This is a genomic window from Asaia sp. W19, from assembly GCF_003994335.1.
Lineage (GTDB): Bacteria > Pseudomonadota > Alphaproteobacteria > Acetobacterales > Acetobacteraceae > Asaia.
On sequence record NZ_PNQZ01000005.1, the window covers coordinates 55,405 to 112,051 of the forward strand.

Genomic DNA, 56,647 nt, shown 5'->3' on the forward strand with positions numbered 1-56,647 from the left:
CATGACGTGACCGCGCGTTTCCCGCTGGGCTGCTTCGTCGCGGTAACCGGTGTATCAGGAGGGGGTAAGTCGACCCTTGTCGTGGATACGCTCTACAAGGCCCTGTCTCGCGAGCTGATGGGCGCAAACCAATCTCCTTTGCCGTATCGGGCATTGGAGGGGCTGGAGCATCTCGACAAGATCATTGACATCGATCAGTCCCCGATCGGGCGGACACCGCGTTCAAACCCGGCGACTTATACGGATTTGTTCACCCCGATACGCGACTGGTTTGCAGAGCTCCCCGAGGCCAAGGCGCGCGGCTACAAGCCGGGGCGCTTCTCGTTCAATGTCAAGGGCGGGCGATGCGAGGCCTGTCAGGGCGATGGCGTTCTCAAGATCGAGATGCATTTTCTGCCCGACGTGTTTGTGACCTGCGATACCTGCAAGGGGCAGCGCTACAATCGCGAGACGCTGGACGTGAAGTTCCGCGGCAAGTCGATTGCCGATGTGCTGGCCATGACGGTTGACGAGGCGCTTCCGTTTTTTCACGCGGTCCCGCGAATCCGCGACAGGCTGGCGATCCTCCAGCAAGTCGGGCTTGGTTATGTGACCCTTGGTCAGCAGGCGACCACACTCTCAGGGGGGGAAGCCCAGCGTGTGAAGCTGTCGAAGGAGCTGGCACGGCGAGCGACTGGACGCACGCTCTATATCCTCGATGAGCCAACGACAGGGCTTCATACCGAGGATGTGCGCAAATTGCTGGACGTGCTGCATGCGCTGGTCGATCAAGGGAATACCGTTCTTGTGATCGAACATAATCTGGACGTGATCAAGACAGCGGACTGGCTCATTGATATCGGGCCGGAAGGGGGCGATGGTGGGGGCAGGATTGTCGCCGAGGGCCCACCTGAGGTTATCGCGGCGACCGCGGGGAGCCATACCGGGCGTTTCCTCGAACCGCTCCTCCCTTCCAGACCGGTGGCAGTCGAGACATCCGTCAAAAAGAAGAAGACCACGGTAGTGGCTCGAAAAAAGGTGCGTGCGTCATGACCATTCTAGTGCCGTTCTGTGGCCGGATCACTCCCAAGGAGAGGCAGGAGAGTCTGGAGTCGATCAATGCGGCCCTGAACAACATCCGTGTCTTGCCCTTCGAGGATCTGACGGATGGAGAGCGGCGGACGGCGCGTATGGCGGTTGTCGCCAATCCCGATCCGGCTGATCTGGCCGATCTGCCTATGCTCGAGTGGGTGCAAAGCCTTTGGGCGGGTGTTGAACGTCTCGTCGAGGAAATGCCACGTCGTGGCGTGCGCATCGTACGCATGACAGATCCGCAGCTTGCCCTGACCATGTCAGAGGCGGTTCTGGCCTGGACGCTCTATCTGCATCGGGACATGCCCGCTTATCGGGAGCAGCAGGAAAAGAAGCGCTGGCATCAGCAGCCCCTCGTGATGCCCGAGGATCGTCCCATTGGCATTCTGGGGATGGGGAATCTGGGTCGGGCAGCGGCGCACAGGCTGAAGGAGAACGAGTTTCCGGTTATGGGATGGAGCCGTACTCCCTGGGCGCGTGCGGATATTCCGATGAAATACGGTCCCTCAGGTCTCGAGGCGATCCTGCGCCAGAGCGCCATTGTTGTGGTTCTGCTTCCCCTGACACCCCAGACACGAGGCCTCCTCGATGATTGGCGCTTTGGCCAGATGCAGTCGGGGGCTTCGATCATCAATTTCGCTCGTGGGCCGATCATCGATCAGCAAGCACTGACCAGAGCCCTTGACCGGGGGCATCTGGGGCATGCCGTGCTGGACGTCTTCGAGCGCGAACCTCTACCCAAGGAAGACCCGCTCTGGTCTCATCCAAAGGTGACAATCCTGCCGCATATCACGGCACCAACCCAGACGGGGACGGCGTCCAATCTGGCGGCACAGAACATCCAGGCTTTCTATGATCAGGGGCTCATTCCGGATTCCGTGAACCGGGAACTGGGCTACTAAGGCTGCTGTCTAAATAGTGTGAGGGTCTGTCAGGTCAAAAGAGGCCGATTTTTCGGCGCTCGCTAGCCAAGCACGTTCATGGGCTTGCGTGCGGCATGTAAGACGGTTCCTGGAACACCGCCGGGTCGTTGAGGCTCGACCCGCCTAGGGCGCGGCGTCTCGCAGGTGCTGACGTTTTGAGGCCCGCTGACCGAACGAGATTCCGAAAAATATTCGCTGGCCCCCACAGAAAGGCCAGCGATACCGGGTTTTATTGCTCGCTCATGGGACGCAGCATCTTACCCGTTGCTGCAGCGGGGGCCTGAGGGGCGGCGCTGCTGAGATTTTCGAACTGCTCCGGATGCTGTGAGATATCCACGCCTCCGACAGGTTGCGGATGATGCAGGGCGTCATATTGCAGCGGGGTGATCGACAGCGTCTGGTCCATTGTCGGCAGGAGCTTGACGTTCCAGCCACCACCCAGCGAGCGGATGAGGCCGATATCTGCCTGATAGAGGCGCGTTGCGACCTCGATCTGATGGATGCGCGTTTCGAGCGTTTGTACCTGAGCAAAGATGGCTTCGAGATACGTGCCCACTCCGCCCTGATAGAGCGTCATGGTCATGTTCTGAGTAGCCAGCGTGGCATCCACCGCTTTCTCGAGAGTCCGGTTCTCCTGAGCGAGCCGGTTGGTGCGAGACAGCCCGTCTTCCACTTCGCGGAAGGAGTCCAGCACCTTGCTGCGGTAATTGTCGCGCGTCTCACGATAGGCCGACCAGGCATGCTGGAGCTCTGCGCGCCTTAGGCCACCCTCGAAGATGGGCAACTCGAAGGAAGCACCATACGACCAGAGCGAATTTGCCAGATTGGCCAGATCGAAGCCATTCTGGGCAAAGCCACCACCGGCCTGCAACGAGACATGCGGATAGAACGCGGCGCGTGCAATACCGATTTCGCGATTGGCCTGGGCCATTTCGCGTTCGGCGCTGGCAATATCCGGGCGGCGCTGCAAAAGCTCTGATGGAACGCCAGCGGGGATGCTGGGCTGATGGAAGCCCATGATTTGCGTCGGGGCAATATGGAAAGAGGAGGGTGACGCGTTGGTCAGGATGGCGATCGCATGTTCCGTGACCTCGCGTGCGGCCTGGACGTCGAGTTCGGCGGCTTGGGTGGAATAGAGCTGTGCCTGCGCACGGGCGACATCAAGACGCGGTGCTGCCTGATTCAGCAACTGGTTCTGCGTGATCTGCAGGGCTTTCTGGTAGTAGCCGATCGACTGGTTATAGATGGCGATCTGAGCGTCATAGCCGCGCAACTGCACATAGTCGGAAGCGAGCTCCGCCTGAAGACTCAGCCGCGACATGGCGAAATCGGCCGCTTTTTCCTGAGCATATTGCTTTCTGGCGCGCACATGATTGCGTATGGCGGACCAGAAATCCGGCTCCCAGGAGGCAAGGCCGTGATATTCCTCATCCGTCTCCGTGATATTACCCTTGTATCGGAACAGACGGTCTTCGGACTGCTTGTTATCGAAGGCGCCTGCGCCGATGGCAAGATGAGGCAGGAGTTCCGAACGGGCCTGCACTACAAGGGCGCGGGCCTGGATGAAACGCTCCGCAGCAGCTTGTAGATCAGCGTTCGACGTTGTGAGCGTGGCTTCCATCTGATTGAGGAGCGGGTCGTTCAGCAACGTCCACCAATTGGTGGGAAGGGTCGTATCGGCTGGCGTCGCGGTGGCGAAGGGACCCTGACCGTGCCAGCTGGCTGGCACGACGAAGGTGGGGGGCTTGTAGGTTGGCGCGAGGTCACAGGCTGAGAGGCCGAATGCCGTCAGAACCGTGCCGCAGGCCAGAACCAGCTTCTTGATCTTGTGTGTGCTCATTCCGATGCCCCGAATCCGGACTGGTTATAGCCGCGCTGTGGGGTGGTGACGGTGACCTTGTCACCCTCCAGCAGGTCGGCGGGCGGGTTGGCGATGATGCGATCCTTGGGCGAGATGCCCGCCTGGATTTCGGTCGAGGTATCGGCCATGCGTCCTACGACGACATTCTTGTAATGCACCGTGTTGTCGTCATTCACGACGACGACCTGCATGCCCTTTTCCTCGAAGACGAGGGCGGAGGTGGGGACCTCGTACAGATGTGCTGTCTCGTTATGTGCCTTGAGCTGGACCGAGGCGAAGGTGCCCGGCCACAGGACTTCACCAGGGTTTTCCATGGTGAATTCGGAGGTCACGGTGCGGGTGTTCGGGTCATAGCCGCGCGCCGTGGTCAGGAAGCTCGCGTGGAACTTCTTGTCCTTGAACTGGGGCACGCTGACATCGGCGGTGATGTCGGATTGGAGGATGTAGGAGAACACTTCAGGCACGGAGACGAAGAGGCGCAGCTTGTGCACGTCGGCCACGGTGAAAAGCTCTGACGCGGCGCCTGTGCTGTTGAGGTTGCCACCGCCATCATGGACGTAATCGCCTACGTTGATGCTGCGCGACGTCACAATGCCGTCGAATGGCGCAACGATCGTCTTGAATTTCTCGAGGGCGGCGAAATGGTCGACATTGCGTTGTGCAGCGTCGACTTCAGCTTTGGCCGATTGCTCATTCGCGTTCGAGACCGAGACGGACTGGCCTGATACCGACTGTGACTTGCCCATGGCGCGCCAGCGTTCGGCTGTGACAGCCGCAAGGTGGTATTTGGCGAGCACGGCATTCAGATCGGCCTGGGCCTGCGCGTATTGCGCGTCCAGCGCGGGCGCATTGATCTCGGCCAGCGCATCGCCCGCCTTCACATGGGCGCCGTAATCCTTGAACCACATTTTCACGTAGCCCGAGACCTGCGGATAGATCGGGGCCTGATACCAGGCGTCGATATTGCCCGGCAGGGTGAGGGCCACCTTGTCAGGTGACTGGATAGGATTCAGCACCGCGACGTTCGGAATGGCGTTCTGCGCCGTTTCGGTGGCGAGGGCGTGATTGTGGTGGACGCGACCGACAACGAGGGCGCCGACCCAGAGCGCGAGGACGCATCCTCCCGCAACAGCGATGATCTTGGGGGAGGTGGCCATTAGACGGTTTCCTTCTGGCGGGCAGAGCGGTTGTGCAGGATCGCGTAGACGCAGGGCACGAAGAGCAGGGTGGAGATGGTAGCCACGATCAGGCCGCCGATGACGGCGCGGCCGAGCGGCGCGTTGGTGGAGTTTGAAGTCGCCATCGGGATCATGCCGACGATCATGGCGAGCGCGGTCATGAGGACAGGGCGGATACGACCGTAACCCGCCTCGATGGCAGCGCGCAGCGCGTCGCCATGGACTTCGAGGCGTTCACGCGCGAAGGACACGACGAGGATCGAGTTGGCTGTCGCTGTGCCCATGCACATGATGGCGCCGGTGAGGGCCGGAACCGACAGGCGGGTGCCGGTCAGGAACAGGGCCCAGGCAATGCCGCCCAGCGCACCGGGAAGGGCCGTGATGATGATGAACGGGTCCAGCCAGGATTGGAAGTTCACGACGATCAGCAGATAGATCAGCACGACTGAGACGCAGAGCCCGAAGACGAGCTGGACATAGGCACCATGCATGGTGGTGGCCTGACCATGAACATCGACCGCTGTTGTGCGCGGCAGGTTGGGGGCATCCTTGGCGATGGTGTCGTTCACGGCGTCGAGCACGTTGCCCAGATCGGTGCCCTCGACGTTCACGTAGATGTCGATCTCGGACATCGAGTTGTAATGTGAGACCTCGCCTGGCGTACCGGTGGGTACGACATCGGCAATGGCGCCCAGAAGCTGTGTCTGGTCGTTGGGGTTGCCGTCACCCTTGTCGACTGGAACCGTGAGCAGGTCGTTCAGGTGGGTGAGCTGGTCCTGCGACGTATAGACGTTGAGCGGGAAGGTCACGTTATCGACCGGATCGAGCCAGAACTGGGGATCGACCACGCCAGAACCGGCGAGAGTCAGAAGTTCATTGGTGGCGAGATCGTTTTCGCTCAAACCGGTGGCCTGGCTGAAGGTACGGTTGCCATTCACCATGAGGGTAGGGGTGGACATGGTCTGCTGGATGACCACGTCGGCGGTGCCCGGGATCTGGCGGATCTTGCCGATCAGATGCTTGGCATAGTTGTAGTTGTCAGAGACGCTCGGGCCGGAGAGCTGAATGTCGATCGGCGCAGCTGAGCCGAAATTCAGGATCTTGTCGGTCAGATCGGCAGGCTGGAAGGTGAAGACGGTACCAGGAAAGCGTGCCGAGAGATCCTTGCGAAGCAGGGCGCGGTAATCCCAGACGGGGGATTCCTCGTCCTTCAGCGCGATGGTCAGATCGCAATCCTGCGTGCCGACGGTCGGCGTGGGGATGAAGGCCTGGTTGTGCGGACCCTCGGGCAGGCCGCAATTGGAAATGATGTTCTCGACCTTGCCCGGCAGGAGCTGGTTGATGCGGTTATCGACCAGGGCGGCAATACGCCCTGCGACCTCGATGCGGGTGCCGAGCGGCGCGCGCATATGCATCTGCAGCGCGCCGGATTTGACCTCGGGGAAGAAGTCACGACCGGCTACACCGTAGAGGCCGAGCGAGGCGACGGAGATCAGCAGGAATACGCCGACGAACATGCCGCGACGCGCTACGCACCGTGTAAGCAGCGTGTTGTAGCCTTCGCGGAAATTATTGAAGCGATGCTCGAAGCCGCGCTGGAAGCGTCCGAAGAAGCCCTTGGGCGCCGGCGCGTGATCGTCATGGCCGTGGGCGTGATGGATCTGACCGGCGAGGAGGAACTTCGCCATGGTGGGCACGAGGGTACGCGACAGGATGAAGGACGCGATCATGGCGAACATGATGGCGAGCGCCATGGGCATGAAGAGATAGCCCGCGACTCCTGAGAGCTCGAAGAGCGGCAGCCACACGATACAGATGCAGGTGGTGGAGACGAAGGTAGGAATGACGATCTGGTTGGCGGCGTCGATGATGGCGAGTTCGAGATCCTTGCCCATTTCGAGATGGGTATCGATGTTCTCGATCATCACGGTCGCATCGTCGACGAGGATACCTACGGCGAGGGCAAGTCCGCCGAGGGTCATGATGTTGATGGATTGCCCTGCCCAGCCGAGCCCGATGATCGAGCAGAGAATGGCGAGCGGGATCGATGTGGCGATGATGACGGTGGAACGCCACGAACCAAGGAACAGGAGCACCACGATACCGGTGAGGATGGAGGCCGTGATCATCTCACGAACAACATCCTTGATCTGTTCCTTCACCATGACTGAGGCATCGGCGAGGATGGAGACCTGGACGTCCGGAGGCAGGATGGCGCGCAGGCGTGGCAGAAGGGCCTTGGTGGCGGAAACGACGTCAAGGGTGGAGGCCGTGCCGCCCTTCTGGGTGATCATCTCGACGGCCTGGCGGCCCTTGACGAGCACGAGGTTGGTCTGGGGATGACCGCCTCGATACACATCGGCCACGTCACGGATATAAATGACGGCATTGCCTACGCGCTTGACCGGGATATTGGCGATGTCTTCCATCGATTCCGGGGCCGCGTTTGTCTGGACCATCCAGTCTGTCGCATCGATTTTCTGGTCACCGGCGGGGAGAACGATGTTCTGCGCGGTGAGCGCTGCCTGCACATCGGCGGCCGACAGGTGATGGGCGCGAAGCTGCTCCTGATTGAGCGAAACCATCACGAAGCTGTCCATACCCCCATAGGGATGGGCGACGACCGCGCCCGGAACCGTGGCAAGAAGCGGACGTACACGGATGACGCCGAGCTTGAACAGGTCGGAGGGGGTCTGTTTTTCGGAGGTGATCTGAAGCGCGATGACGGGAACCTGCGAGGGATCGAGCGCGACGATCATGGGAGCCGGGACCTTGGGAGGCAGGCCAAGCAGGATTGTCTGTGAGATGGCGGTCACTTCTGCTTCAGCCGTGCCGACAGGAGTGCCGGGCTGGAAGTAGATGTTGACGATCGAACGCCCGTAATAGGAATTCGACTCCATATGCTCGATGTTCTGCACAGTCGTCGTGACTGCCAGTTCGAAATTATAGGTGATTCGTCCGGCGAATTCGTTCGGCAGGAGACCGGGATAGGTCCAGATGACCGAGACGACCGGCACCTTGATTTCGGGGAATACGTCGGTAGGCGTCTTGAAGATCGACATGATTCCGAACATCAGAATCAGGATCGAAAAGACGACAAAGGTAAGGGGCCGCCTTAAGGCAGTTACGACGATGGCGTTCATGAATTCATGCGCTCTCTTCTCGTACGAAGGGAAGATGCCTTACGGCAGTTTGTGTTGTTTCATTAATCCGAATTAACATTAAGAAAATGATAGCGACTGCTTTGCGTCACCCATTACTTATTCAGATCACTCATCTTCGGATCGTATAAGCGCAGACATAAAATGTCGCATAAATGTTGTTTTACAAAATGGGCAACAACCTGATGCGAGGCCATTCTATGGCGCAACGCCATGATGGATTCTTGACATTATGGCTCAATGCCATTAATAAGACGTTAATCGTCCAGAAGTCGGATCGACTTCAAGGCGCAGCTGGTCGGTTGAAGCTGATCAATACGCGACGGCGTGAGACGCGAGGAGCAGGGAAAGCGTGCTTGTTCACGTTCTGTTCTTGCTGCGTGCAGCGTCGCACGCCGTGTCTGCGAGTGAAGAAGGCTGTGTTCTGGATGAGCGATGACAACAAGGACGCTAAAAATGGTCCCCATCTGGTATCCTGGGCTGATCAGGCATGTCGGAAAGCATGTTTCTGCCCTTGTGAGACGCCGTGTCCGTGGGCTGGAGCACCAGCTCTGGGTGCAGAGCGGCAAGACGAAGGGCCATCTCTTCGTCCGTACGTCCGTTCAAAACCCCCTTCAGAAGGAAGTCGGTCGAGACCCGTAGCCGGTTCGACAGAGAGAGGATGAGAAAGACGCTTGGCGCGCGATCCCCTTTCTCGATCTTGTTGAGAGTTGAGGCGTCGACGCCAAGAAGGCGTGCGCATTCACTCTGATTGGGGAAGACGAGTTCCCTTGCCCAGGTGATGCGTTTGCCTATGGCGCGCTGAACGATCGCAAGTGTGTCAGGGCGTTTGTGTTTGGCCATGTGACATTCATAGCAATGGCTCATTGCCAAATCCAGTGGGTATTTGCGCACCCTTGCGCTGCGCACGCTGATGGCAAAATGCCATAAAAGCTGGATCCGGGAGGAAGTGATGAGATTGAGTCGAGATAAGGGTCGGCGTGCTGCGACAGGAGCGGATCTCGTCCGCGCTCTGGCAGGTCTCGGGATGTCAGTAGGGCCGGCTTCTGCGCGAATACCGCGGCCGGGGCCCGAGGAGCGCGATGATACTGGCGCTCTGCCAGCAGGACATCCTGTGAGTTGGCAAGCGCTGTGGAAGGAGGAAATCGCCCCGGACTATCGCAGGGTGGCCTTTCGGAGCGGTTAGCCCCGTGTGCGAGATACAGGGATGACATGGAGCGTCGACTATGTGACGCGATAGGGTTGCGCGGCTGAGGCAGTTGATTGGGTTAGGGGCAGGATATGAGGAGACGGCAGGACATTTTGCAGGAGGAGGCGGTTGTGCCGACGCCCGAGCGCATGAAGCGCGATCGTTTTAGAAAGCAGGGCGATGCGCTCAAGGTGCTGAGCACCGTGATCAAGCTTCAAGAGGCAGGGGATATCGGCGATGATGAGGTGGCTGCTGCCACGCGCTGGCGCAAGGAATATGATTTTGCCGTACTAGGGGTGGTCGACTCTCCTGACGCAGATCGTCCCGTCGAGAAAGGCGATATCCACACCTGGATGTTGGGGCGAGGAAAATGCGCCGAGAGACTGAGACAACTCAGCGAGACTCTCGGGACGGCGGTGCAAGCGCGTATCGACATGATGCTCGTGCGGGAGATGAGCTTTCCTGAAATGGCCCGACTGATTTACCCGGCAGGCCCGAGGGCGCAGGCGCGCACGAAGACCGTCGCACAATGTGCCCTCGCTCTTGAGCAGTTGAGTGAATATTATAAGAATAAAAAATATTGATTTATTTGAATAAACATAGTATATAGTTTCTATCATCACATAATTATGGATTAAAGGCGTGGCCAGCATTTCTGTTGGAGACGTCGTCGCATGCCGCCAGGGTTTTTTTCTGGTTATCGGTGTGACCATCGCCACGACATTTGTCTGTCCGTTTGTCGTGTCATCGGAATTGCGTCACCGGGCGGATCTCGATCTGTCCTGGAGTGATCTGGTGCAAGCCAATCTCCCATATCCGAACATGCGGTTACGCGCCGTGCCATGTCGGCGCCAGCGCGCCAGTTTCTCCAGGATTGGAACGGTTCGCTCTGCCTGTGTTCGCAGGGCTATGGACAAGCTGAATGACGAAATGGGGCAGAGCGATCGGGTCAATCATGCCGCTCGCCCGGGGCAGGTTCCCAATGAGACGAGAAAATCGCGGCACGCAAGACGACACATGGATCTGCGATAACAAGGTGGAGCCAAAATGAAGCAAGGGCTCGTCAGAAAAGGGCGTGCACAGGGCGTGACCCTGAAAAAAGCCTTTCTTGAGCAACTGAAAAAGAGCGGGAATGTCTCAGAGGCAGCGCGGGCCGCCGGGATTGATCGCAAGACGGCGTATAACTGGCGCCATCATGACCCGGCGTTCAATGAGCATTGGAAGCAGGCTCTTGAGGAAGCGACCGATCTGCTGGAGGCGGAGGCGCGGCGTCGCGCTCTGGATGGGTATGAAGAGCCACTCCTATATGGAGGGCGGCTGATCTACGATCCGGAAGGGCGGCCTGTGACGCGAAAACGCTACAGTGACGGGCTGCTTCGTATGCTGTTGAGGGCGCATCGCCCAGCCTCCTTCCGTGATACGCGTGCGGTTGAGGAAGGAAGCGAGCCCGAATTGTCGCTGAACGAGGGTGATGACGCGCTCTAGGCCGGGCTTTGCGCTGACCCCTGTGCAGGAAGAAGCCAACCGTCTGCTAGGTGGGGTGGCGCGACATATCTTGCTGCGCGGCGGCTCACGATCAGGGAAGACCTTCGTCCTGATCAGGGCGCTTGTTGTCAGGGCACTGAGGGTCCCGCATTCGCGTCACGGCGTATTCAGGCATCGTCAGATCGCGCTGAGGGCAAGCGTGATTCAGGATACTTTCCCGAAAGTCATGCGCTGCTGTTTTGCTCATGTGCGATACAAATGGGATGGTCAGAGCAACAGAGTGCTTTTCGCCAATGGGTCGTCGATCCTTTTCGGCGGGTTGGATGATTCCACGCGTACAGAGAAGATCCTGGGTCTCGAATTTGCGACGATCTATCTGAATGAAGCAAGCCAGATCAGTTATGGCGCCCGCAACATGTTGCTGACGCGCCTTGCCCAGCGCTGTGCTCTCAGGACACGGGAATATATCGATGCGAATCCGCCAACGACGGATCACTGGCTGTATGCCTTGTTCGAAGCTGGCGTAGAGCCGCGTTCGGGTCTGCCGCACGGGGAGCCGGGTCTTTATGCCTCGATGATGATGAATCCGGATCAGAACCGGATCAATCTGAGTGACGCTTATTTACATCAACTCGATGCGCTGCCGGAGCGCGAGCGCAGACGGTTCCTGTTCGGTGAGTATCAGTCTGCGGTTGAGGGCGCTCTGTGGCGTATGGATATGTTTCGCCGTCGTGCCGCTGTCAGCGAGGAGACACGCGCGGCGATCATCGCGGAGATGCGCCGGATCGTGGTGGCGGTTGACCCCTCTGGTGCATCTGGGCCTCAGGATCTGGGGGCGGACGAGATCGGCATTGTCGTGGCGGCGATCGACCACGTGGGCATGGCTCATGTGCTTGAAGATTGCTCGGTGCGCGATACGCCAATGGGCTGGGCGCAGCGCGTCATCCAGAGTGCGGCGCTCTGGCAGGCAGACAAGATCGTGGCGGAACGTAATTTTGGCGGCGCGCTTGTCGAGGCGACTTTACGCAGTATCGACCCTGCAGCCTCGCTCAGGATGGTGACCGCGTCACGCGGGAAATCTGCTCGCGCAGAGCCTGTTGCAGCGCTCTATGAACAGGGGCGGGTGGCGCATCACGGGCGCTTCGCGGAGCTGGAATCCCAGCTCTGCCTGTTTTCGATGAGGGGGTATGGCGGCGCCGCCTCGCCTGATCGGGCAGATGCGTTGATCTGGGCATTGAGCGAACTGATGCTCGAGCCGCAAGCGGTTAAGGGTCGCTGGCAGGACCAGGGATGGTTCAGCCTCTCTCGGTGAAGGATAAAGCATGGATTGGCTGGCATTGCAGGAAAAATTCGCCGCATTGCCGGGCATGACGCCGCGTACGAGGCGGCTGCTCGCTTTGCAGCGTGTTCTGGAAGGGACGCAATATGATGTGTTGCCACATCCGTTTGCGCGGGAAAGGAGCGTCTCTGGGGAGTATATTCCTCTTTCGGACCGCAGACCTTCAGTGCGAACCAATCTGTGCCGCACAGTCGTGGATGAGATGGTGTCGCTCCTTTTTGGCAATTCCCATTGGCCGCTGGTTGTGGCGGAAGCGGCAGAGACCGCAGGAGTCCTGAACAACTTTGCCCTGGAGGCAGGGTTGTCCGCCTTCATGATGCAAGTCGCTACGCGGGGTTCTGTGGGATCTGTAGCGATCTGGGTGGAGATTTCAGCGAACAGGCCCTGTCTTACTTTGCTGGAGACGGCCTATCTGACGCCAGAATGGGATCCGACGGGCGCGCTTTTACGTGTTACCGAGCGTTTTATGGTGACCGGGCGCGAGCTTGCGGCAAGTGGTTATCCTGTCGAGCCTAAGGAGTATGCGGCGCGGTTCTGGTGGCAACGGCGCTGGACATGCGACGCGGTCGAGATTTCGGTTCCGCGCCCTGTCGAGCAGGAAGGAGAGCCGCCTCTCGACACGATGCGTAGCACTATGCATGGGCTTGGTTTCGTTCCCGTGGTCTGGATCAGGAATCCGGGGGCAGTATCGGTGCGCGACCCGGACGGCGAATGCAGTTTCGAGCGGGCGATCGATACGGTGATCGAAGCGGATTATCTGCTCTCACAAGCCGGGCGTGGGCTGAAGTATGGTTCCGATCCGACGCTTGTTCTCAAGACGCCTGATTTGCTTGAGGGGCCTGCGCGACAGGGAGGCGCCGCGTCGGCGTTGACCCTGCCGCCAGAGGGGGATGCGAAGCTGCTGGAGATCAATGGGGCCGCGGCTGGAGCCGTGCTTGCCCATTATCGGGAGCTGCGCCAGCTCGTCCTCGAGCAGCTGCACGGCAACCGGACCCATGGCGATCGGCTCGGCACGGCACAATCCGGCCGCGCCATGGAATTGATGTGCCAGCCTTTGATCTGGATGGCCGACAGGTTGCGCGGAACTTATGGCGATTGCGGGGTCCTGGCGCTCTACCGAATGCTATGTCGCTTTTCCAGCGCGCTCCCGAACGGGATTCTTATCGGTTGCGAGCAGTATCGAAATCTGGACCCCACCGGTTTGTCGCTGCAATGGCCGGCCTGGTTCACAGCTGATGAGGCAGAGTTTCAGCCTCTCGCTCATGGGCTTGTCGAGGCGGTTTCAGCCAGGTTGTTGAGCCGGGAAACAGCAGCGCGTCTTTATGCCTGTGCGGTTGGAATTTCTGATCCTGCAGCTGAATGGAAGAAAATCGAGGCACACGATCCTGCCTCGGTGCAGAATTTCTGAGGAAATGGCCGAAATGTCGGATGACGTTGATGTGTTGCGCGCCTCTGTGGCCGCTCTCACTGCCGAGCGGGATGCCCTCGTCCAGGCGCATGAGATGGAATTGTCGCGGATCAGGAGTGAGGCGCGCGAAAGCGCAGTGACGAGCGCCTTGCGTAGCGAGGCGATCCGGCTCGGTGCGCATGATGCGGATGCCGTGATCGCTCTGATGGATCGCTCCGGGATCAGCTGGTCCGATGCAGGGGGGCTATCGGGTGTCGAAGATGCGATGAATCGTGCGCGTGAGGCGCGGGGCTTTCTCTTTCGCGAGGAACGTATCGGGCTGCCAGGATCGACGGGCGTCGGTACGGCGCCCAGGCCCGCACCTGCGCAAGCTCAGGATGCGCGCCTTTTGCCGCAGCAGGATTATGCGGCACGCAAGCGACAGTTTCTTGCCGGGATTATCTGAATAACGGGTCGGGATGGACATCATGGGTATTGATAATTTTCCAGAACAGCTTCGCGCCGCGATCCAGCAGGGATTTCTGGCTCGGGAATTCGAAACCGGCCTGCATGCTCGGCTTGGGTTTCGAGCCATTGCCGACCGGGAGGTTTTCCCCAACGCGATTGGCGAAACCCTGACCAAGACACGCAAAAGCCTCAAGGCGCCGGTCACGACGCCTCTACGCGCGTCGGGCAATACGAATTTCGATAATGGGTTGTCGCCCAGCGGGTGGTCGGTGGAGCAATATACGCTTTCGATCAATCAGTATGGCGACACGATCGATTTGAACATGGTGACGAGCGGGATCGGGATCGCATCGCAGTTTCTGGCCAATGCCCAGACCAACGGAATGCAGGCGATGCAGTCTCTCGACCGGTTGGCGCGCGATGCCCTGTACGGTGGGGTGGCGGGGGGCGTGGGTGGCTATCTCGGCGGTAATACACGCGTGACGGCAACGGCAACGGCGAAGACGACCACGATTGCCGTAGATGATATCAGGGGCTTCCAGTTCGTCATCGTGTCCGGACAAGTGCGCGCTGTTGGGGCGTCATCCGGGATGACGGTAACGATCGGCAGCGGGGTTTATACCCTGCTTGGGGCTGCGGCCGACGCCGTGAATATTTCCACTGCGCCGGGGGGGATTTCGGGTCAGTTGACACTCTCCGCTTCCGTGCCGGTAACCGATGCAACGACGGGTAATGCCGTGATCGCCTCGACTGCGCCTCTGGTGCTCCGGCCAAATGGCAAGCGGTCGACCGCCGATCTGCGCGCGAGTGATGGCGATACGCTTGGCATTCAGCATGTGCTGGCGGGTGTTGCGACGTTGCGACGGAACAATGTTCCGATGATAGACGGCGCCTATAACTGCTATCTTGATGATCTGCAGTTGCTTTCATTGTTCCGTGATGCCGATTTCAAATATCTGTATCGCGGGGCTTACGGGTCGGAAGAATATCGTTCAGGGCAGGTCATCGAGTTGCTCGGTGTGCGTTTCGTGCCTACAACCGAGGCGCCGCAGCAGGCCTCGCTCGGTGGCGGGCCGATTCACCGTGCGTTGCTTCTCGGGCAGGGAGCCCTGATTGAGGGCGATTGCGCATGCGCGGGTCACACAGATATTCCCGACGCAGAGCGTGCGCTGATCGAGATGATTGACGGGGTGGCGATGGTGACCCGTGAGCCGCTTGATCGGCTCAAGCAGATCATTGCGCAATCCTGGTACTGGATTGGCGGTTTTGCCCTGCCGACCGATGTCACGGCGGATGTGACGATCATTCCGACAGCGACGAATGCGTATCTCAAGCGCGGTGTCGTGATCGAAAGTCTTGGCACGGATGCTGCCGCTCTCGGGCGCTGACTGAATGACCGGGGATCTGTGGGTAGGCGGCTCCTGCGGGCCGGTTTCCGATAACGTGTTCGATGATGAAGAGAAGTCGGAAATCAGACGGTTTTGCGGCTATGCGGCGTTGGGGGACATTACCACGGGACAAAGCTCCTGGCGCTTTTTTCAGTCGGCGGGAACCCTTGAATGGCGTCTCAACACGCTGTCGGAGCCCGAGCGCAGGCGTGCCCGGTGTTTTCTGGCAACTCTGGCGCAGATGGAAAGTGCGCTTTTGGAAGCCTCAGAGACGCTCGATACAGCGCGTGCTGCGGTCTGGACGCGGAACACGCGTGAGCTTGCAGAGCGCGTCAGACTGCTCAGTTGGTGGCGCCGCCGTTTGTGCAGTTTTCTCGGTGTGGCACCCGGATCTGACCTAAGCGATCCAGCATCAGTCATCATGTGATCAAAAAAGCCGCTCTACCCTGCGCCTCGTGGTTTTCCGAGCATCATGGAACAAGAAGAGGGTAAATGCCGATGCGCAATTTGCAGCAGCCGGTTGAGACTGGTTTTGCCAAGGCCGCGCGTCGGCTTGGATCTAGGGCAGATCATTATCGGATACTCGATCCACTCCTTCCGCTCGGGAATAAAATTGGGACGACGCATATCTGCTTCGATGCAGAGGCGGGGTTTCAGATGCACAGGCCGCGCATGTGGGGGAATCCTATGGCCTACGCGCTTTGCGATGCGCGTGGATTGTGCATTGGCGATCTTTTCCGGCAGGGGAAGGTATTCCATTTCGTATCTGCAATGGAGGCCTGTCGTCCGCCGCTATGCGTTGCTTGCAGCGCCCAGATTTCGGTTTCGGGGATGCGGGGAGCGCCAAGACTTCTGGTTGACGGTTGTCCTGCCAGTCTGGTCTTGGCGGGTAAAGGGGAGGATCGGCATAGCGGTATGCCGGGTGCTGTACGCGCCGGAAGCTACATGATGCATATGCCGGTTCTGCCAGGATTTTGCCTGATGCCGTATATGCAGGTCACGGATGACCATGCATTCCGTTATCTTGTTGAGTCGGTCGAGCTGTCAGCGCACGGTATTCGTGCTCTGTTGTCGTTGCAGCAGGTCTGACCGTGGCGGGCTTCAAGGGGGTGGCCTCCGCGCTCGCGCTTTGTTGTGCCAGTCGTTTCGCTGCCTTACGCACAAATTCGATATTGCTGTCGAAGCCAGAGATCATATTCCGTGCCGGGCCATTAATGCCCTCCGATTTGTTTACCTCGCCTTCTCTGCGCGAGACCGTCAGTTATGTGACGGTCTCACCTGTCTCCGGGACGTGTCAGTCCTTGCCGGTTCCTCTTGGAGAGGAATGGCTGGAAACCATGCATGTTCCTCCTGCGATATCCGTTGAGATCGAGCCGCAGAAAGTTTTGATCAGGCTGGATATGACCCGGGATATTCTTGGCATTGCCATGCTTCTCTGGGAACGAGGCGATGGTCTGGCCGTCTCGGCCCGTCACGTTGTGCAGTCGGGGGAGACGCCATCATCGGTTGTGCGCAGCCTTGCGGTTCAGATGCCGGGTGCGGTCTGCGAGGAGGCTGCGATTCTGGTTCCTGACGGTCGTATCAAGGCGGTAACAGGGGGATATGGCCGATCAAGTCGGCTGCTGATGCGGCAGAGTGCGGCATTCAGGATCTCCCTCTGGACGACCGACTGGGGTTTGCGCGCGGAACTTGGTGATCTGCTCACAACCCAGCTCCTTCCAGTGGACTGGCTGGATCTCGCCGATGGACGCCGGGCACAGATATTTTACGAAGGCGAGGCAGATCAGGACGCCGGGCAGACGCAGTTGCTGTTTCGACGTGATGTGTCTGTGAAGGTCATTTTTGATCGATACCAGTCGATCTGGTCGCCTCAGATGGTGACGGGGGGGGGATGGTTGGCTCTGGCCAGCAGTCGACATGCATTCGGCGTGGCTCCTGACGAGATGACAGGAGAGATTCCTCTGGCAGCGCTCGAAGAGATCGCGGCCATCCGGGATGTGCCCAGTTCATACCGAGGCTGGACTCTTGATTGCGATGGGACAGTGCAAGCCCTGCCTTAGGCCGTTCAGGCCATTTTCAAAAAACTGAAGGATCATTCATGCCACAACTCATACAGAGTGGTGCCCTGAACACGGCCGCACTGCCGGTGCCCGATCTGTATATCCAGATCGCGCAGCCTGAGACACTGCTGGTCTCGAGCAGTACTACGTCTTTACTTGGCATCATCGGGACCGCCTCATGGGGGCCGGTCGATGTGCCGAGCGTGATTGGCAGTGTCGGCCAGTGTCGTGAAGTCTTTGGGGGTAAACGGGCCTGGGGATCCAACCTGAGCGTTGCTGTCGATGTGGCCGTTCATCAGGGTGCGAGTCAGTTCTGCCTTGTGCGCGTGACGGATGACACGGACAGCGCCGCGCAGGCCATGCTGGGCGCCGTCAGGATTCGGGCGCGATATACCGGTTCTGCCGGAAACGGATTGAAAATTAGTCTGACGAAGCAAAGCTATCGAGATGGTATCTTCATTCTCAGCATCGCCCATGAGGAACTGGGATCCACCACCTATAGCGGGGTCGACTGGGCTGATTTGCAAAAGGCGGTCAGCAGGGATGTGCGAGCACTGGTGCTCGTTGAAATGCCGGATGACACCGTGGCGGTGGAGACAGGATCTGTACAGCTCGCTGGCGGGACAGATGGCGCAGAGCCTGCAGCAGCCCGCTTCGTCGGCGTCAGCGAGAGCAAGACCGGGCTTTATGCGCTGACCTCCCAGGGATGCAGTCTTGCAACCCTCGCTGGTGTAGGTGACACGCTTCCCATGGCGGCGATGCTTGCCTTTGGACAAAGCGAAGGGGTCTATATGATCGCCGCAGGACCGCGGGGAGAAACTCTGGCGCAGGCGGTACAAAGCAAGACGGCGCTGGGTCTATGGTCGCATGCTCTCAAATATATGCATGGCGATTGGCTCTGGTGGAATGACGATACGCTTGGTCTGCAATTGGTCAGTCCCGCCCTTTTTGCTGCGGGCAAGCTCGCGGCTCTTTCGCCCGAGCAATCAGGGCTGAACAAGCCCCTGACCGGAATCGTGGGAAGTCAGAAAAACGGTTTCGAAGCGACCCGATTTGGCTACAGCATGGCCGAATTGGCCCTGCTGGTCGAGAATGGCATTGATGTCATCTGTAATCCCTCGCCGGGGGGGACGTATTGGGCGATCCGGGCTGGGCATAACACGTCCCTGAATAGCGCGATTCAAAGCGATGCCTATACGCGGCTGACGAATTACCTCGCCCGGGCGCTCGAGGGGACCATGGGGCAGTATGTAGGAAGCGTGATCAATGACACGCTGTTTGGCAACATACGGGCGTCCATTCTGGGCTTCCTGTCAAACCTGCTCTCGCAAGGTATTCTAGGAGTTACTGGGGGCGTCTTGCCCTATACAGTGTTGTGCGACAGTTCGAATAATCCGATTGAACGGATCGCGACCGGCTATGTCCAGGCAGATGTGCAGGTCCGCTATCAGGGGATCAACGAGAAATTCATTATCAATCTACAGGGCGGTGCTTCTGTGAGCGTCAGCACTGTCAGTGGGAGCGTCTGACCCATGCCCAATCCCTATAGTATTGGCCGGGATTGCCGGATTACGCTTTTGTGGAATGGGTCGCGTATCGATTTGCGTGACGTGACAGGGTTCCAGTCCGAACAACACACGATCATCCAGCGCGCTACACCGCTCAATGGATTGCCTGTGGAGTTCAATACCCCAAGCGGCTGGCGCGGCGTATTCACAATTGCACGTGCCAACGCCAATCTTGATAGTCTGGTGGCAGCGATCGAGGCGGCTTTCTGGAATGCTGGAAGCATCGGCAGCGGTACACTCTATCAGTATATCCGTGAGCCAGACGGCGGCACGACGACCTGGGAATATACCGGTGTATCGCTCTCACTGAAGACGGATCGCTGGCAGGCTGAAGGCATGATCCATCAGCATGTGCAGTTCTATGCCTCATTACGGAGCAAGATTTCATGACGGGACTGCCTGATGAGGTAGAACTTGGCTCGGGTCGCAGTCTCACCCTGCGTGAACTTGACCCCGGCGACATGCTGGATCTGATTGAGGCTGGCGGAAGCGCTGTATCGGGAGCGGCGGCATCTGCCTGGCTGTCCTATGCGCAGATGATTTGCACTGTACGTGCGGTCAATGGTGTGCCGGTCCAGATGCCAGCCAGCAAGGATGAAGTACGAGACCTGGCAAGGCGGATCGGCAATGAGGGGGTCATGGCGCTCCAACCTCTCTTTTTTCCCTCCCCTGAACAGGAGGACGTGATGGTGGACACCGCAAAAAACTGAGCGGGCACCCGGTTTTCAGAGAGATTCTCTATCTGCTGAAGAACGGTGTGCCGTGGTCAGTTATCACCGGCTGGTCGCGTGCACGGCGGGTGGCGGCCTGTGTTGTGCTTGCGGAACAGGATGGGTTTTCCTTCGACTGGGAGCATTTTTCCTATCGGCGGGAGTAGGTGCGTATGATCCTTATAGAGAGTCCAGCACGGCCTTTTCCCTTTTCTGGGCGCAGGGATGCGAGGTGGATTGCGACGATGACGGCACGGCGATGGGTTGGTTCGTTCGTGCCACCATATCGCCTGGGCGTCGGAAATCGCCGAAAAGGAATTGAGAAGTCGGGAGAGCTAGGCTCTATAGATGAGCATGCTGTTCTCGGCGGCTTTGATTCCACTCACCTCCCGGTGGATACAGCTGCCAGCAAAGTGACGCGCGCACTCAGAGTTCACAATGTCGGGCTGGCGCTGCCGTGGCTCGGAGGTGACCGGCGGGGAGTATGGCGCGCTGCAGGCAGTCCAGTCTCGGCTAACACGGCCCGTTCGACGACCGTCGACCTGCTTGATGAAAGATCGAATACTCGTGCTTCGAAGAACGCACCGGGAAGGATGCGGCCAAGCTGGGCTCCTGTCATTGATTTCCTGAAAAGACAGGTCGTCTCGGGTAGCGACGCGAATGATGTTGCTTCGGGTATCGTCGACAGTCTCGCTGCAAGGGGGGCGTCTGCACGCGAGCCTTCAAGAGGCGCGATCGAGGGGCTTCGGCATCTCATGTTTCTAGGACATCGCGCCCAGTCTAGCGATTATTCGGGCGTAGGCGTGGGGATAGCAGAGACCACGCCCTCAAGATCACTCGTGGCGCCAAACATCCTCTCTGCTGTGAAGCGAGGCGTGGAAAAGACCGAGCACCTAACGCGATCTATTCAGCGTCCCGACTTGCTGATCGTCCGACAGGGATATTCTGCAACAGGTCGTAGCGCGGGCTCAAAGGGTAGAGGATGCGCATCAGCGGTGCCTGATTTCATCGCTGCTGCGCGACAGGCGCGCCGTACATCAGCGAGGGAGTTTGCCATCGGCGGGGGCGCTGTCTCTGTCGATGACGGCCAGGGGGGGCGGGAGAGCGCCCTGCCATATTCCGGCGCGGATTTTGCTGCGTCTGACCGATGGTCCTTTTCACTGGCCAGCGAAAGCGGATTGCGTGCACGAAGCGCGAGCGTGGATGAGATCGCTGTGCCGCAATATCCAAATATGAGCTTCGGTTTTGTGTAGCAGGATGCAGAAATGGGATTATCGTTGCTTGAGGTCGAAAACGCCCTTGGGGCGATAGGCCAGCTCGACAGGGCGGCCCCTGTGCTTTTGGGGGATATGGTTCTGAGCGGGCCTGAAGTGCCTGATCAACTGATCATAGGAGGGCGGCAACTGCTCGTCATCCATCGGTTGCTTGGCGGCGGCAGGGTGATTGACTCCGTCGGCAATGATCCGGCCCGATTGATCCTGACAGGTCGGTTCGTGGGGCCTCTTGCGACGACGCGCGCGCGCCGTATGGAGGCGATGCGGGAGGCCGCGCAGGTTCTCTCTTTTTCGCTGGCTGATCTGGCGGCACGCGTCTGGATCGCGGAATTTTCCTGGTCCTATCAGGCGCGAGGCACAATCTGTCCTTATCGCCTGGTGCTGGAACGAGAGGCTCTTCCTGCGGTCCCTGTCCCCGGGATGGCCGATCAAGTGGACACGGCCATGCTCTCGGGGCTGGGAACCATATCCGGGCTTTTGGGAGAGATGGCGGAGGCAGGATGGATCGGGACGGCTATGATCACGTCTCTGACCGGCCAGATCATGCCCGTCGCAAAGAGTCTGGGAGTGACCGGGGCCGTTGCGGATGCACAGAACGCGCTCGGTAAGGCGAGTGCCCTCTGGCAGAGCGCGATGAATACCGCTCGATTGACGTCCGTCTTGGATCAGACCGGGTCGTCTCTTTCTGTGGCGGCGAGTGATCTGGCTCAAGCACGCGATGACGCGGAGAGTGTTCTGGACCGTACCACGATCAGTTCCTCTGCGGATCTGCTGACGATGGCGCAGAATTCCGGCCTGTCAACGCTGAGCGTTGAGGCTGGGAGCCATGTAACGCGCTCCCGGGCTTTGATCGGAGAGGCTCTGACCGCGAATTTCTGATCCTGAACATAAGATTAGGGTCATTTCTGCAAGCAAAGCGAGAGAGGACGCGAAATGCGCGTACAAATCACGTCGGACGATGTTTCTCTCTACCACTTGGCTGTCAGGTATCTTGGAAATGCGATGCATTGGTGGCGCATCGCCGAGAAAAACGGGTTGTCAGATCCGGATCTGAGCGCGTTCGACGTGCCGGTCATGCTCGTGATTCCAGATCGAGACAGCGGAGATGACGGGTCAGGAGTGCCGTCCAGATGACAAGCGCGATGCGCGTGTGGAAGCCGCGTCTCCTGATCGATGGCGAGCGGCAGGACGGGGTCGAGGTATGCAGTTTTCATATTGAATGCACCCGGTATGAGCGCTGTGACACCGCACGTATCAGGGTGTCAGTACGAGATAAGCCGACGATATACGCGTTTTTCGAAAGTCGGAGCGGTTTAAATCGTCCAGAAATCTGCCTGCAGATGGCCCATGATGCAAGTGGCGGTACCAACTGGCAAACGGTGTTCCATGGTGTGCTGGATGCGGTAGGACAGGCAGATGGATCGTCTCTTTTGGAGTTGGAATGCCGGGATTACATGGCGTCCCTGCTCGATACGCGTATCGCCTCGTCGTGGGCTAATCAGACGGCGCTGGATATTGTTCGGGAAGCGGTAATCTCGGCAGGCCTTGGCTTTGAGAGTGATCCGTCCATTACCAATGTCGGGCCATATTGCGGTCAATTCTGGCAGTTGGAGCATCGGCGTCTGGCCTCGACCACGCAGAACCGATATCAGACCGCTTTTGATCTCGCGTACTCCCTCGCGCGGGATCACGGGTTCGAATGTCATGCGCAGGGGAAAACTGTGAAATTGCACCGCCCCTACGCCGCAGGCGAGGGCGGCATGCGCGTATTTTCGCCTGCCGGAGTGACGATACGGTCCTTTCGGCGGGACTTGGGGCTCACGGGCGATGTTGTTGTGGGCGTGTATTCCTGGGATTCACGCCAGCGGGCGAGAAGCGCGATCTATTATGACGGTGAGCGGTATTCGACCGACGCGCCGCGCTCCGGTGCCGCACTCTATACTTTTCGTGCCCCCGGTCAGCGTATGGACGATATCAGGCGACTGGCACGCGGCAAATATGCACGTATCGTTTCGCATGCTCTCGAAGCGCGCGTGACGCTTCCAGCCATAGCGGGTCTGGGGCCGCGTCATTTCATGACGCTGCGTGAGGGGCCTTTTGCCCAGCCACTGACACTCGCGATAGATTCCGTTGTGCATCTTTGTGATCCCGTAATGGGGTATCGACAGGAGGTAGTGTTGCGGGACCGCGTATTCTGAGAGGAAGAGGAATGCAGGGATCTCAGTGGGCAGCCGCCCACCAACTGCGCATGGCCCATGCAGTTCATGGCATTATCTCCGCCGTCGATCCTGCTAATCATGCTGTCAAGGTACGGGTGCAGCCCGATGATATTGAGACAGGCTGGTTGCCCGATGCGGCGATGACGCAGGTGGGGGATTTGCGTCTCAGCTGCCCCACGGCGCCTGGCGCCCATGTGCTCTTGATGCCGGTCGAGGGGGATGGGGAAAATTATGTCATTGTCTCGGTGCTTTTCGATGTCGTTGCGGGACCGGCTATTTCACCCCACACGGGCAAATGTGCCCAGCCTGGAGAATTGCTCATCCGCGCAGGATGCGGCGTTCCCTCACGCCCGGGAGGGCGGGTAGATGAGAAGGCTGGCTGGTTTCATCTTGGTCGTGACGGGGTTTTCTTTGGCGCCGGTTCCATGCAATGCGCGCTGACAGACACGGGTATCGTCCTGCGTGTCGGGTCGATGAAGATGAGGCTCGATTCCACCGGGCTCTCTTTTTCGGGTGGCGATGTCTCCGTTTCCGGAGGAGGAATTTCCGTTTCCGGTGGCGATGTGAAGACCGATCTACATAGCCTCGGCGGTCATGTTCATCCCTACGCAAATGGCATGACCGGAAAGGCGGTCGGATGATGGGGCTCTCTCATTATTTCGGAGAGGATCTGTCTCTGGATCAGGGGGGAGCACTGAACACGGTTGCCGGAAGTCTCTCTACCCGGCAGAATATCTTGCGTCGCCTGTGCACCAATCCCGGCGCTTATCTCTGGCATATCGACTATGGTGCGGGTCTGCCTTCTCGTGTGGGGCAACCTGTACGCGAGGATGCCACCAAGGGGCTGATCGCGAGGCAACTCGCCCTCGAGGCGGGTATCGACCAGAAAAGCCCCATCAGCGTGACGCTGGTTCCGTCAGGAATGAGCACGTATGCCTGCACGATCGCCTATAGCGAGCAAGGCGAGGATACAGAGCAGGTATTTACTTTCAATCAGGACGGCACGATCTGAGCCCGATCTGGGCTTGGCCGACGAAGTATCGGAATGCCCATGGCTTTTTCCTTGCGTTCTTTCTCGTCGCTCGTACAGACGGCGATCGCGACGACACAGGCGAGTTGCGCCGCAAAATTCACTCTTGATACCGGCTCGCCCGGCCGCGCCCTGATTGAGAGCGTGGCCGCAACCGGGCTGTGGTTTCAGTATCTTCTCATGCAAGTGTTGTGTCGTACACGGCTTGCGACGTCAGTGGGCGTGGATTGCGACAGCTTCGTCGGTGATTTCGGTATGTCCCGTCTGCCGGGCGTGAAAGCCTTGGGCTCGGTTACGATGACCTGTTTCTCTTACGACGAGATATCGGCCGTCGTGCGTCCTGGTGTCACCGTGCGTACCGCTGCGGCGGTTACCTTTCAGGTCGTTAAAGATCCCACGCATGCGCGCTGGTCGGAGCAGACGCAAGGATATGTGCGTCCGGCAGGCGTGGCATCACTCGATTTGCCGGTTGAAGCCCTGCAGGAAGGCGTGCTGGGCAATGTGGCGGCGGGCGCCATTTCGCTCATGGGCACCTCGGTTGCCGGGATCGATATCGTGACCAACAAGGCGATGTTCATGAACGGCGCGGATCAGGAGACGGATGCGCAGCTTCGCAAGCGCTTTCCGCTCTGGCTGGCGGCCAAGGCCAGTGCCTCTCGCTCTGCAGTCGAGAGTGCCATTGCGGAAACGCAGAGCAATCTGAGCTATGCCGTGTTCGAGGGGCAGATCGATGGAGGCCCGGGTCGACCTGGATATTTCACGGTCATCGTTGACGACGGGAGCGCTGAAACACCCGAACAGGTCCTGCGAAACGTTTATGCCAGCGTGGCGGCGACCAAGGCGCTCGGCATCGGCTTCGCTGTGCGGAGGCCAGAAGTCCTCACAGTCACAGTCGGTCTCAAGGTTCAGATCGCTGCAGGCATCGATCGCGAGACCGCTGAAACGGCTTTGAAGCAGGCGATTGCGGCCGACATATCCGCATCGGCGATTGGGGCCGGTTATCCAATCAGCCGTCTGGCGTATGTCGCTTATATCGCCGCCGGCGTCTCGGTTCTGTCCGTAACGGATAGCCTGCTCAATGGCGCACAGCGGGATATTGCGGCGCGAACAAGTCAGTCGCTTTTTCCAGGCACGATCTCCGTTCAGATCGTTCAGGAGGGGTAATGCCGAAATTTAACAGCTACTTCCCGATCCCATCGGTGCAGGGGGCAGAGGTTCTCGTTATCGCGACACCGGATGGTGTCGAGACACTGAACGCGACCGCGAGTCAGATTGCAGGGGCCCCGGCCGATTCACCGCCGAGCGGCGAGTTCTTCGCCGAGGAAGGCGCGAAAGTGAGCCGCTATGGCGACCGTTTCTTTATCGGTGCGGCGTCGGATTACCCAGCGCTCAACACGCGCGATGTGGCGCAGCAGGATTGGCTTTCGGCGCTGATGGCGACGACATCGATCGGCCCCTGGGCGCTCGAAAATGCGCAGGCAGCGTCTCTTTCCCGTTTTGGCAATAGTGCTTTTGTCGCAGGTTCGAGAACATCGGATGCCATGAATTCCAGGGACAAGCTTGGTCATGTGCCCAGCACGATCGGTATCGCATCCTGGGGGGTGGCGGATGACACGACAAATCCGACACTTGCCACAGCCTATGCCTATTATGGCGAAGCATGGCGCATGCCCGGGGTAAACTACCAGCCCAGTTTTGTCATGGAGCTCGAAGCGGTGAATCTGGGGGGGGCTGCAGCAGGAATGTCGACGCCGTACCACCCTAATTGCGGCGGCGGTACCTACGCCATCCAGATCGGTGCGGGCGGCGGACAGACGGAGGGGACGGCGGATTGTGAAGCCGGGATCGTGTTCGTCAGCAATCCGGATTCATGGAAGACGGGTATCCTTTTCGGCAATACGGCGATTGCGGGCACCAATGGCGACGATCATGGATATGGCAACGCGATCTCCATGGCGCGCAACCAGGGTATCGAGTGGCGGACACCGGAGACACGGGAATATGTCCAGGGTCTCGACGCGGGTGCCATGCTGTTTTCTACTGTGGAAAAGACAGCGAATGGGCAGCGTATTCAGTTTGCGGATGACGGATTGCTCGTCACGAACATGACCGGTGATCTGCTGTTTTCAATCTCCCCCAATGCGAGACCAACCAACACCCTGAATATCCAGGCGGGAAGCGGACTTGCGGCGGCGGGATTGTATGTTCAGCGGGGCGAAAACGGTTCAGCGAATCTCGGCCTTTATCCGGCCCCCGGTGGCGAGATCCAGATGTCATCGCCCGTGGCGAGCCCGGGTGCGGCCGTACCTGCAGAAGCGGCTGGCGGTTTTCTGCATCTCAATGTGAATGGCAAGGATTATCGCGTACCGCTCTTCACTGTTGAGCAAGTGGGGGGCTGATGGCGGTTCTCAGAGATCCCGATCTATCTGGTCTGACGGCGACAGATCGCAAAACTCTTCTTGATACCGGGCTGGCTCCTGGTTCGGCGCGCGATTTTGCCCGGCGTCTCCGGCTTCTCCTCCCGCAGGGCTGGTTTCCTGCATATCGAGGGGACGAAGTTGAGGAGGCTCCCGTGTTGCAGGCGTTGCTGACGGGGTTTGGCGCCGTTCTCTCTGTTATCTGGCACTTGATCATCGACGTGAAGAGGCAGACGAGGCTCGGGACCACGCAGGGTGCCTTTCTCGAAATGGCTGCGGTCGATTTTTTCGGTCCTGGGGCAATGGCGCGGCTTGAGCAGGAAAAAGACGGCCATTACCGTCGTCGGCTCGTGACGTCGCTCGCGGCACCCTTGAACACACGCATGGCTGTTTCGGAATCGGTACGACGCCTATCGGGTGCAGCACCAAGGATCATCGAGTTGGGTAGTGCACAGGATTGTGGGGCCTGGTGCCATGGCGGTGGTTATGGAGCGTCGCGTAGCCGTTACGGGTCACGTAACGGTGGACAGTTCTGCCTCGAGGTCTTTCCGAAAATTCCTGTGGATCAGCGCACAGTTCAGGCGGTGATACGCGTGACAAAGGCTTCAGGCGTGATTGCCTGGGTAAGGATGCTAGACTGATGGATCGCCCTATAATCTACGCAGGCGCGGTGCCTTTCGATACGGATCTTCTGAGACTTGGTCGCTATGCAAAAGAAGGACTAGGACGTCTCGCCGAGATTGTGTTCGGGAGTGAAACAGTCCGGGCCTCCGGATTTTCTTGCCAGCTTTCCGATAAGGCTCTGTCGGTGACGCTCGGCCCAGGGACGATCATGGCGCCTGATCTCCTGGACCGCGCGCATATCGGTAGCTCATCTGCGGGGCTAGAAGCAGATAATGCCCTGATTCAGAGCCTTTTTTACAGCAATGAGGCGCAGGATTTGGCTATCCCGATGACCGGGGCGTCGGTGACGATCTATGCCCTGTGCAGGGAGGTGGACGATCTGAATGATGTTTTGCCGTTTTACAATGCTGACAACCCCGAGCAGACGATGGCTGGGCCCGATAACCGGGGGAAAGCCCTGCCGACACGGCGCGCCGGACGAATTACGTTTTATGCTGGGACGAGTGCTCCGTCAGTGGAGGGGGGGCGTGCTGTCCCACTTTATGTGCTGTCGATACCAGAAGGGGCTGAGAACCTCAGCGCTGTAACTGCTCGGCAATGCGCTGCGTTTCAGAGTGCCATGACCGATCTGGCAACGATCGAGTTCGTGCAGCGGATCAGCCAGCCACAGGCTCTCTGCTCGACAAGCACACTTCTCACGGTGCCGAACTGGGCGCGCCAGGTCGAATTGCGTGTCATTGGCGGCGGTGGAGGGGGCGCGTCTACCTCCGTGCTGTCGCCGGAAGCTGGGTCTTTTTCCGGTGCGGGCGGAGGAGCCGGAGGCGATTGCTGGGGGGTCTATGCGGTCGATGCGTCGCGCAACGCGCAGCTTTCAGCGACTGTCGGTGCTGGGGGTGACGCCGACAGGCGGGGTGAGCCGAGCTTTGTGACTTACGGAGGGCAACCGTTGCTCACAGCCGATGGCGGTGGGGCTGGCGTCTTTGGCACTGCTCAGAATTCCTATGGCGGGAGCGGTGGCGGTACGGGTGGAGGCACGCTCTGGAACCAGACGGGCAGTGCTGGCAGCGATGGTCAGAATGGTCCCTACGTTTTTGCGGGGAATGGTGGCGCGGGACCCTGGGGTGGGGGCGGCCGTGCCGGTTATCTTGGGGGAATGAACGCGACCCGATATGGCGCAGGCGGTGGGGGAGCCTATTCTACCCGCGTGGCGGGGCAGAGCGTTGCGGGGGGGAAAGGATATCAGGGGCTGATTCTGTATCGTTTTCTCCCCTGAGGGGGGGGCGACGCTTAATTGAGTGGATTGACCGTTTCCTGCCTGATCCATTCGGCATTATGCGCGCGGAAGCGACGCACGTCCTCCTCGGTCACGCTGGCCGCCGTGTTGCCCCAGCTCTGTCTGATGAACGTGACCAGATCGGCGATTTCCCGATCCGATAGGATCTTGTCAAAGCCGGGCATGGTGAGAGCGGAGGGAGCCTTATCCGTTGGTGGAACGGTTGCGCCGCGCAGAATGATGAGGATGAGCGAGCCGGGATCCTTGTCCATGATCACAGGGTTGCCGGCCAAGGGGGGGAAGGCCGGGGCATAGCCATGACCATCAGTCCGGTGACAGGCCGCGCAGCGATCGACGTAGGTGCGCGCTCCCGCACCGGGAAGCACGCCCTTGTGCAGGGTCTCGGCCACTGCCGGATCCGGGTGCCAGGCGGTCTCGTTTTTGGAGGCGGGAAGAGTCGCTTTGAGATAGCGCGCGATGGCATGAAGGTCTGGCTCGCTCAAGTGCTGCGTGCCATGGGCGATAGCGTCACTCATGCCACCGAACGCTGAGCCGCGATCATTCCTTCCCGTTGCGAGAAAGGTCACGATGTCATTCTCGCTCCAACGACCAAGCCCTGTTCGATCGTCTTCCCTGAGATTGACCGGGGTCCAGCCATCCACAGCGGCACCGCCTGAAAGATAGGCACTTCCCTGATCGCTCGAGAGCGCTTTTTCCTGCATGGTAAGGGCGCGTGGCGTATGACACGCGCCGCAATGGCCCGGGCCCTCCACCAGATAGGCGCCGCGGGCGATTTCCTCAGAGGCGAAACGCCGATGCGCGTTCGCCATGGCAGTCTTCGGCGTCGGAGCGAAGGCCCAGCGCCACAAGGTCATTGGCCAACGCATCGAGAGGGGCCAGGGAATTCCATTCTTTGGAGGGGCTTTGGCGAGGGGTGAGATACCCTCATGGAAATAGACCCATAGTGCATGGATATCGGCGTCGCTCATACGCGCATAGGACGGGAAGGGCATGGCCGGGTAGAGCGGTTTGGCGTTTCGTCCAATTCCCTGACGCAACGCCCTGGTGAAATCGGCTTCGGAATAGCCGCCTATTCCGTAGCGTGAGTCGGGCGTGATGTTGGGCGCATAGAGTGTGCCAATTGGGAGTACGAAGGGATTTCCGCCGGCATAGGGAGCGGAGGCATCATGGGTGTGGCATGCCGCGCAGTCTGAGGCGGCTGCAAGATAGCGGCCTTTGTCGATGAGATCCTGCCTTGTGTCGGCGAAAGCGGGACGAGCCAGCGCCAGCAACGCAAGGAGAGCGAGGCCGGTGAGCTGATGCCGCTTCACAGGGACACCAGGGGGCCCGGCTGGGCAAGATAGGTCGTTCGGATATGATGCGCAGCCCAGTACGCCAGTGCCGCCACCGTGCCGGTGGGATTGTAGCCCATTCCCTGAGGGAAGGCATTGGAGCCGATGACAAAGACGTTCGAAACATCCCAGCTCTGCAGATAGCGGTTGAGCGCACTATCATGCGGGCTGACACCCATGACAGCGCCACCGCCCAGATGGGTTGTCTGGTAGCGTCTCGTATCGAAGACCTCGCCATGTTCCAGACGGCCCAGTTCATAGCGTCTGGCACCAAGGGCCTTCATGATTGGCTCGATACGCCCCACCACATATTGATTCATACGGATATCATTTTCCTTCCAGGTGAAGGTCATGCGGAGCAATGGCTGCCCGTAACTGTCCTTCCAGGTCGGATCGAGATCGAGATAGACGTCGCGATAGGCCATATTGCTGCCATGCGCATCCATGGCCATTGAATGGCGGTAGGTATCGACGAGCCCGGCCTTGTAGCCCGCTCCCCAGCGGGGAGCGGTCTTTCCACCGCCGGTCATGGCCGCAGCGATAGGTTTGACCCCTGCCTGGTTGACCCAGACGGGAGAACCACCGATGAAGCCGAGCGGGCCGTGATCGAAATTATCGCTATTGAAATCGTCGATGGCGACGCCCGCTCCGCCCGCGCCGACGAACTGATTGGTGAACTGGTTTTGAGGCAGCCAGGCGCGTGAGGTGGTGATGGTCTGATAGACGAAGTTGCGTCCCACGACACCGGTATTGCTTATCGGGTCGTAAGGTTTTCCAATGCCAGAAAGCAGCATGAGATGGACATTGTGAAACTGGAAAGCCGCCAGGATGACCAGCTCCGCCTCGACCGTCTTTTCCTGCCGGGTATGCTGGTCGAGATAGGTAACGCCTGTAGCCTTCCGGCGATCGCTGTCGAGGTTGACGCGCAGAACGTGCGCGTCTGTGATCAGGGTGAATTCCGGGTCATTACGCAATGCCGGCAGGATATTGATGTTGGGCGACGCCTTCGAATACATGTAGCAATCGTAACCGCTACAATAACCGCAGAAATTGCATGGCCCCATCTGCAGGCCATACGTATTCGTATATTGCATGGAGGCATTGGCGGCTGGCAGTGCATAGGGGTGGTATCCCACCTCGGACGCGGCTTTTCGGAACAGACTTGCTGTAAAGACATCCTGCATAGCCGGCAGGGGAAATTTGTCACTTCGTGATGGGGCAAAGACATTGCCGTTACCGACAACCTGCCCATTGATCTTGTAGGCCTGTCCCGATGTGCCGAACACCTTTTCGGCCTTGTCGAAAAAAGGTTCCAACTCCTCGTATGTGACGCCGTAATCCTGAAGATTCATATCCTCTGGAATGAATTTGGCACCATAACGGTCGATGACATGGCTGCGCAGGCGAAGATCATCGGGGGCCGCGCGAAAATGAACGCCAGACCAGTGCAGTCCGGCTCCTCCCACCCCTTCTCCTGGAAGAAAAGCGGCGAGTTGTCGGTATGGCAAGGCGGTCTGATTGATCGTGTTGCGGATCGTCACCGTCGTTTTCGCAGGGTTCTGGAAGAGGCGATGGCGTATGGCACCCCGTAATTCGTCAATGGACCCCGGATAGGTGCCCTCTTTCGCGGTCGCTCTTTCGGGGCCGCGCTCAAGCATGACGACGCTTCGTCCTGCTTCACGCATCTCCTTGGCGAGAATGGCACCGGCCCAGCCAGCCCCAATGATGACAACATCGGTCCGTTTTGAAGGCATGAATCTTGTACTCGACTGATTCTGGATCAGGCTTTTTGGCCAGAGATCGATACGGGTCCGAAAGGATACGGAGCGCCTTCCTGATCAACCCAGTCCATAAAGTCGGCGCGCGCGCCAGGGAAACCAAGCAGGAGCCAACCCGCCATATTGCGGTTGCCGCCGTGGACTGGGTCGGCAAAAACGCCTTCAAGTGTGTTGCGTCGCAATTGTTCGAAGAACAGGCGGGCGTTCAGTTCGGGAAAATGGACTGCGCCACCTTCAAAGGCTGTGAGAATTTCGATCTGATCATGGCTTGTCAGATCAATGAAATCCTTGCCGCGTTCGGACTGGGCATAGGCATTCGCGCCCGCAATTCCCCTGCGATACAGGTCTCGCGGTGCGAAAGGGAGCTGGTAACCCAAATTGGCAGGTCCATCCTCGAAAGGTCCGGCCATGTACCAGAGCTCCCCCTTGCCGTAAGGGGTGTCCATTTGCCTGTCGATAAAGTCAGGTACGCCGAGCATCGAGGCACCAGGACCCAATGAATCAGCAGGGTAGATGCACTCGCAGGCAGAGTGCAGGAACCGGAATTCGGCAGGCGTAAAATAGACCGGTGTCGTATCGACTGAAGTGCCAGCCGCGAAGGCACGACCGGGCAGATCCTGACCGGCCAGGAGGAGGAAAGCGGTTGTACCCGCGGCGTTCCTGACAAAGCGACGTCGTGAAGATGAAGGCGCGCTCAAGCCGGTCTCCTGACCAAACACAAAAGGCATTACCCACATAATGGGTAATGCCTCCTTCTTCGCGATTGTCGCCCGAAATGCAAGCGGCTTTATGGGATGTGCTTGTGTTCGGGCGGCCGGGCTTTTTCGTCAGGAATGCTTCGAGGGCAGGGCCAGAACGCCAGCCTTCGGGGACTTGACCGAAGGAGTAGCCGCGGGTGCGGCGGCACCTTCATCGCCCAGAGGGAAAATCGCGTCAGGCTCCTGGGGTTTCGCGGGCGCACTGACGGGAACGGTGGAGGCGGACGCCGCCCCGGTCGCGACCTGGGGGGCTGGAGGGGCAGCACTCATTGCGGGGGCATTGTTGCTTGATACGGTGGGGCTGGCAGTAGGTGCGTTGGGACCGATGTCCTGCTGCTGGATTGCTCCTGGGAGGGGCGCGCCGCTTGCGTCAACCATCCAGTCATGCAGCGATTTCTTGATCTGGAACTCAAGTTCGACATTCATGTCCTGCATCATCTGCGATGTCAGATCATAAAGAACGGCACGCGATTCCGGGTCTTTATCTCCCGGATTGAGACTGCGCGTTATGTGGGCGGCTGCATAACCGGCGCGTCCGCCGGACGGAGCGGACAGATCGACATGCGCTTCGAGCTCGCCCAGCAATGTGCCGCCGGGGGCGTGGAGGATGCTGGCCTTGGTTATGGTGAACGTACCGCTGCCTTCCGAGCCGCTCGCGATCAGGCGATCATGGGCCATCTGTTCGAGTGCCTGCTGAGGCGAGGTCGGAGCCTTGGCCGAGATATCGCCCGGAGTGTTTCCGGGGGGGGCAGCGTCGACCACCTCGATATGCGCCACATTCAGGTGCATCTTGCTCAGATAGCTGTAGTCCATCGGGGCAAAGCTCTGGGGTTCACTGTCACCACATGCGGTGAGCACGGGAGAAAGAGCGCCCAGAACCAGGCATAAAGAACCGTAGCGGAGTAGCGTTTTCACACGTGACGGGCTGCGCGACATGACGGGCTCCTTGAATAAGCAGCAGAACATTATTTCTTTTTCACATAAGAGCGCAGCTTGTCGAACAGGCGCCCTGTTTGTTTCTTTTCTGCCTCCTGCCGGGTTTCGGCGGGTGAGGCGGGCCTCGTCGGGTTTTGTGCGAGAAACGCCCAGGATTCGGAGATCATATCAGCTGAAGCTGTGCTCGGAGGCGGTGGTAATGCGGCCTCGGTTGCAGGGTCGAATTGAAGTGAGGATGCCGTACCCAGCCCGTAATCACGGGCCTCAAAGGCAAGAGCCTCGGCAATCGAGGCAACATGCCCAGGATTGCTCAGATACCAGCCAAGAATCAAAGAGGGCAGCATGCCAGCCATCGCTTCGTCACTCACGAGAATAGCGGCCTTGGGGCAATAGAAGGACGGGGGCTTGTCGAGCTGTTTCTCCCACCAGGCGAGATAGAATACGCAATCGGCTTCCGGGTCATGGAAGCGATAGATCAGTTGATGATCGACCACGAAAGAGATCTGCGCACGCAGTGGGATATCGGTGAGCGGAGACAGCACGACCAGTGTTTCGGGCCCTACGCGTGAACCAAGAATACGTCTGATCTGCTTTGCGGACAGGGAAGACTGTCCGATCTGGGCCAGGATCTGCTCCTGACCCGCCAGAGACGTCTGGATCTGGCGCAAATCCATGAGCACGCGTACCGACCAGGCTGCTGCAAGCTGAGTTGCGAGAAAGAGCGGCATCGCAGGCGCATCGCGCAGCAGAGTAGGGGTTGCACTCAGCGCATTGCGGGCGAGTTCATCAAACCAGAGGGCAACAGCGCCAAGGATATCGTCCGGGCGCATACGCTGAACGACCTCGATGTGCGAGCCGCAATAATTGTGCGACTCATCCAGGTACCAGACAGCGTTGCGTCCCGTCAGCGGATCGGAAAAAGTGAGACAGGTGATGTCATCTGCAAGGGGGACGACCGCCTGAGGCGTCCATTGGTCGTAGAGCGCCGAGAGTGTCTCGCCCCCGACCCGGACGCTGCGCAGGAAATCATCCGCCGCGGTCATCGTGCGATCTCGGCACGTTCGAAACGAAAGCCAACATTGCAGAACTCGCAGTTCATGGTGATCGTGCCCTCTTCCGCCATGTGATTGAGATCGTCCTCGGGGAATGTGGAAAGGACGCTTGCGAGCCTTGCGCGGTTGCAGCGACACCCAAGGCTGACCGCGCGCGGTCGATCAATCAGGACATCCTGCGAGCCGAAAAGACGTTCGATCAACGTGGTGGCACTCAGGCAGGGGTCGAAAAGCTCGGCGGCGGTCAGTGTGTTGCCCAGAATGCCCGCTGTCTCCCAGGCGTCCTCATCGTCGGTTTCACCCGTGGCGATACCGCCTTCTTCGGCAATTTTTTCGAGCAGCAGGGCCCCGGCTTGCCAGCCATCCGGTGTCTTCTCACAATAGAGGCGCATCCAGCACTGATGCTGCTCGCTGGTCGCGAAATAATGCATCGCCATATCGGCAAGGGTTTCCCCCTCAAGCGCGACGATACCCTGATGGCGTTCCGTATGCGCGCCCTGATCGATGGTGAAGGCAAAATACCCTTCTCCCAGAAGGGCCTTGGCCGGCGCAGGATCGATGTTCTCGGGCGCGCGCAGATAAAAGCGCAATTCGCCCGCATCCGTGCAATCTGCCACCAGCATGGAAATCGGGCCGTCCCCCTTGATTTGCAGGGAAAAGGACCCTTTGAACTTCAGCCCGGCACTCAGTCCCGCGACGAGAGACAGCGCCTCTCCGGCAAGCTGACGCCCGCAATCGGGGATATCATGGCGCGACACCATGATATCCGCGAGTTTGCCCAGACGAACGAGACGTCCGCGGACCGGTCGCCGCGCCAGATGGAAAGGCGTTATTCCATGCGAGATCACCAGATCAGGCACGGTTTCGGGGCGGTGTGTATCCAGAAAGGCAGGTGTCTCGATCATTGGTGCTTCGTCGGTTGCTTCTCAAGGTGTCGGACGGTTGGACGCGCCGATGCCGTTCAGACGGGCTTACCGTAGGAACGCCAGTTCTCACCGCCCAGCACCCAGAGGAGCAGACCCTTTTGAGCGTGGAGGCGATTTTCGGCCTCGTCAAATACGACGGAGGCCGAGCTTTCGAACACCTCCTCCGTCACTTCCTCACCGATATGGGCAGGCAGACAATGCATGAACAGGGCATTGGGGGAGGCTTTCTGCATCAGGGCCGTGTTGACCTGATATGGGCTCAACGTGGTCAGCCGTGCTGAGGATTCCTGATCGGACATGCTCGTCCAGGTATCCGTCACAATGCAGTTAGCGCCCTGCACCGCCTCGACAGGGTCATGGACCAGCCGGATCTTGCCACCTTCGGCATGCGCCCAGTCCAGGATCTCCTGACGGGGTTTCATGCTTTCCGGCGTCGCCAGCGTCAGGGAAAATCCGAAGCGTACAGCGCCCTCGATCAACGATACGGCAACATTATTGCCATCCCCAACCCAGGCCCAGTGCGAACCGCCCACCGGGCCACGATGCTCCTCATAGGTCATGATATCGGCGAGGATCTGCACGGGATGGGAATCCGGTGTCAGGCCATTCACGACGGGAATCGAACTCCAGCGGACGAGTTCAGTCAGCATGGCGGTCTCGCCCGTACGCACGACCAGCACATCGAGGAACCGCGACAAGACACGCGCGGTGTCCGCCAGGCTCTCGCCACGGCCAATCTGCATGTCTGCAGGTGACAGCACCGACACATCGCCACCCAGCTGGCGCATGCCGACCTCGAAGGAGAGGCGGGTGCGTGTGGAGGGTTTGGAGAGCATCAGCCCCAGAGTGCGTCCGGCGAGCGGATGGGCAGGATGCATGGGCTTGCGGCGCTTGTCCTGCATCGCCTTAACCGCACGGCCCACATCGAGAATGTCGCGCAGCGTCGCTGCGTCGAGATCGCGCAGATCGAGAAAGTGACGAATAGCCGAAGCGTCTGCCTGTGTGCTCATGCCTGGCTCTCCACCGGGTTTGTCTTGTTGTTTTCAGCGGCTTCAAGGATGGTGGCGGCCCGCGAGAGGATCGCACAGGCTTCCTGGCATTCTTCCCTGCTCACGATCAGCGGCGGCAGCAGGCGCAGCACGTTCTCACCTGCGGTGACGGTCAGGAGACCCTCTTCCATGGCCTGAGCCTGAACCTGTGCAACAGGCAAGCGGCATTTCAGCCCCCACATCAGGCCACGTCCACGGGCGAGCTCGAAAACGGTGGGATGTTTGCGCACGAGGCTCTTGAGCCCCTCGCCCAAGGTCTCTCCCGTTATCGCGATCTGATCGAGGAAGCCTTCGGCAAGAATCACGTCGAGCACGGCATTCGCTGCCGCACAGGCGAGAGGGTTGCCCCCGAAAGTGGTGCCGTGGGAGCCTGCTCCCATGGAGGCAGCTACTTCCTCATTGGCGAGGATCGCCCCCATCGGGAAACCGCCCGCGATGCCCTTGGCGACGGAGATCACGTCCGGCGCGACGCCATAAGCCTCATGCGCGAAGAGCTGACCCGTGCGCCCCATTCCGGTCTGAACTTCGTCGAGCGCAAGAATCAGGCCAAATTCGTCACAGACCTGGCGCAGCCCGGTCATGAATTGAGGGTCGGCCTGTTTGATGCCCGTCTCGCCCTGGATCGGTTCGAGCATGATGCCTGCCGTCTGGGGGGTAATGGCGGCGCGCAGGGCGTTCATGTTATTAAACGGCACATGGTCAAAGCCTTCAACCGGCGCGCCGAAGCCTTCAAGATAGGCCGGATTGCCCGTTGCCGCGATCATGGCCAGCGTACGCCCGTGAAAGGCCCCCGTACAACAGATGACCCGTGTACGCTCGGGATGGCCACGACCCGCCTGCGTCTTGCGGATCATCTTGACCATGCCCTCATTGGCCTCTGCACCGGAGTTGCAGAAGAACACACTGTCCGCGAAGGAATGGGCGACCAGCCTGTCCGCCAGTTTCTCGGCCTGCGGAATGCGATACAGGTTGGACACGTGCATGACGCGCGCGGCCTGCTCGGCAATCGCCTTGACCAGACCCTCATGGCCATGCCCCAGCGACGAGACGGCAATGCCCGCCCCGAAATCCAGGAATCGTCGTCCGTCAGCCGTGTACAAGCAAGCGCCCTGACCATGCTCGAAAGCAAGGTCGACTCGTTTGAATGTTGGCATCAGAGCGGAAATCATGGCGATCAGAAAGCCCGGTTGGAATGGAAGGGAAAAGACGCAACGGCAAGAGCCCCGCACCTGAGAACTCAGGGCAGGGCACAGGCTGCTGCGTGCTTATGATGGGGTTATTCCCCCCCCGACGTCAAATCCCGGCTCAGATGCGCCTGTAGAGCAGATCGCGGGCAAGCCAGCATCCTGCGCGCAGGCCGGTCAGCTTGTGCTGTGCGTCACGCTGAAACGCCAGGGTCCAATACCCGGGCGGCGAGTGGTCGAGTGCTCGCAGGCAGGGCACGAGCCAGACGTCGTTGCCGAGTTTCTGCAGGCGCTCCATGCGTCCCTGGCCGAGCATGCCGGAGAAAGCGCCATAGAAGGCCTCTTCGCTTCCGGCAATTGTCAGGATGCTATCGAGTTCCTCGCATTCATAGCGTCCGGCCAGATCCTGAAAGCGCTGCATCTCCGGGATGGGTATCAGGCGTGTTTCTCGGTTTTCCTGCGGGCGGGACATGACCAGCCCTTGATCATCCAGGGTCAATGTTGTTGCATCGCGACCGGCCTTGTCCTGAGTCCAGTCATCAAGAATTTCGGGCGGATAGGCATAGCGCAGCGAAAGCCGCGCGTTCGAAACCGTCGGGGTGATCGAGGCGGAGAGCCCTGTTTCGGGCTCGAGATAGTGACCGATGAACGCGGTTGAGCCCGGCATGCTCTCCTGCGCAGTTCGGGTGATCTCCAGGGCTGCAGCGGCAAGCTCGGCAGCGGCGGAATGCGCCTCCGACATATGATTGAAGAGCACCACTACGGAGAGCCGCTCTTCGGCCAGATGGAGCCGGTGACTGCGCCAGCCGCGCAGGGCGCCCCCATGCCCTGTCATGGCCCGACCAAAAAGCTTGCCGCGCTGCAATCCAGATCCGTAGCGGGCCAATCGGCCATCGCGAAAGTGAACAGGGCGGGAGAGCCGGTTATAGAAGCCCTCTGGGTCGTCGCGCTGCGCGTCAATTGCCTTTTCCCAGGCGATCATATCGTCCAGACTCGCCCCAAGCCCTGCATCCCCGGTCCACAGGATATTATTGTTGGCGGCGCGATACCCCGTGGCCTCGCTGCCCTCGTAGCCTCGGGTCCCATCGGGCATTGATTGGGTGTTAGCCGCGAGGAATGCCGTTTTCATACCGCAAGGGTCGAAAATCTGCGTTTGAAGCAATTCGGAAAAGCTGCGCCCCGAACAGGCTTCCAGCGCTTCGGAGATCAGATAGAAATTCTGGTTGACATAGGAATAGGCCGTACCTGGCCTGAAATGCAGGCTGCGCGTGCCTGAGATCACCCGTTTTGCCTCGGTGCTGCCAAAAACCGATTCGGTGGGCGCACCGTGCAGCATGGCTACGGCCCAGTAATCGCGCAGGCCGGACTGGTTATGCGCGAGATCCATGACACCCGGCGGAGGCTCCTGCAGATTGGGGAGGCTCGATGCCACATAGGCATCAAGTGCCGCCTTGTCCGGCCAGGCATCGAGCAGGGCACAGGTGAATTGCTTGGTGATCGAGCACAGGCGGAACTGCGTACGAGGCGTGAAGGCCAGACGCGTTTCGGCATTGGCAAAGCCCCAGCTATGGCATCCGATGACCTCGCCATTGCGGATGACCGCAGCCGCCCCTCCCGGTCCGGGATAGGAAGAGGGGAGGGCGGCCAGCGCGCGATCGAGCGATGAGCGGGGCATGAGGGGTCTCCGACCGGTTTTCACCATGTTACTGCCATGAAGTTATGGCACAGTGTCTCTATGTCAGCGATTCCGGATCAGCTCCCTCCGCCAACTGCGGAAACACTGCGCGAGGCGGCCCTGCGTCATCTGGCGCGCTTTGCCGCGACCGAACAAGGCCTGACCCAGATCCTTGACCGTGCCGTGATGCGCTGGGCGCGTAGATATGCCAGCCAGGGTGGAGAGAGCGAGCGGATCGAGGCGCAGCGCGTGGCCAGCCGCGCCATGATCGACGCCATTGTGGGCGATATGCGGCGAATAGGTGCGCTGGATGACGCAGCTTTTGCGCGATCGCGCTCGAAAACTCTGACGCGTACCGGTCGGTCCCGCCGTGCCGTCGCTGCCAGCCTTGCCCAGAAGGGAATCGATGCTGAAACGCTTGGCGAAGCGATGGAGGAGGCGTTGGGTCACCGGCATGACGAGAGTGCCAGAGAGCACGAACTGGGTGCCGCGCTCATCCTGGCACGCAAGCGCCGTCTGGGCCCGTTCCGTCGTGAGGATGCGGATGAAGCATCGGGCCCGGAACAACACCAGCGGGCTCTCGCTGTGTTCGCCCGCGCGGGCTTTGGTCGTGAGGTGGCCGAGCAAGCGCTCTCCCTTGATCTGTCAGAAGCGGAGGATCGCGTCATGGCGCTGAAATCGTCATGAAGAAAATGGCTCTTGGATTTGGCTTTTGTCTCAGTCTCGCGGCCTGCGGCGGTGGTCCGAGAGAGTACAGCCGTGCGAGTTTCAATGGCCCCCTGCAATGCGCCCCTTATGCCCGTGCCAAGACGGGCGTCGCGCTCTACGGTGCCGCTGCCTCATGGTGGCGGGGAGCATCGGGTAAATACAGACGCACCCAGACCCCGGCGCAGGGTGAAATCCTCGTGTTTCGCTCCACCGGACGGCTGCCTTCGGGTCATGTATCGGTGGTGCGCAGCACGGTATCCTCGCGTAAGATCCTTGTTGAACATGCCAATTGGGAGCCAGGGCGTATCGATCGCTCCGTACCCGTCATCGATGTCTCCCGCGATAATGACTGGTCACTGGTGAGGGTCTATTGGGCCCCCATCAAAAATCTGGGGTCACGCGCTTATCCGACCTATGGCTTTATCGTACCGCGCGACCTTGATGATATTGCCCGCTTGCAAGAGACGCCTGATCACGCCATGTGAGAAGCAAGAGACAAGACGGCGAGACGACCCCGTCGCACAAGGAGAGAGATTATGGGTAGCATGAGTCCCCTGCACTGGCTGATAGTGCTCGCCGTTGTGCTCATCCTGTTTGGCGGTGGCAGCAAGATCAGCGGCCTGATGGGTGACTTCGCGAAGGGGATCAAATCCTTCAAGAAGAACATGGCCGAGGATGAGTCCATGGAGCCGAACCAGGCCCATACCCAGCGAAACGGACAGATTTCGCCGCCGCCTCAGAGCGGGGTGCAGCAGCCTCATTACACATCTCCCGTTTCGAGCGGCAATGTGAACAACGTCAATCACTGAGCTTGTCATGACCCAGTTTTCGGATCGTCTCTGGTCAGAGGCGGTGCAGGACGTCATCCAGGCCGGGGAGCGTATGGACCAGCGTGGCTGGGTGCCGGCGACGGCTGGCAATCTCAGCCGGCGATTGGAAGATGGCCGGATCGCCATCACCCGCTCAGGCGGGCACAAGGGCTTTCTGACCGTGCCGGACGTGATCGAGATCGATCCCGCGGGACGTCCGATCAATCCTATGCAGAAATCCAGCGCAGAGACGCTTCTGCATACGCAGCTTTATGCCGCTGATCCATCGATCGGGGCTGTATTGCACGGTCATTCCGTGGCCGCCACCGTGCTGTCCATGGCGCTTGCCGGATCGTCGCTGACCCTGGCTGGGTACGAGCTGCTCAAGGTGTTCGAAGGGCAATCGACCCATGATACGGCGATCGACGTGCCTGTGTTCGACAATGATCAGGATATCGCCCGTCTCGCTACGGTGGTTGCTCCGCGTCTCGGGGCAATGCCCGCCGGATACATCATCCGTGGGCATGGTGTTTATGTCTGGGGGCGGGACATGAAAATGGCCCTCGCCCGTCTCGAAGGGCTGGAGTTCCTGCTGGCCTGCGAACTCGAAAGGCGGAAATCATGAGCCGACTGACGATCTATCGCGATGACGCGCCGGAAACCGTGCTGCTCGACACGGAAAACCCGCGCGAGATTGCCGAGACCCTGCGCCCTCTGAATGTCCGTTTCGAGCGTTGGCGGGCCCCCGTCACTCCGGCCAAGGATGCCCCGCCGGAGCAGATCCTGGAGGCTTACCGCCCGTATCTGGACGGGCTGATGGGGGAAACCGGTGCGGGTAGCGCCGATGTGGTCCGCTTTGACCGCAACACGCCCCAGATCGCTGCGATGCGGGAAAAATATCTCTCCGAGCACACGCATAGTGAAGATGAGGTGCGGTTCTTCGTGCACGGTCAGGGCGCGTTCGTCCTGCATGTGGGCGACAAGGTGTATTCGGTGCTTTGCGTGCAGGGCGACCTGATCTCGGTGCCTGAAGGCACCCCGCACTGGTTCGATGCCGGACTCAATCCCGATGTGGTGGCGCTTCGCGTCTTCACCGACACGACGGGTTGGATCGCTGAATACACAGGTGACGAGATTGCCCGCCGCTTTCCCGTGACCATTCCGGACATTGCTGCATGAGCACCATCCGCCTGATCCTTCTTGATATCGAAGGCACAACCCTGCCGATCTCCTTCGTGAAGGATGTGCTTTTTCCCTATTCCGACAGGGTCATGCCGGAGCTGCTGCGTCAGCAGGCCGGTAATCCGCTGGTCAGGGTGGCGCTGGCTGATATCGATGCCGCCAATCCCGGCTGCGATCCGGTTGCCCAGCTTCATGACTGGACCATCCGGGACGAGAAGGTAGCCCCCCTGAAATCCCTCCAGGGCCTCGCCTGGAAAACGGGTTTCGAGTCCGGTGAGCTCAAGGCACGTCTCTATCCAGATGTGCCGCCTGCGCTGAAAGCCTGGCATCAGGCAGGCCTGCGTCTGGCGGTTTATTCCTCTGGGTCGGCCAGCGCGCAGCGCCTGCTATACGGCTACTCCGATGCGGGCGATCTGACGGGGTTGTTCGAGGCGTTCTACGATCTGGACATCGGGGGAAAGAAGATCGCGGAGAGTTACCGCGAGATCGCCCAGCGCGCGGGTGTGACCCCGGCTGAAATCCTGTTCCTGTCCGATATCGGAGCAGAACTCGATGCCGCCGCCGAAGCCGGGCTCAAGACCTGCCAGCTGGTCCGCAAGGAAGATGGCACGACCCCGCATCATGGAGCGCGGCAGGCTTCTGATTTCGCTGAGGTCAGCCAGTATTTTGCACTGCCCGTCTCATGACCCTGTACGAGGACTGGACGGCGATCCCGCCTGAGGCGCGCGGCGCCGCCGTCGCCCTCGGCAATTTCGATGGGGTGCATCTCGGGCATCGGCATTTGCTGCGCTCGCTCCATACGGCCCGCCCCGAGCTGCCGCTTGGCGCAGTGACATTCGAGCCCCATCCTCGCGAGTTCTTCCGACCGCAGGATCCACCGTTACGCCTCATGCTGCCCGAAATCCGGGCGCGTATCCTGCAAGAGCAGGGCGCGCAGCGTGTCTTCCAGCTCCGCTTCGATGCGGATTTCAGCCATCTCAGCCCCGACGCTTTCGTTGAATCTGTGCTCGACCGGGCGCTCGGTGTGAAACATGTCGCCTGTGGTCCGGATTTTGCCTTCGGGCATCGACGTGCAGGCAGCATTGCCTATCTGGGACACAAGCTCGAGACGCTCGGGATCGGCCTGACCATCGTCCCTCCATTGACCGATATTGGCGGCCCTTTTTCTTCCTCGCGTATCCGGCGCCTGTTGCAGGAGGGCTATCCCGAGCGCGCTGCGGAAGAACTCGGTCGCCCCTGGTTTATCGCCGGGGGTGTCGCCCATGGCGACAAGCGTGGTCGTCTGCTCGGCTTTCCTACGGCCAACATCCCCCTTGGGCGGCATATCGAGCCTGCACGCGGTGTCTATGCCGTGACGATACGCCATCCCGATGGGCGCGTGACCCGCGGCGTTGCAAATATTGGCCGACGCCCGACCATCAATGACGGGCAGGAGAGCCGCCTCGAGGTACATATCTTCGATGTGAGCGAGGATCTCTACGGCCAGACACTGGAGGTCAGCCTGCACAAGCTTCTGCGCGAGGAGCGACGTTTCGAAGGGCTTGATGCGCTCAAGGCCCAGATTGCCGAAGACGCCGCCAGCGCTCGCATCGTTCTCTCAACCCTTTCCTGATCCTGCGGGTGTCGGAAATGCCCGTTGTCTGACACGCCTCTGATATCGGGCATAAATCACGTGACGCTCTGCGTAGGTGATCTTGAGCGTTCCATCCGCTTTTATCGCGATCTTTTGGGCTGCGTCCTGCGGGCTCGATGGGGCAAGGGGGCGTATCTAGAGGCAGGGGCCCTCTGGCTGTGTCTTGAGGTGCGTTCGGAGGCAATTCTGCCGGACGGTTCGGACGATTCTCATCTTGCCTTCAGCGTCGAGCAGGATGGTTTTACGGTACTTTGTGCCAGGCTGAGCGGAAAGGTGGCGCGCTGGAAGGAAAACAGGAGCGAAGGCGACTCGCTCTATTTCCTCGACCCCGATGGGCATAAACTCGAGATTCATGTTGGCACTTTGGCGACCCGCATGAGGGCCTGGCGTGATCGGCCCCCTAAGGGGCTGGTCATTCAGTCTCCAGAGGACTGATACGAACTTGCCTGTTTTGTGAAGTTTTACATGTTTCACTTAACATCGAAAAATGTTAAAGATTACTCACGGTTAATGAGGGGTGGGAGTCTGTCATGTTCGGCGCGATGCAAATGTACCAGATGCAAGCGATGGAACAGCACATCGCCCAAAAGGAATCCCGCAGGAAGGAAAGCGTTTCCCGGCTCGTGCGACTCAAGGAGTTCCTGCGCCGCGATCTTACGTCACTGGGCTGTCAGATCGATGAGACGTTTGAAAGCGTCTACGCCCCCTCTACTTTTTCGTCCCGTAAGGGTCTGCGCTGAGCTTGGTATATAGGGGCAAGTACGGTCGGAAGCAGTCTTTGTCCTCAGTTCACCACCGTGCAGAATGCCGGGCTACGCGTTGTTCTGAAGAACTCCCTCCCGCGCAACATGTAGATGAATTCGACTGTGACGTTACCTTCCATCAGAAATTTCATGTTGGTTGAGCAATAGCGCTCAGTATCGGCATTCGTAATCATGCGCTTGAGCTCAGTTTCGGAAAAATTGAAGATCGCCTCGTCTGCCACATGGGTGAGGGCAATCGTCTCGACGATCTTGCGTCCTTCACGTCGTAGCGAGAGGATCGTCACCATTTCGTTATCCCTGAGCGGCGTCTTCTCATTCATCAGTGTGACGAACCGGTCCAGCACCCGGATCGACATCTGAGGAGGTGTCAGGCTGGTTTGTGCGTCGGCATTGACTGGGCCGCCTGGAAGCAGAAGCAGGGCGGCAGCCACGACTATTTTCATTCCATGAGTCCGTATTGAGTTATTATTGCGATGATGCATGGGAGTAGGCACCGTCAATGAATGAATAAAGCGTGTAGATGGCAGAAAGCTTGATCCAAGCACCTGCCATTATCCCGGTGGGCATCTCGCTCGGGTCATTCGCCCTCGCTGCCCCTGCGAGGGCGAGGGCGAGGCGGCATGACGCCACCAGCGTCGGCGGCCGGTTTTCAGCACAATTTGACGGGCCGAAGCGACCCAATTGTGAGTCCTTGCCAACCCTGCGCTCTTGACCCTTTGCCCCGCATCTTCGCATAACTCCCGGTTCCCTGACTCCGTCGAATGATCGAAGATGCCTGATTCCAAAAGCCCCGATCCTCAGGACCGTTATCGCGACACGGTCTTTCTGCCCCGCACCAGCTTTCCGATGCGCGGCAATCTGCCCACGCGCGAGCCGGAAATCCTGGCGCGCTGGGAGTCGATGGGACTTGATGAGAAGATTATAGAGGCAGGGCAGGGCAAGCCTGTCTTTACCCTGCATGACGGCCCGCCCTACGCCAATGGCCATCTGCATATCGGTCACGCGCTCAACAAGATCAACAAGGACGTGGTCAATCGCGCCCAGCGCATGAATGGCGCGCGTGTGCGTTATGTGCCCGGCTGGGATTGTCACGGCCTGCCGATCGAATGGCGCGTCGAGGAAGAATATCGCAAGGCGGGCAAGAACAAGGACGACGTTCCGGTCCTGCAGTTTCGCGCAGAGTGCCGCGACTATGCGCGTCGCTGGCTCGACATCCAGGCCGAGGAATTCAAGAGGCTTGGCATCCAGGGCGAGTGGAAGAACCGATACGCCACCATGGATTTCTCGTCGGAATCCGCGATCGTCCGCGAGATCGGCAAATTCCTGCTCAATGGTGGTCTCTATCGCGGCCTACGCCCGGTGATGTGGAGCCCGGTCGAGAAGACGGCTCTCGCCGAGGCCGAGATCGAGTATCACGACATCACTTCCACCACGGTTCACGTGGCTTTCCCGATCGAGGCGGATCCGACCCCAGGCCAGGCGCTTCAGGGGGCTTCAGCCGTGATCTGGACGACTACCTCCTGGACCATTCCGGCGAACCGCGCCATCGCGTACGGGCCCGAGATCGCCTATGTCGTGCTGCGTGCCGATGTGATGGAAGAAGCCTCCCTCGTGGCGCCGGGATCGCGCTTCCTGGTGGCAGAGGAGCGCGTCGCGGATTTCTGCAAGCAGGCAGGCATCCAGGACCATCATATTCTCTACACCCTGCCCGGAGAGGCGCTTGAGGGTACGATCTGCGCCCATCCCCTGCGTGGCTGCGGCTATGAGTTCGACGTCCCTATGCTTCCCGGCGATTTCGTGACCACCGATGCCGGTACGGGTCTCGTGCATATGGCACCGGCCCATGGCCAGGACGACTTCCTGCTCACACGCCAATATGGCATCGAAGTGCCTGAGCTCGTGCAGGATGACGGGACCTATGCTCCCTGGGTGCCGCATTTTGCCGGTATCCATGTGTTCAAGGCGGCCGATCCGGTCTGTGCGGCCCTCACCGAGGCCGCGCAGCGCTGGGCGGCCAATGGCGATGCGGCGGCCGGGCTCGTGGCGCGGTCGAGCATCGTGCATTCCTATCCACATTCCTGGCGTTCGCGTAAGCCGATCATCTTTCGTGCTACCCCGCAATGGTTCATCCGCATGGATGGTGACCAGGCCCTTCGTCACAAGGCGCTTGACGCGCTTGCGGATGTCACCTTCGTGCCGGAGGCTGCGCGCAATCGCCTGACTTCCATGATCGAGCAGCGTCCCGATTGGTGCATCAGCCGCCAGCGCGCTTGGGGCGTGCCGATTGCCGTCTTCGTCGAGAAGAGCACGGGCGAGGTTTTGCGCGATACCGAAGTCATGCAGCGCGTCGTCGATGCGATGGCCGAGCATGGCGCCGATATCTGGTACAGCGCCGACCCGGCCTTGTTCCTGGGTGAGGGGCGTGACCCCGCGCAGTATGAGCAGGTATTCGATATCGTCGATGTCTGGTTCGAGAGTGGCTCGACGCACAGCTTCGTTCTGGGCGAAGAGGGGTTGAACTTCCCGGCAGATCTCTATCTTGAAGGGTCCGACCAGCATCGTGGCTGGTTCCAGTCTTCCCTGCTCGAAAGCGTCGGTACGCGCGGCATTGCGCCCATGAAGGCCATTGTGACCAATGGTTTCGTGCTCGATGAGCAAGGGCGCAAAATGTCCAAGTCGTTGGGCAATGTGATTGCGCCCAAGGAAGTGACCGACAAGCTGGGCGCCGATATCCTGCGTCTCTGGGTCGTCAATTCCGACAGCAACGAAGATCTGCGTATCGGCAACGAGATTCTCAAGCAGCAGGGCGAACTCTACCGCCGTCTGCGTAACACGCTGCGCTGGCTGCTGGGCGCGCTCGATGGGTACACCCCCGAAGAGGCGGTGCCGTTCGATCAGCTTCCGGAACTCGAACGCTATATCCTGCATCGCCTGACCGAGCTGGGTGGCCAGATCAAACAGGCCGTGCATACCCATCAATGGGTCGGCGTCTATCCCATGCTGCACGGGTTCTGCACGACCGATCTCTCGGCGTTCTATTTCGACGTTCGCAAGGATGCGCTTTATTGTGATGCGCCTTCCTCGCAGCGGCGTCGCGCGGCGCGTACCGTGCTCGATATCCTGCATCGCGCGCTCGCCACCTGGCTCGCACCGGTGCTGGTCTTCACGGCGGAAGAGGCCTGGACGTCCCGCTTCGGCGAGGACAGCTCAGTTCATCTCCAGAGCTTTCTCGAGCCTGATCCGACCTGGAACGACGCGGCACTGGGCGAGCGCTGGAACCGCCTCCGCGCCCTGCGCCGCGTGATCACGACCGAACTCGAAGGCGCGCGCCGCGGCGGGGTCATCGGCTCATCGCTCGAGGCGCGCCTCAGCCTGCCGCTGACGGAACAGGAGCAGGCCGTATTCGGGGATGTGGACTGGGCGGAGCTCGCCATCGTCTCGCAGGCCGATATCCAGCTTCTGACCAATGTACCATCGCTCTATATCGATGACGTGGCGACCACGGAGCATGAAGGTATTGTCGGCGCGCATCCTGGCCCGAGTGTGGCCGAGGCCGATGGCAACAAATGCCTGCGCTGCTGGCGCGTTCTGCCTGAGGTCGGCAGCCAGACTGCCCATCCGGGGCTGTGCCTGCGTTGCAGCGATGTGGTGTCGATGTGAAGGGCGCCAAGCTCACCGTCAGCTTCGGTCGACCGGCGACGCTCGTCGCCGGGCTGGCCGCCTTTCTGATCGTGCTCCTGGCCGATCAGATCAGCAAATGGTGGATTCTCGCTGTGTATCACCTGCCTGACCGGGGCAGCGTGGCCATCATGCCTGGGCTGAATTTCACGATGGTCTGGAACCATGCGGTGACCTTCGGCATGCTCGGGGGCGTGGGGTCAAAGGGCCCTCTTCTGTTTTGCACCGTCGCCTTGATCGCGGTACTTGCCCTGCTGTGGCAGACCCTGCGCACGCCGCGCATGGTCGTGGCGATTGCCTCCGCCGCCATCGCGGGCGGCGCCGTTGGCAATGTGATCGATCGCATCCGTTTCGGGGCGGTGGTCGACTTCATCCACGCGCATGCCTTCGGCTGGAGCTGGTATGTCTTCAACGTCGCAGACTCAGCAATCGTCTGCGGCGTCATCGCTTGGGTGATCGACTCGATCTGGTCGGATCGTCGTGATGCAGCCTCCCGCACGCGCGCCGAAACGGGTGCCACCACCGTCCCGGGCCATGGCCCCGCACCGCACGAGCATTGATCTCTTGTCGATGCCGAAACGCTCCATTAGGATCGGGTCCGATATGGCTCAGCTCTCCCTCCCGTCCGTCCTTCGCGTCCTGCCGGTTCTCGGCCTGACTGCGCTCCTCCCGGCTTGCTCCGGCTCTGACGTCTCGCGGGCTTTCGGCCTCGAACGGTCGATGCCGGACGAATATACGGTGACGACGCGCGCGCCACTGTCCATGCCGCCTTCCGAGCAGCTGAGCCTGCCGGGTCAGGGTGACCACACAGCGGATGAAAATCCCCGCACCCAGGCGCTCGAGACGCTCTCCCCCAACGCGGCTCTGCATTCCACCTCGGGCAGCGCCAGCGCCGGACAGCAGGCTCTGATCGGGGCGGTCGATCAGGCTTCGAAGGCCCCCAATAACGCCGAGCTCGGTGCCGCAGGCGCAGGACTGACTGATGAGCTGATGTTCTGGCGTGGCGGCAATGCAGGGAGCGTTGTTGATAGCGAAGCCGAAAACCGTCGGATACAGCGCGCCTCAGCCCTTGGACAGAGCCCCTCGACCGGTGCCACCCCGACCAAGAAGTCCAAAAGCTCTTTCCTCGGCGTCTTCTGAAGGGCGTCATCTGATGCCTGAACATGCCCCCCTCTGAACGTCCTTTGCTCCAGCCCCGACTTCGCCGTCTTTCCAACCACGTTATCGATCTGATCGCGGCCGGTGAAGTCGTCGAACGGCCCGCCGCCGCCCTCAAGGAAATTGTCGAAAACGCCCTCGATGCCGGGGCGACCCGCATCGAGGTATCATTGCTCAACGGGGGCTGCGACAGAATCGAGGTGAGCGACAACGGCTGCGGCATGTCGCCCGATGATCTCGTGATGGCTGTCGAACGCCATTGCACCTCCAAACTCAGCGATGAAACACTGACCCATATCGTCACGCTGGGTTTTCGGGGTGAGGCTCTACCCTCCATCGGCGCCACGGCGCGTCTCACGCTCACATCGCGGCAGCATGATGCCGATACAGCCTGGACGCTGCGTCTTGAGGGCGGTGCCCTGACACCCCCTAGTCCGGCCGCCGGGGCGCCCGGAACACGGGTCGTGGTCGAGGATCTCTTCTTCGCGACACCCGCCCGGCGCAAATTCCTCAAAAGTGCGCGTGTCGAAGGCAGCCACGCTGAGGGCGTGATGCGCCGTCTTGCGCTTTCTGCCCCGCATTGCGCCATGCGTTTCACGCTGGACGAACGCCCTGTCTTCGATTTCCCGGTTCAGAGCGTCATCGACCGTGTCCAGGCCGTTCTGGGCGAAAGCGAGTCCCTAATCGCGCTTGACGAGACGCGCAACGGGCTTCACCTGAGCGGTTTCATCTGCGGCCCGGCAGCCACGCGCTCCACGGCGGCGTCGCAGTTCCTGGTGGTGAATAACCGCCCCGTGGCCGATCCACTCATGCGCACGGCCATACGTGTGGCCTATCGTCCGGTTATCGAACCGGGGCGTCACCCCGTGCTCGCCCTGCATCTGCGCCTTCCCCATGACAGGGTGGATGTGAATGTCCACCCGTCCAAGACTGAACTGCGCTTTGCCGAGGAAGCTGATGTCAGAGGGCTTATGATCGGCGCCATGCAGCGTGCTCTGGGGCATGGCGCGGGCGAAGCCGGAGTCAGGATGCGTTTTGCTGCGCCCGCCAGACAGGCCATCCACTATCCGCCCCCGGACCCCGTGAGTCTTACATCCGGATTTATCGCCGCGCACTCGGCTATGGCGGGTTCGGGTGCCCCTGTCGCACTGAGCCCCGGAAGCGACATACAGGGATTTGCAGAGGGGCTTGGAGGCTTCGCGCCAGCAACTCGCCCCTTGATGGAGCCTGACCCGATCCAGCGCGCTTCTTTTCCGCTGGGGGCACCCGTCGCGCAGGTATTCGATACGTATATCCTGTCCGTCGGGCAGGATGGCGATCTGATTCTGGTCGACCAGCATGCAGCGCATGAGCGGCTGACGCATGAGAAACTGCTCGCGCAATATACGAGCGGCTCTCTCAAGGCACAGCGCCTGCTTTTACCTGAAGTGATCGACCTGCCTCCCGGCCAGGCAGGACGTTTGCTCGAGTGGAAGACCGCATTGGAGGCGCTCGGGCTCGAAATCGAGTCTTTCGGTGGGGGGAGCGTTCTTCTGCGCACCATGCCCGTCCTCCTTCAGGGGGGAGACGGCGTTTCGCTTTTGCGCGATCTCTCGGAGGAGCTGACAGCTGATCCGGATCTCGTGCCGGGTGACAGCGCGGCACTGGAACGGCGGATCGATGCTGTTATCGCCCGTATGGCCTGCCATGGTAGCATCCGCGCCGGACGTCGTCTGCAGCAGGATGAGATGTCCGCTCTGTTGCGGCAGATGGAGCAGACGCCGAGAGCCAACACCTGCTCGCATGGGCGGCCGACCTGGCTACGTCTTGGGCGGGATGAGCTCGAGAAACTCTTCGGGCGCATCCGTTAACGCCGAGAATAGACGGCCCTGAAACTTTCACCCGGCAAGGAGCGCGCCGAGCCGGGGAAGGTCAACCGTTCAGGAAGGGCTGTTCGCCATCTTGTGGCGCTTGGCGGTCGTTGGGTGGGTTACGGCAACGACATCGCCAGAGACGAAGAGGATCGAATCGACCGCGTTTTGCAGGGCGTCGCCTGCCGATTTCGTATCGCCGCCATCCATGAAGACCGAGGCGCGATGAACGTCACCGGAAATCATCTCCAGTGGCGCGAGGGCCACCACATACTGAACCTTCGTGCCTACAACCTGCAGGTCCTGGTTGACCAGCTTGGTCTCACCCGTCTTCATATGTTGATTGGCATTGGCCAGAGCCGTCTGCTGGGCCGGGGCCAGTGTATCGGTCACGGCGTATTCACCCCCAACCGGCAGCCAGTGCAGCGGCACGCCGCTGACCGCCAGACGCTTGGGCGCACCATGGCTCGGGACGGGCTGCATCGCGTCTTCGGCCTTGATGAAGGCGCGATTGTCCTTGGCAGCCTTTTCGAGGCGGGCTTCCGCCTCATTGATCAGGCTTTGAGCCTGTCCATTCTGGTTCGAGGCGAGAGCCTGCTGGGCCAGAATGATATTGGCCAGAGCTTTCTGTCCATCCTTGGACAGACGGGCGAAATCGCGATCTGCATGAGCCTGGTCAGCCGCCATGGAGGCGTCCGCCGAAGGGGCGGCAAAGGCCGGTGCCCCGGCAACGGTCAGAAGGGCAGATCCGGCAATCATCAGGCGGCGCATGGATGTTCTCCTTTTAAGGCGTCTCTTGATGAGACGGTTTGGGAAGAGAACGGAGCCCGGCACGGCATGTTGCATGACAAGCGCGTTAACACGACGCCATACAGGGTCTAGGTTGGGGGAACGGTCTCGCCGTCCGGGGGCGGCTTGCGCGAGGTGAGCACGTTCCCGGCAGAGGCTCCGGCAATGCAGAGCACTCCCATCCAGCGTGCGACCGAAAGTGTTTCTCCCAGCAGAAGCAGTCCCGAAATCGAGCCGAGAACAGGCTCGAGGCTGAGCAGGATACCCAGATCACGCGGCCCGAGCCGCCTCATGGCCATCATGTCCAGAATATAGGGCACCGCCGATGACAGGATGGCGACGCCCACAGCCTGTATCCCCTGATGGGGGTGGGTTACGGCCGGCGTAAGGGCGGGTATCAGCCAGGGGAGAAGCAGGATGCCGGCCGTTGTCATGCCCAGCGTTGTGGCCTGGGCAGCAGGCATCACCCGCCCGATACGAGTACCGGTCAGGATATAGATCACCCATCCCACAGCACTGATCAGCGCCGCGATGACGCCGATCGGGTCGAGATGCCCCTCGATATGGTCGGGACGCAGCAGCAGATACAGACCGGATACCACCATGCCCGCCCAGACGAGATCGAGCAGTCGGCGTGACCCGATCAAGGCGAGGGAGAGCGGTCCCATGAATTCGAAAGCGACCACAAGCCCGAGGGGCAGGCGAACGAGCGCGATATAGAAGGCGAAATTCATGACGGCCATCGAGGCGCCATAAGGCAGGAGCAGCTTCCACATGCCCGGTTTGAGCACTGAAGGGCCTGGACGCATCACAGCAAGCAGGATGACGGCGGCGAGACAGACGCGCAGCCCCACCATGCCCTCTGCCCCAAAGAGCGGAAAAAGGCTCTTGGCCAAAGCCGCTCCGACCTGGAAGGACGAGATGCCACCGATCAGAAGGGCCAGCCCTCCCAGCTTGTCCAGCGGCGTTGCATGAGGGTGCTCGAGAGAAGCCATCAGACGTCGAGCAGTTCGGCCGAGCGGGCATGATCCTGAATGAAGCGGAAGCGCAACTCCGGCTTGCGGCCCATCAGGCTTTCGACGCGGTCGCTGGTCAAGGCCCGGTCCTCGGGGGGGGTGACTACGCGCAGCAAGGTGCGCTTCGCTGGGTCCATGGTGGTCTGCTTGAGATCCTTGACCGGCATTTCGCCCAGACCCTTGAATCGCGAGATCTCGACCTTGGCGCCCTGCTTGAAGTCGCGTTTCAGACGCCGCACGCGATCCTCGTCATCCATCGCATAAATGGTCTTCGCGCCATGGGTCAGACGATAGAGCGGGGGCTGGGCCAGATAGAGATGCCCCTTGCGTACCAGATCAGGCATTTCCCGGTAGAAGAACGTCATGAGCAGCGAGGCGATATGGGCGCCGTCTACGTCAGCATCTGTCATGATGATGACGCGTCCGTAGCGCAGACGGGCGACGTCAAAGGTCGATCCTGACCCGCAGCCCAGTGCCTCGACCAGATCGCGGAGTTCCTGATTGGCCTTGAGCTTGTCTGCCGTGGCCGAGGCCACGTTGAGAATCTTGCCACGCAACGGCAGCACGGCCTGGGTTTCGCGATCACGCGCCTGACGCGCGGACCCCCCTGCCGAGTCGCCTTCGACGAGAAAGATCTCGGTATCGGCCGCGTTTTCGCGCGTGCAATCTGTGAGCTTGCCGGGCAGACGCAGGCGCCTCGTGGCGCTTTTGCGTGGTGTGTCCTTGCTCTCACGCCTGCGCAGCCGCTCCTCTGCCCGCTCTATGATGAACGCCAGCAGATTATCGGCCTGAGCCGGATTACCCCCCAGCCAGTGGTCCAGACGGTCGCGCAGCGCGCCTTCAACCAGACGGCTGGCCTCCTGCGTGGTCAGCTTTTCCTTGGTCTGACCCTGGAAATGGGGATCGCGAATGAACACCGAGAGCTTGACCGCCAGGGCGCCCAGAGCGTCTTCTGCCGTCACGGCGGCCGCACGCTTCATGTTGCGGCTCTCGCCCCAGGCACGCAGCCCCTTGACCAGCGCGGCCCTGAAGCCAGTTTCATGCGTGCCGCCCTGCGGGGTTGGAATGGTGTTGCAATAGGAGGTCATGCTCGACGCGCCCTGCTCCATGAAGGCCACAGCCCATTCGAGCTTGCCACCGGTCCGTCCATCGGCGGCCTGGGGCAGTTCCGCCTCGCCCGCCCAGACAGGAGCCAGGAGCGCAGGGGATGCGCCGAGCTCAGCATTCAGGCTGTCCGCCAGTCCGTTCGGGAAATGGATGGTTGCCTCGACAGGGGTTTCATCGCCTGCCTTGATCAGGGCAGGGTTGACGCTCCAGCGAATGGTGACGCCACGAAAAAGGGCCGCCTTGGAACAGCACAGACGGTACAATCGCTGCGGCGAGAAGCTGAGCGGCCCGAAGATTTCTGGATCGGGCGAAAAGCGGATGGTCGTGCCACGGCGATTGGGCGCATTCCCTACCTGCTGCAGCGGTGTGATGGGCTTGCCCCGGGCGTAATCCTGACGCCAGAGCAGCTTTTCGCGCGCCACCTCAACCTCAAGGCGATCCGACAGGGCATTGACCACGGAAGAGCCGACGCCATGAAGGCCGCCCGAGGTATCATAGGCTTTGCCCGAGAACTTTCCGCCTGCATGGAGCGTGGTGAAAATCACCTCGAGTGCGGAGCGATCCTTGAATTTGGGATGCGCATCCACCGGGATACCGCGCCCGTTGTCGCGCACCATCAGCAGACGCGATTCTTCAAGCGCCAGATCGATGACGCTGGCATGGCCCGCCACGGCCTCATCCATCGCATTATCAAGAATTTCAGAGGCGAGATGATGATAGGCGGTATCGTCGGTACCGCCGATATACATGCCCGGACGCCGCCGTACGGGTTCGAGCCCCTCGAGGACCTCGATCTGATCGGCACCGTAATTTTCGGGTACGGGAGCCTGCGCCGTCTTGCGGGGCCGACGGGCGGGCTTTTCATCGCTCTGGAAGAGGTCGTCGTTCATATTGCGTTCTTGACGGCCTCGCCGGGGCGCCGTCAAGCGCCCCGTGCAGGGTAATGGTAGTTTTTAGGCGCGCGTCTTGCGATGGGTGCGACGCGTGCTCGTCGTGCGGCCATGGGTGACGGCCTCAGGAGCCGAGCAGGTCTCGAAAGAGGCCGGTTGGACGACGTCCTTGGCATCCGCATAATGGGCCAGATCGGCGCCATCATCGAGCGCGTCAACCTCATCGAACATCGCCACGCGCTGCTGGCAGAAGATCGTTCCGGCCTTCAACCCGCCTTCGGACTGCACATTGGCCAGCTGGGTAATGTAGTCGTCATGCGCCTTGGTGGCGTTACGACCATAGGCGGACTTGAAATAGGAGTTCAGACGCTCCTCTTCTGCGGCCAGCTTGGGACGGAACTTGGTCACGAACGCATTGTAGCGCTCCTGAGCGCTGCAGGAGAGCGCCGTCACCATCAACTCGCTCTTGAGACCTTGCACGTTGAACGCTTCATGCGCCGGGGATTCGCCACAGCCTGCGGCGTAGGCGGCGCCCGAAGCGAAGAACGTCGTGGCCAGAAGGCCACAAGCGGTGAGGCGTGCGAAAGGACGCAGGAGGCGTTGCCGGGTCGAAAGCGACATCAAGGGGCTCCAGAAGGGCAGGTCAGACAGGATCGGGCGCCGCGCCGGGCGGGCGCAAACGGGACAGGGAAATGCGGCGCGATTATGTCGCAGCAATTGCGGCGAGAAAATGCCCGCGAGCCGCTATCCAGGCCGATTCAACAAAAAAAAATACCCGTTCCCTTTTCTTTCGTTTCCGCCCTGTCTTCCCCCTTCCTGTGGAACGCGGCTTGCGCTAGGGCCATTGACGAAACTGTTTCCTCAGGCGTTGATCCTGTCCGGAAATATCTCGTGTCGGGCCTGCTGGAGCAAAATGGCAGAATCGACTTTCGATGACATGTGTTCAGTGGAGTTGATGGTGCGACTGCGTGGTTCTGCAATTACTCTCGTTTCGGCCCTGACCCTGGCGGCCTGTGCGCAAAAGCCCGTCGTCCAGCGCGTCGTGCCGCCCAATCCCTTCGGCTACCAGAAAGTCTCTGCGGTCTGCACGACTACCCCGGTCAAGACTGCGGCTGATGGCAGCATGAGCGTCGATATGACCGTGCGTAGCGATGATGGGCTGTGCGCCCTGTCCGTTCAAAAGCCGGGTAACACCAATTACCGTTCTTTCGGCGTCTCGCCTGCTCCCGAGCATGGCAAGGCGTTCATGTATAATTTCGACGACCACACGTACATCACCTACACGCCCAGCACCGCCTATGCGGGCAAGGACAGCTTCACGGCGATCCTGATTCCCGGCGGTACCGATCCGCGCACCAGGCTGACCGTCAACGCCACCGTCGATGCAACGGGTGTCGTGCGCGCTGCACCCCCGCCGGCTATCGTGGCGCCCGCCGCCAAGAAGCCTGTCGTCAAGCGCACGACCCGACACACCACCAAGAAGTAAGTCAGACCCATCAACGGCGGCCCGTTCCAGACGGGCCGTTCCAGCGGGCATGGCGGCCTCAGGTGCCGGACTTGGGCGTCGGCACTCGGGGTGCCCCGTATGAGGCCTTGTTCATGAACCCGTCTGAATGGACGTGACGGTTCGCCCCGGTAACATCAGAAGGCGGTTTTTCTCAGATCGAGAATGAAATCGGCTCATGCACCGGGCGGCGCAGTCCGGCCGCCTCGGCCCGCCTCACCATT

At 60.1% G+C, this 56,647-nt stretch carries 57 protein-coding genes (2 of these 57 running past the window's edge); 38 read left to right on the plus strand and 19 right to left on the minus strand.

Annotated features, from left to right (window positions below; translation table 11 throughout):
- Together uvrA and C0V97_RS01205 are read left to right on the plus strand one after the other, a co-directional pair.
- Positions 1-1,032, plus strand: the final stretch of a protein-coding gene (gene uvrA / locus C0V97_RS01200; protein WP_127099933.1) for an excinuclease ABC subunit UvrA. 1,902 nt of this gene lie to the left of the window's left edge; only the last 1,032 of its 2,934 coding nucleotides appear in the window; its start codon lies beyond the left edge, outside the window; the stop codon is at positions 1,030-1,032.
- On the plus strand, positions 1,029-1,973 hold the full coding sequence (locus tag C0V97_RS01205) for a glyoxylate/hydroxypyruvate reductase A (RefSeq protein WP_127099935.1): 945 nt from the start codon (positions 1,029-1,031) through the stop codon (positions 1,971-1,973). Before uvrA ends, C0V97_RS01205 begins: the two co-directional genes overlap by 4 nt.
- A 250-nt stretch (positions 1,974-2,223) precedes the next feature.
- On the opposite strand, the gene C0V97_RS01210 is transcribed toward C0V97_RS01205, so the two are convergent.
- From C0V97_RS01210 to C0V97_RS01225, 4 genes are all read right to left on the minus strand, one after another.
- On the minus strand, positions 2,224-3,834 hold the full coding sequence (locus C0V97_RS01210) for an efflux transporter outer membrane subunit (protein ID WP_127099937.1): 1,611 nt from the start codon (positions 3,832-3,834) through the stop codon (positions 2,224-2,226).
- Entirely contained in the window at positions 3,831-5,012 is a 1,182-nt protein-coding gene (locus tag C0V97_RS01215) for an efflux RND transporter periplasmic adaptor subunit (protein WP_127099939.1), read from the minus strand. Before C0V97_RS01215 ends, C0V97_RS01210 begins: the two co-directional genes overlap by 4 nt.
- Positions 5,012-8,176 carry an efflux RND transporter permease subunit gene (locus C0V97_RS01220; RefSeq protein WP_127099941.1) on the minus strand — a complete coding sequence of 1,055 codons (3,165 nt, stop codon included), beginning with the start codon at positions 8,174-8,176 and terminating at the stop codon, positions 5,012-5,014. The genes C0V97_RS01215 and C0V97_RS01220 overlap by 1 nt, the downstream gene beginning before the upstream one ends.
- Before the next feature lie 468 nt (positions 8,177-8,644).
- Complete coding sequence (locus C0V97_RS01225) at positions 8,645-9,037, minus strand: helix-turn-helix domain-containing protein (protein ID WP_127099943.1); 393 nt, start codon at positions 9,035-9,037, stop codon at positions 8,645-8,647.
- 438 nt (positions 9,038-9,475) lie between these two features.
- Here C0V97_RS01225 and C0V97_RS01230 point away from each other — a divergent pair, with 438 nt between their 5' ends.
- From C0V97_RS01230 to C0V97_RS01340, 22 genes are all read left to right on the plus strand, one after another.
- Positions 9,476-9,967 (plus strand): hypothetical protein, encoded by a 492-nt coding sequence (locus tag C0V97_RS01230; protein WP_127099945.1) that lies wholly within the window; start codon positions 9,476-9,478, stop codon positions 9,965-9,967.
- Positions 9,968-10,025: 58 nt separating this feature from the next.
- The gene (locus C0V97_RS01235; RefSeq protein WP_127099947.1) at positions 10,026-10,415 is read left to right on the plus strand and encodes a hypothetical protein; all 390 of its coding nucleotides are present in this window, start codon (positions 10,026-10,028) and stop codon (positions 10,413-10,415) included.
- 15 nt (positions 10,416-10,430) lie between these two features.
- Entirely contained in the window at positions 10,431-10,868 is a 438-nt protein-coding gene (locus C0V97_RS01240; RefSeq protein ID WP_127099949.1) for a hypothetical protein, read from the plus strand.
- A complete protein-coding gene (locus C0V97_RS01245) occupies positions 10,855-12,180 on the plus strand; it encodes a phage terminase large subunit (protein ID WP_199751569.1) in 1,326 nt (441 codons plus the stop codon). Before C0V97_RS01240 ends, C0V97_RS01245 begins: the two co-directional genes overlap by 14 nt.
- Before the next feature lie 10 nt (positions 12,181-12,190).
- Positions 12,191-13,615, plus strand: coding sequence for a portal protein (locus tag C0V97_RS01250; protein WP_127099951.1), 1,425 nt, complete (start codon positions 12,191-12,193; stop codon positions 13,613-13,615).
- A gap of 13 nt (positions 13,616-13,628) precedes the next feature.
- A complete protein-coding gene (locus C0V97_RS01255) occupies positions 13,629-14,060 on the plus strand; it encodes a phage scaffolding protein (RefSeq protein WP_158625315.1) in 432 nt (143 codons plus the stop codon).
- A gap of 22 nt (positions 14,061-14,082) precedes the next feature.
- Positions 14,083-15,450 carry a DUF4043 domain-containing protein gene (locus C0V97_RS01260; protein WP_127099955.1) on the plus strand — a complete coding sequence of 456 codons (1,368 nt, stop codon included), beginning with the start codon at positions 14,083-14,085 and terminating at the stop codon, positions 15,448-15,450.
- Between the two features lie 4 nt (positions 15,451-15,454).
- Positions 15,455-15,877, plus strand: coding sequence for a hypothetical protein (locus C0V97_RS01265; protein ID WP_127099957.1), 423 nt, complete (start codon positions 15,455-15,457; stop codon positions 15,875-15,877).
- 65 nt (positions 15,878-15,942) lie between these two features.
- Positions 15,943-16,539: a hypothetical protein gene (locus tag C0V97_RS01270; protein WP_127099959.1), complete on the plus strand. Its 597-nt coding sequence runs from the start codon at positions 15,943-15,945 to the stop codon at positions 16,537-16,539.
- A 311-nt stretch (positions 16,540-16,850) separates the two neighbouring features.
- Complete coding sequence (locus tag C0V97_RS01275) at positions 16,851-17,510, plus strand: hypothetical protein (RefSeq protein ID WP_127099961.1); 660 nt, start codon at positions 16,851-16,853, stop codon at positions 17,508-17,510.
- A 38-nt stretch (positions 17,511-17,548) separates the two neighbouring features.
- Entirely contained in the window at positions 17,549-19,039 is a 1,491-nt protein-coding gene (locus tag C0V97_RS01280; protein ID WP_127099963.1) for a phage tail protein, read from the plus strand.
- A gap of 3 nt (positions 19,040-19,042) precedes the next feature.
- Positions 19,043-19,468, plus strand: a complete 426-nt coding sequence (locus tag C0V97_RS01285) for a hypothetical protein (protein WP_127099965.1) — start codon at positions 19,043-19,045, stop codon at positions 19,466-19,468.
- The gene (locus tag C0V97_RS01290) at positions 19,465-19,788 is read left to right on the plus strand and encodes a hypothetical protein (RefSeq protein ID WP_127099967.1); all 324 of its coding nucleotides are present in this window, start codon (positions 19,465-19,467) and stop codon (positions 19,786-19,788) included. Before C0V97_RS01285 ends, C0V97_RS01290 begins: the two co-directional genes overlap by 4 nt.
- A 995-nt stretch (positions 19,789-20,783) precedes the next feature.
- Positions 20,784-21,041, plus strand: coding sequence for a hypothetical protein (locus tag C0V97_RS01295; protein WP_127099969.1), 258 nt, complete (start codon positions 20,784-20,786; stop codon positions 21,039-21,041).
- Between the two features lie 12 nt (positions 21,042-21,053).
- Positions 21,054-21,941, plus strand: coding sequence for a hypothetical protein (locus C0V97_RS01300; protein WP_127099971.1), 888 nt, complete (start codon positions 21,054-21,056; stop codon positions 21,939-21,941).
- A 461-nt stretch (positions 21,942-22,402) separates the two neighbouring features.
- Positions 22,403-23,260, plus strand: a complete 858-nt coding sequence (locus tag C0V97_RS01310; RefSeq protein ID WP_127099975.1) for a hypothetical protein — start codon at positions 22,403-22,405, stop codon at positions 23,258-23,260.
- Between the two features lie 11 nt (positions 23,261-23,271).
- Positions 23,272-23,922 (plus strand): baseplate assembly protein, encoded by a 651-nt coding sequence (locus tag C0V97_RS01315; protein ID WP_127099977.1) that lies wholly within the window; start codon positions 23,272-23,274, stop codon positions 23,920-23,922.
- Positions 23,919-24,293 carry a phage tail protein gene (locus C0V97_RS01320; RefSeq protein ID WP_127099979.1) on the plus strand — a complete coding sequence of 125 codons (375 nt, stop codon included), beginning with the start codon at positions 23,919-23,921 and terminating at the stop codon, positions 24,291-24,293. The genes C0V97_RS01315 and C0V97_RS01320 overlap by 4 nt, the downstream gene beginning before the upstream one ends.
- 39 nt (positions 24,294-24,332) lie before the next feature.
- Positions 24,333-25,475, plus strand: coding sequence for a baseplate J/gp47 family protein (locus C0V97_RS01325; RefSeq protein ID WP_127099981.1), 1,143 nt, complete (start codon positions 24,333-24,335; stop codon positions 25,473-25,475).
- Complete coding sequence (locus C0V97_RS01330; RefSeq protein WP_127099983.1) at positions 25,475-26,710, plus strand: hypothetical protein; 1,236 nt, start codon at positions 25,475-25,477, stop codon at positions 26,708-26,710. Before C0V97_RS01325 ends, C0V97_RS01330 begins: the two co-directional genes overlap by 1 nt.
- Positions 26,710-27,369, plus strand: coding sequence for a hypothetical protein (locus C0V97_RS01335; RefSeq protein WP_127099985.1), 660 nt, complete (start codon positions 26,710-26,712; stop codon positions 27,367-27,369). Before C0V97_RS01330 ends, C0V97_RS01335 begins: the two co-directional genes overlap by 1 nt.
- Entirely contained in the window at positions 27,369-28,625 is a 1,257-nt protein-coding gene (locus C0V97_RS01340; RefSeq protein WP_127099987.1) for a glycine-rich domain-containing protein, read from the plus strand. Before C0V97_RS01335 ends, C0V97_RS01340 begins: the two co-directional genes overlap by 1 nt.
- Positions 28,626-28,639: 14 nt before the next feature.
- On the opposite strand, the gene C0V97_RS01345 is transcribed toward C0V97_RS01340, so the two are convergent.
- The 9 genes from C0V97_RS01345 to C0V97_RS01385 all read right to left on the minus strand — a co-directional run bounded on the left by C0V97_RS01345 (position 28,640) and on the right by C0V97_RS01385 (position 39,335).
- Positions 28,640-29,956 carry a cytochrome c gene (locus tag C0V97_RS01345; protein WP_127099989.1) on the minus strand — a complete coding sequence of 439 codons (1,317 nt, stop codon included), beginning with the start codon at positions 29,954-29,956 and terminating at the stop codon, positions 28,640-28,642.
- On the minus strand, positions 29,953-31,731 hold the full coding sequence (locus C0V97_RS01350) for a GMC family oxidoreductase (RefSeq protein WP_127099991.1): 1,779 nt from the start codon (positions 31,729-31,731) through the stop codon (positions 29,953-29,955). The genes C0V97_RS01345 and C0V97_RS01350 overlap by 4 nt, the downstream gene beginning before the upstream one ends.
- Before the next feature lie 26 nt (positions 31,732-31,757).
- Positions 31,758-32,453 (minus strand): gluconate 2-dehydrogenase subunit 3 family protein, encoded by a 696-nt coding sequence (locus tag C0V97_RS01355; RefSeq protein WP_233581888.1) that lies wholly within the window; start codon positions 32,451-32,453, stop codon positions 31,758-31,760.
- 129 nt (positions 32,454-32,582) lie between these two features.
- A complete protein-coding gene (locus C0V97_RS01360; RefSeq protein ID WP_127099993.1) occupies positions 32,583-33,449 on the minus strand; it encodes a hypothetical protein in 867 nt (288 codons plus the stop codon).
- Positions 33,450-33,478: 29 nt separating this feature from the next.
- Complete coding sequence (locus C0V97_RS01365) at positions 33,479-34,492, minus strand: hypothetical protein (RefSeq protein ID WP_127099995.1); 1,014 nt, start codon at positions 34,490-34,492, stop codon at positions 33,479-33,481.
- Positions 34,489-35,406: an Hsp33 family molecular chaperone HslO gene (locus C0V97_RS01370; protein WP_127099997.1), complete on the minus strand. Its 918-nt coding sequence runs from the start codon at positions 35,404-35,406 to the stop codon at positions 34,489-34,491. The genes C0V97_RS01365 and C0V97_RS01370 overlap by 4 nt, the downstream gene beginning before the upstream one ends.
- 56 nt (positions 35,407-35,462) lie before the next feature.
- Positions 35,463-36,437 carry an ornithine carbamoyltransferase gene (gene argF, locus C0V97_RS01375; protein WP_127099999.1) on the minus strand — a complete coding sequence of 325 codons (975 nt, stop codon included), beginning with the start codon at positions 36,435-36,437 and terminating at the stop codon, positions 35,463-35,465.
- Positions 36,434-37,645, minus strand: coding sequence for an aspartate aminotransferase family protein (locus C0V97_RS01380; RefSeq protein WP_127100001.1), 1,212 nt, complete (start codon positions 37,643-37,645; stop codon positions 36,434-36,436). Before C0V97_RS01380 ends, argF begins: the two co-directional genes overlap by 4 nt.
- Before the next feature lie 136 nt (positions 37,646-37,781).
- A complete protein-coding gene (locus C0V97_RS01385) occupies positions 37,782-39,335 on the minus strand; it encodes a D-aminopeptidase (RefSeq protein ID WP_127100003.1) in 1,554 nt (517 codons plus the stop codon).
- Between the two features lie 60 nt (positions 39,336-39,395).
- Between C0V97_RS01385 and C0V97_RS01390 the strand changes: the two genes are divergently transcribed.
- The 9 genes from C0V97_RS01390 to C0V97_RS01430 all read left to right on the plus strand — a co-directional run bounded on the left by C0V97_RS01390 (position 39,396) and on the right by C0V97_RS01430 (position 44,407).
- Positions 39,396-40,022: a regulatory protein RecX gene (locus C0V97_RS01390; protein ID WP_127100005.1), complete on the plus strand. Its 627-nt coding sequence runs from the start codon at positions 39,396-39,398 to the stop codon at positions 40,020-40,022.
- Positions 40,019-40,528 carry a CHAP domain-containing protein gene (locus C0V97_RS01395; RefSeq protein WP_127100007.1) on the plus strand — a complete coding sequence of 170 codons (510 nt, stop codon included), beginning with the start codon at positions 40,019-40,021 and terminating at the stop codon, positions 40,526-40,528. The genes C0V97_RS01390 and C0V97_RS01395 overlap by 4 nt, the downstream gene beginning before the upstream one ends.
- Positions 40,529-40,579: 51 nt before the next feature.
- Positions 40,580-40,852, plus strand: a complete 273-nt coding sequence (locus C0V97_RS01400) for a twin-arginine translocase TatA/TatE family subunit (RefSeq protein ID WP_127100009.1) — start codon at positions 40,580-40,582, stop codon at positions 40,850-40,852.
- A 7-nt stretch (positions 40,853-40,859) separates the two neighbouring features.
- Entirely contained in the window at positions 40,860-41,477 is a 618-nt protein-coding gene (locus tag C0V97_RS01405; RefSeq protein WP_127100011.1) for a methylthioribulose 1-phosphate dehydratase, read from the plus strand.
- A complete protein-coding gene (locus tag C0V97_RS01410; protein ID WP_127100013.1) occupies positions 41,474-42,031 on the plus strand; it encodes an acireductone dioxygenase in 558 nt (185 codons plus the stop codon). The genes C0V97_RS01405 and C0V97_RS01410 overlap by 4 nt, the downstream gene beginning before the upstream one ends.
- Positions 42,028-42,720: an acireductone synthase gene (gene mtnC, locus C0V97_RS01415; protein WP_127100015.1), complete on the plus strand. Its 693-nt coding sequence runs from the start codon at positions 42,028-42,030 to the stop codon at positions 42,718-42,720. Before C0V97_RS01410 ends, mtnC begins: the two co-directional genes overlap by 4 nt.
- Entirely contained in the window at positions 42,717-43,646 is a 930-nt protein-coding gene (locus C0V97_RS01420; protein ID WP_127100017.1) for a bifunctional riboflavin kinase/FAD synthetase, read from the plus strand. Before mtnC ends, C0V97_RS01420 begins: the two co-directional genes overlap by 4 nt.
- A 39-nt stretch (positions 43,647-43,685) precedes the next feature.
- On the plus strand, positions 43,686-44,102 hold the full coding sequence (locus tag C0V97_RS01425; protein ID WP_127100068.1) for a VOC family protein: 417 nt from the start codon (positions 43,686-43,688) through the stop codon (positions 44,100-44,102).
- A 95-nt stretch (positions 44,103-44,197) separates the two neighbouring features.
- Positions 44,198-44,407, plus strand: coding sequence for a hypothetical protein (locus tag C0V97_RS01430; RefSeq protein ID WP_127100019.1), 210 nt, complete (start codon positions 44,198-44,200; stop codon positions 44,405-44,407).
- Positions 44,408-44,451: 44 nt separating this feature from the next.
- Here the strand turns inward: C0V97_RS01430 and C0V97_RS01435 are convergent, their stop codons facing one another.
- Positions 44,452-44,874 carry a hypothetical protein gene (locus C0V97_RS01435; protein WP_127100020.1) on the minus strand — a complete coding sequence of 141 codons (423 nt, stop codon included), beginning with the start codon at positions 44,872-44,874 and terminating at the stop codon, positions 44,452-44,454.
- Positions 44,875-45,202: 328 nt separating this feature from the next.
- On the opposite strand from C0V97_RS01435, the gene ileS reads away from it, so the two are divergent.
- The 4 genes from ileS to mutL are packed head-to-tail and all read left to right on the plus strand — an operon-like array spanning position 45,203 to position 51,117.
- Positions 45,203-48,091, plus strand: a complete 2,889-nt coding sequence (ileS, locus tag C0V97_RS01440) for an isoleucine--tRNA ligase (RefSeq protein WP_127100022.1) — start codon at positions 45,203-45,205, stop codon at positions 48,089-48,091.
- Positions 48,067-48,669 carry a signal peptidase II gene (gene lspA, locus C0V97_RS01445; protein WP_370264814.1) on the plus strand — a complete coding sequence of 201 codons (603 nt, stop codon included), beginning with the start codon at positions 48,067-48,069 and terminating at the stop codon, positions 48,667-48,669. Before ileS ends, lspA begins: the two co-directional genes overlap by 25 nt.
- A 43-nt stretch (positions 48,670-48,712) precedes the next feature.
- Positions 48,713-49,249: a DUF3035 domain-containing protein gene (locus tag C0V97_RS01450; RefSeq protein WP_127100026.1), complete on the plus strand. Its 537-nt coding sequence runs from the start codon at positions 48,713-48,715 to the stop codon at positions 49,247-49,249.
- A 23-nt stretch (positions 49,250-49,272) separates the two neighbouring features.
- The gene (mutL, locus tag C0V97_RS01455; protein ID WP_127100028.1) at positions 49,273-51,117 is read left to right on the plus strand and encodes a DNA mismatch repair endonuclease MutL; all 1,845 of its coding nucleotides are present in this window, start codon (positions 49,273-49,275) and stop codon (positions 51,115-51,117) included.
- Between the two features lie 69 nt (positions 51,118-51,186).
- Here mutL and C0V97_RS01460 read toward each other — a convergent pair whose 3' ends face one another.
- From C0V97_RS01460 to C0V97_RS01475, 4 genes are all read right to left on the minus strand, one after another.
- Positions 51,187-51,888 carry a YfdX family protein gene (locus tag C0V97_RS01460; RefSeq protein WP_158625316.1) on the minus strand — a complete coding sequence of 234 codons (702 nt, stop codon included), beginning with the start codon at positions 51,886-51,888 and terminating at the stop codon, positions 51,187-51,189.
- A gap of 107 nt (positions 51,889-51,995) precedes the next feature.
- Positions 51,996-52,901, minus strand: coding sequence for a DMT family transporter (locus C0V97_RS01465; RefSeq protein ID WP_127100032.1), 906 nt, complete (start codon positions 52,899-52,901; stop codon positions 51,996-51,998).
- Positions 52,901-54,919, minus strand: coding sequence for a DNA topoisomerase IV subunit B (parE, locus tag C0V97_RS01470; protein WP_127100034.1), 2,019 nt, complete (start codon positions 54,917-54,919; stop codon positions 52,901-52,903). Before parE ends, C0V97_RS01465 begins: the two co-directional genes overlap by 1 nt.
- A 63-nt stretch (positions 54,920-54,982) precedes the next feature.
- Positions 54,983-55,540, minus strand: a complete 558-nt coding sequence (locus C0V97_RS01475; RefSeq protein ID WP_127100036.1) for a hypothetical protein — start codon at positions 55,538-55,540, stop codon at positions 54,983-54,985.
- 337 nt (positions 55,541-55,877) lie between these two features.
- Here C0V97_RS01475 and C0V97_RS01480 point away from each other — a divergent pair, with 337 nt between their 5' ends.
- Positions 55,878-56,405: a hypothetical protein gene (locus tag C0V97_RS01480; RefSeq protein WP_127100070.1), complete on the plus strand. Its 528-nt coding sequence runs from the start codon at positions 55,878-55,880 to the stop codon at positions 56,403-56,405.
- Between the two features lie 172 nt (positions 56,406-56,577).
- Here C0V97_RS01480 and C0V97_RS01485 read toward each other — a convergent pair whose 3' ends face one another.
- A protein-coding gene (locus C0V97_RS01485) for an Rrf2 family transcriptional regulator (protein ID WP_127100038.1) crosses the window boundary here: on the minus strand, positions 56,578-56,647 show its 3' end. 380 nt of this gene lie beyond the right edge of the window; the window shows 70 of its 450 coding nt (coding positions 381-450); the start codon falls outside the window, past its right edge — the gene reads right to left on this strand; it ends in the stop codon at positions 56,578-56,580.

Bases quoted from the DNA above. Each gene is read 5' to 3' on its own strand.
- C0V97_RS01370 (WP_127099997.1), bottom strand. From the start codon at position 35,406: ATGATCGAGACACCTGCCTTTCTGGATACACACCGCCCCGAAACCGTG.
- C0V97_RS01450 (WP_127100026.1), top strand. From the start codon at position 48,713: ATGGCTCAGCTCTCCCTCCCGTCCGTCCTTCGCGTCCTGCCGGTTCTC.
- C0V97_RS01385 (WP_127100003.1), bottom strand. From the start codon at position 39,335: ATGCCCCGCTCATCGCTCGATCGCGCGCTGGCCGCCCTCCCCTCTTCC.
- C0V97_RS01420 (WP_127100017.1), top strand. From the start codon at position 42,717: ATGACCCTGTACGAGGACTGGACGGCGATCCCGCCTGAGGCGCGCGGC.
- C0V97_RS01275 (WP_127099961.1), top strand. From the start codon at position 16,851: ATGACCCGGGATATTCTTGGCATTGCCATGCTTCTCTGGGAACGAGGC.
- C0V97_RS01335 (WP_127099985.1), top strand. From the start codon at position 26,710: ATGGCGGTTCTCAGAGATCCCGATCTATCTGGTCTGACGGCGACAGAT.
- C0V97_RS01390 (WP_127100005.1), top strand. From the start codon at position 39,396: ATGTCAGCGATTCCGGATCAGCTCCCTCCGCCAACTGCGGAAACACTG.
- C0V97_RS01230 (WP_127099945.1), top strand. From the start codon at position 9,476: ATGAGGAGACGGCAGGACATTTTGCAGGAGGAGGCGGTTGTGCCGACG.
- C0V97_RS01265 (WP_127099957.1), top strand. From the start codon at position 15,455: ATGACCGGGGATCTGTGGGTAGGCGGCTCCTGCGGGCCGGTTTCCGAT.
- C0V97_RS01405 (WP_127100011.1), top strand. From the start codon at position 40,860: ATGACCCAGTTTTCGGATCGTCTCTGGTCAGAGGCGGTGCAGGACGTC.
- C0V97_RS01410 (WP_127100013.1), top strand. From the start codon at position 41,474: ATGAGCCGACTGACGATCTATCGCGATGACGCGCCGGAAACCGTGCTG.
- C0V97_RS01435 (WP_127100020.1), bottom strand. From the start codon at position 44,874: ATGAAAATAGTCGTGGCTGCCGCCCTGCTTCTGCTTCCAGGCGGCCCA.
- C0V97_RS01315 (WP_127099977.1), top strand. From the start codon at position 23,272: ATGCAGGGATCTCAGTGGGCAGCCGCCCACCAACTGCGCATGGCCCAT.
- C0V97_RS01330 (WP_127099983.1), top strand. From the start codon at position 25,475: ATGCCGAAATTTAACAGCTACTTCCCGATCCCATCGGTGCAGGGGGCA.
- C0V97_RS01460 (WP_158625316.1), bottom strand. From the start codon at position 51,888: ATGCGCCGCCTGATGATTGCCGGATCTGCCCTTCTGACCGTTGCCGGG.
- C0V97_RS01395 (WP_127100007.1), top strand. From the start codon at position 40,019: ATGAAGAAAATGGCTCTTGGATTTGGCTTTTGTCTCAGTCTCGCGGCC.
- argF (WP_127099999.1), bottom strand. From the start codon at position 36,437: ATGAGCACACAGGCAGACGCTTCGGCTATTCGTCACTTTCTCGATCTG.
- C0V97_RS01380 (WP_127100001.1), bottom strand. From the start codon at position 37,645: ATGATTTCCGCTCTGATGCCAACATTCAAACGAGTCGACCTTGCTTTC.
- parE (WP_127100034.1), bottom strand. From the start codon at position 54,919: ATGAACGACGACCTCTTCCAGAGCGATGAAAAGCCCGCCCGTCGGCCC.
- C0V97_RS01270 (WP_127099959.1), top strand. From the start codon at position 15,943: ATGCCGATGCGCAATTTGCAGCAGCCGGTTGAGACTGGTTTTGCCAAG.
- C0V97_RS01475 (WP_127100036.1), bottom strand. From the start codon at position 55,540: ATGTCGCTTTCGACCCGGCAACGCCTCCTGCGTCCTTTCGCACGCCTC.
- C0V97_RS01260 (WP_127099955.1), top strand. From the start codon at position 14,083: ATGGGTATTGATAATTTTCCAGAACAGCTTCGCGCCGCGATCCAGCAG.
- C0V97_RS01285 (WP_127099965.1), top strand. From the start codon at position 19,043: ATGCCCAATCCCTATAGTATTGGCCGGGATTGCCGGATTACGCTTTTG.
- mutL (WP_127100028.1), top strand. From the start codon at position 49,273: ATGCCCCCCTCTGAACGTCCTTTGCTCCAGCCCCGACTTCGCCGTCTT.
- C0V97_RS01360 (WP_127099993.1), bottom strand. From the start codon at position 33,449: ATGTCGCGCAGCCCGTCACGTGTGAAAACGCTACTCCGCTACGGTTCT.
- C0V97_RS01320 (WP_127099979.1), top strand. From the start codon at position 23,919: ATGATGGGGCTCTCTCATTATTTCGGAGAGGATCTGTCTCTGGATCAG.
- ileS (WP_127100022.1), top strand. From the start codon at position 45,203: ATGCCTGATTCCAAAAGCCCCGATCCTCAGGACCGTTATCGCGACACG.
- C0V97_RS01245 (WP_199751569.1), top strand. From the start codon at position 10,855: ATGACGCGCTCTAGGCCGGGCTTTGCGCTGACCCCTGTGCAGGAAGAA.
- C0V97_RS01225 (WP_127099943.1), bottom strand. From the start codon at position 9,037: ATGGCCAAACACAAACGCCCTGACACACTTGCGATCGTTCAGCGCGCC.
- C0V97_RS01240 (WP_127099949.1), top strand. From the start codon at position 10,431: ATGAAGCAAGGGCTCGTCAGAAAAGGGCGTGCACAGGGCGTGACCCTG.
- mtnC (WP_127100015.1), top strand. From the start codon at position 42,028: ATGAGCACCATCCGCCTGATCCTTCTTGATATCGAAGGCACAACCCTG.
- C0V97_RS01300 (WP_127099971.1), top strand. From the start codon at position 21,054: ATGGGATTATCGTTGCTTGAGGTCGAAAACGCCCTTGGGGCGATAGGC.
- C0V97_RS01250 (WP_127099951.1), top strand. From the start codon at position 12,191: ATGGATTGGCTGGCATTGCAGGAAAAATTCGCCGCATTGCCGGGCATG.
- C0V97_RS01340 (WP_127099987.1), top strand. From the start codon at position 27,369: ATGGATCGCCCTATAATCTACGCAGGCGCGGTGCCTTTCGATACGGAT.
- C0V97_RS01255 (WP_158625315.1), top strand. From the start codon at position 13,629: ATGTCGGATGACGTTGATGTGTTGCGCGCCTCTGTGGCCGCTCTCACT.
- C0V97_RS01205 (WP_127099935.1), top strand. From the start codon at position 1,029: ATGACCATTCTAGTGCCGTTCTGTGGCCGGATCACTCCCAAGGAGAGG.
- C0V97_RS01350 (WP_127099991.1), bottom strand. From the start codon at position 31,731: ATGCCTTCAAAACGGACCGATGTTGTCATCATTGGGGCTGGCTGGGCC.
- C0V97_RS01365 (WP_127099995.1), bottom strand. From the start codon at position 34,492: ATGACCGCGGCGGATGATTTCCTGCGCAGCGTCCGGGTCGGGGGCGAG.
- C0V97_RS01465 (WP_127100032.1), bottom strand. From the start codon at position 52,901: ATGGCTTCTCTCGAGCACCCTCATGCAACGCCGCTGGACAAGCTGGGA.
- C0V97_RS01280 (WP_127099963.1), top strand. From the start codon at position 17,549: ATGCCACAACTCATACAGAGTGGTGCCCTGAACACGGCCGCACTGCCG.
- C0V97_RS01310 (WP_127099975.1), top strand. From the start codon at position 22,403: ATGGCCCATGATGCAAGTGGCGGTACCAACTGGCAAACGGTGTTCCAT.
- C0V97_RS01220 (WP_127099941.1), bottom strand. From the start codon at position 8,176: ATGAACGCCATCGTCGTAACTGCCTTAAGGCGGCCCCTTACCTTTGTC.
- C0V97_RS01290 (WP_127099967.1), top strand. From the start codon at position 19,465: ATGACGGGACTGCCTGATGAGGTAGAACTTGGCTCGGGTCGCAGTCTC.
- C0V97_RS01400 (WP_127100009.1), top strand. From the start codon at position 40,580: ATGGGTAGCATGAGTCCCCTGCACTGGCTGATAGTGCTCGCCGTTGTG.
- C0V97_RS01210 (WP_127099937.1), bottom strand. From the start codon at position 3,834: ATGAGCACACACAAGATCAAGAAGCTGGTTCTGGCCTGCGGCACGGTT.
- C0V97_RS01325 (WP_127099981.1), top strand. From the start codon at position 24,333: ATGGCTTTTTCCTTGCGTTCTTTCTCGTCGCTCGTACAGACGGCGATC.
- C0V97_RS01430 (WP_127100019.1), top strand. From the start codon at position 44,198: ATGTTCGGCGCGATGCAAATGTACCAGATGCAAGCGATGGAACAGCAC.
- C0V97_RS01215 (WP_127099939.1), bottom strand. From the start codon at position 5,012: ATGGCCACCTCCCCCAAGATCATCGCTGTTGCGGGAGGATGCGTCCTC.